Here is a 56,433-nt window from a genome sequence, read left to right on the forward strand (position 1 = left end):
ATGCGATCGTCGGCAGCGTCAGATGTGTATAAGAGACAGGTTCAGATACCTGCGCAGCCGAAGCAACTGGTTGACCACCATGCCGATGCCCAGCAGCATCAGCCCCACCACTATTGCGACCACGATTGCGGCGCTCACACCCTCCATGATGGCAGGACGGGGTTTCAACATCTCCCATTGCTGGGTAGCCACAGCGGCATGAGTAACGAGGACAAGCTGAAGAACAAGATCGAAGACCTGGGCGGGCGGGCCAAAGAGGCCGTCGGCAAGGCGACCGGGGACCACGACACCAGGGACGAGGGCCGGGCCGACCAGGCGAAGTCCAGCCTCAAGGACGCGGGCGAGAAGGTGAAAGACGCGTTCAAGAAGTGAGCGGGCTTTCCGCGCTGCGCCGGCTGCCGGCGCTCGTTGGACTGGCGGCGCTGGTAGCCGGCGCCCTGGTATCCAGCGCGCCCAGCCCGTCGGCGTCCGCGGAACCGTGTCCCGATGTCGAGGTGGTGTTCGCCCGCGGGTCGGGCGAGCCGCCCGGCATCGGTGGTATCGGCGGGTCGTTCGTGGACGCGCTGCGCTCGCAGATCGGCTCGCGCTCGCTCGGCGTGTACGCGGTGAATTACCCTGCCAGCACGGATTTTTCGGATCCCAGCTTCCCGCAGACGGTGGTCGACGGCATCCGTGACGCCAGTTCGCATGTAGAGGCCACGGCCAAGAACTGCCCTAACACCCGCGAGGTGCTCGGCGGGTATTCGCAGGGCGCGGCCCTGGCCGGTTATGTCACCTCTGCGGCCGTGCCGCCGGGCGTGCCCGCGTCGGCCGTGCCCCCGCCCATGCCGCCCGACGTTGCCAACCATGTCGCCGCGGTCACCCTGTTCGGAACGCCGTCGGGCGACTTCTTGCAGAAGTATCACGCCCCCCCGCTGGCCATCGGCCCGCTGTATCAGCCGAAGACCATCGAGCTGTGCGCCCAGGGCGACCCGGTGTGCGGCAGCGGCAACGGCGGCGACTTCGCCGCGCACGTCTCCTACGGCGTGAACGGCATGACGGGTCAGGCGGCCAACTTCGCCTCCAGTCACCTGTAGCCCGGAAGGCCCTGCAAAGATCGCAGCATGCGCGTTCTGATCACAGGCGGTACGGGATTCGTCGGCGGCTGGACGGCCAAAGCCATCGCAGACGCGGGGCACTCGATCCGATTCCTGGTGCGCAACCCCGGCAAGCTGGAAACTACGGTGGCCAAGCTGGGCGTCGACGTGTCCGACTTCGCCGTCGCCGACATCACCGATCGGATCGCGGTGCGCAAGGCGCTGGACGGCTGCGAAGCCGTCGTGCACAGCGCCGCCCTGGTCGCCACCGACCCGCGCCAGACGACGGAAATGCTTACCACCAACATGCAGGGCGCCCAGAATGTCCTCGGCCAGTCGGTCGAGTTGGGCTTGGACCCGATCGTCCACGTGTCCAGTTTCAGCGCGCTCTTTCATGCCGGCCTGGAAGAGCTGTCGGCGGACCTGCCGGTCGTCGGCGGGGCGGACGGCTACGGGACTTCCAAGGCGCAGGTCGAGATCTATGCCCGCGGTCTGCAGGATGCGGGCGCGCCGGTGAACATCACCTACCCGGGCATGGTCATCGGTCCGCCGGTGGGTGACCAGTTCGGGGAGGCCGGCGAAGGCGTCAAGGCCGCCCTGCAGATGCATGTGATCCCGGGGCGGAGCGGGGCCTGGTTGATCGTCGACGTGCGCGATTTGGCCGCGTTGCATGTGGCGCTGCTGGAGTCCGGCCGCGGCCCGCGCCGGTACATGGCGGGCGGCCATCGCGTTCCGGCGGCGGAGTTGGCAAAGATGCTCGGCGAGGTGTCCGGGTCGGCGATGGTCTCGGTTCCGATTCCCGACACCGCCCTGCGCGTCGCTGGCGCGGTAATGGATCGCGCCAGCCGGTTCGTACCCTTCGATACGCCCTTCACGTGGGCCGGGATGCAGTACTACACGCAGATGCCGGCGTCCGACGATTCGCCCAGCGAGCGCGAACTCGGCATTACCTACCGGGATCCGCAAGAGACTCTGGCTGACACGTTCGAAGCCCTTCGCGCCGTGAGCTGAGCGGTGCGGGGCGCTCAGCTGAAGGACCAACGACTGCCGTAAACGGGGTCCTAATGCTCTCGCCGGCCGTGGTCGGCGGAGAGACCATCGCCGTATCGATTCGAGTCATGCGCGCCCAGGCAGGGTCGGACTTCGGATTGGAGGTACGGCATGACCAAACCCATTCCACCCCTGGATCTTTCATGGCTGTTGATCGAGTCGCCGGCCGGTACTACGCATGTCGGCGCCATGCTGTTGTTCAAGAAGCCGGCCGGCCGCGCGCCCATAGTGCGCGAGATCGTAAAGGCGTATCGGGCGTGCACGCCGGCGCCGCCCTTCAACTACGTTCCGGAACTGCTCGGTCGGGGGGCGCCCCATTTCCGAGAGGTGACGCACTGGGACCCCAACTACCACGTCGGACACCTGGCCCTCCCCGCTCGTTCCTCCTACGACGATCTGCTGCGGCTCGTCGCGGATCTGCACGAGCCACAACTCGACCGTAACCGGCCGCTGTTTCGGTGCTGGGTGATCGACGGGGTGCCGGACGGTATGTTCGCGATTTACACGAAGACCCATCACTCGATCATCGACGGCGAATCCGGCCTCAAGCTTCTGTACGCCGGGCTGAGCACGACCGGGGAGCGCACCGTCCCGACACCCGCCTTCGCGCTGGGCGCGCCGGAACCCACGCCGCACCCTCCGACACCCCTCACGTCGCGGATCGCCGACTCGATTCGCGCGACCCTCACGCAGGTCGAGGCGCTCAGCCAGATTTCGGCCGGCGCGCTGCGCAAGCTCTTCGCGACTATCGTCCAATCGCATCTGGAGGGCAGTCTGCCGTTCGGGGCGCAACACGCCCCGACCAACGCCCCGCTGCAGATCGGGCGAAGCTTCGCGACGCTTTCCTTGCCGCTCGAAGAAATGCATGAGGTCGGGCGGCGCCTCGGGGCCACCCTGAATGACGTGGCTGTCACGGTCATCGACGCCGGACTGCACGCCTACCTACGCGAGACGGGCCAAGCCTTCGCGCACCCTTTCATTGCGATGTGTCCGGTGTCGCTGCGCGGCGGCCGGGACACGACGATCGGCACGCGAGTGTCGGCGGTGTTTCCGCGACTCGGAGAGCCCGGAGCGGGCATGACAGAACGGATCCACCAGGTGGTGGACTCGGTCGCCGCGTGCAAGAAGGAGCTCAGCCGCATGTCCAGCGAGGCGGCACTCACCTATGCGGCCGGGCTCGTCGCGCTCGCCGGCCTGGGTTCATCCACGCACCTGGACCGCGTCGTGCACCCGGCGTGCAACCTCGTGATCTCCAACGTGGCGGGCGCAGCGGAGATCAAATACCTCAACGGTGCGCGCCTCCTCGGCATCTACCCGGTTTCCGCCCTCGCGGCCTCGATCGGACTCAACGCCACCTTCGCGTCCTACCACGACAGCATGGACTTCGGTTTCGTCGCCAACGCCGCGGCACTCGATGACCTGCCGCGCCTCGCCCGGTGCACCCGACGGGCCTATGGAGAGCTGAAAGAGGCGGCAGGACTGCAACCTTCGAATCCCAAGTCGGCCACCGTGTAGGAGGATCGACTGATGAAGAGCGTAACGTGCACCAACGCGAAGCTGGACGTCGTCGATCTACCCACACCGACGCCGGCCAAAGGCCAGTTGCTGATCGACGTCCTCCGATGTGGCATCTGCGGATCGGACCTGCACGCGCGGCGGCACTGCGACGAACTCGCCGACGTGATGGCCGAGTCGGGATATGACGCGTTCATGCGATCGGATCAGCAGGTGGTGTTCGGCCATGAGTTCTGCGGCGAGGTACTCGATTACGGTCCCGGCACCCGCAAGGCCCCGCGGCCCGGGACCCCTGTCGTCGCCCTGCCGCTACTGCGGCGCGGCAAGGAGGTGCACGGGATCGGGTTGTCGACCATGGCGCCGGGCGCCTACGCCGAGCAGCTTCTGGTCGAGCAGTCGCTGACGTTCGCCGTTCCGAACGGACTGTCCCCTGACGTCGCCGCGTTGACCGAGCCGATGGCCGTCGGGTGGCATGCCGTTCGGCGCGGCGAGGTGGGCAAGGGTGACGTCGCCATCGTCATCGGCTGCGGGCCAATCGGTCTCGCGGTTATTTGCATGCTCAAGTCGCATGGGGTGCGCACCGTCGTCGCGAGCGACTTCTCGGCGGGCCGCCGTGCGCTCGCGACGGCCTGCGGCGCCGATATCGTCGTCGACCCCGCACAGGACTCGCCGTACGCAACCCAGGCCGGACGCAAGCATCTGCAAGGCATCCTCGAGGCATTCGACCTCGCGGTCGGCACGATCGAGAAGCTACAAAGGCTGCGGGTGCCGTGGTGGCACGTCTGGCGCGCCGCCGAGGCCGCCGGCGCGGCAACGCCCAAGCATCCCGTCATCTTCGAATGCGTCGGCGTCCCGGGCATCATCGACGACATCATCTCCAGCGCGCCGCTGTTCTCGCGGGTCGTCGTCGTCGGCGTCTGCATGGGTGCCGACCGCATTCGACCGGCCATGGCGATCAACAAAGAAATCGACCTGCGGTTCGTGCTCGGCTACACGCCACTTGAGTTCCGTGACACCCTGCATATGCTCGCCGACGGCAAGGTCGACGTCGCGCCGCTGATCACCGGGACGGTCGGGTTGTCCGGCGTCGAAGCCGCTTTCGAGGCACTCGGTGACCCCGAGGCGCACGCGAAAATCCTGATCGATCCGAAGAGCGACGCTAAGCGGCCGGCTTGATCTCCAGCCCCACGTGCACCTTGTCGATGCCGCCCCGGACGATCGAGTGCGCGTAGAACCACCAGGCGTGGTACCAGTACCGCTTGAGCACGGCGTTGTAGACGCGCCGCGTCTCGGACTTCGGCAGGACCCGCGCGATCGCTTCGACCGGCTCGCTCTTCGGCTTGCCCAGGGCGCCGCTCTTGGCGATCGTCACCCGGGGCGTGTTGTTGATCCGCTTTGTTTTCCACGACCCGTCGTCGGTGATGACCAGGAGCTTCTCCCCGTCGGGCACACCCCAGATCGCCGTCGGTTTCGGGCGGCCGTCCTTGGTGAATGTGGTCAGAAGCAGGTACTTGGATGCGATGACGTCTTCGAAGCTTGGAGCCACGGTTTTTTTCCTTCACTTTTTGAACTGTTCGGAGCAATTCCCCGGTCGCCGATTCCCTAATCATGAACTTGGCCTGCGCTTGTCCCACCCGCCGTGTTGATTTTTAGCGATCGCCCAAATTAGGGTCCGTTGATGGCCAGGGACTCCACGACGCGCGACATGCTCATCGACGCGACGATCCAGATCATGGTCGACGAGGGTTACGCCGCGGCGACGTCACGCCGGGTGGCGGCCGAAGCCGGCGTCAAGCCCGCCCTGGTGCACTACTACTTCCCCACCATGGACGAGCTCTACCTGAATGTCTTCCGGCGCGGCGCTGCCGCGTACCTGGAGCGCCAACAGCGCGCGTTGGCATCCGACCGCCCCCTGCACGCCTTCTGGGAAACGCTCATCGAGCCGAAGGACACCCGCCTGCTGCTGGAGTTCATGGGCCTGGCCAACCACCGCAAGGACATCAGGGCCGAGATCGCCGCCTGGTTCGAGCGGTGGCGCGAAATGCAGATCACCGCGCTGAATTTCATTGTCCGCAAAAATGACCTGAACACCGAGGAGTTTCCACCCGCCGGCATCGCGGTCATCATCGCCGCGGTCGGCCGCATGCTGATCCTGGAGCAGGCGCTGGGCGCGACGACCGGCCACCAGGAGGCCATCTCGCTGATGAACCGAATGGTCGACCGATTCGAGATGCCGAGTTAACCCGAATCAGGGCAACACGACTCGCAGCCGCTCCCAGCCCCGCACCGTCGACGTCGAGGCCAATTGCGCCGTGTCGTAGTCGATACCCCATTCGGGCCAGCGGTTCAGGATCTCGTCCAGCGCGACGCGGCCCTCCAGGCGGGCCAGGTTGGCGCCGAGGCAGTAGTGCACACCCTTCCCGAACGTGATGTGCGAGATGTTGTCGCGACGGACGTTGTAGGTGTCGGGATCGGTGTAGCGGCGGTGGTCGCGGTTGGCGGCGCCGAACAGCAGCAGCATGGCGCTGCCGGCCGGAACCGTCGTGCCGTAACACTCGAAATCCCTTGCCATCCAACGCGCGACGTGGGGCCCCGTCGGCTCGAATCGCAGCGTCTCGTCGACGGTACGGGTCAACAGTGACCGATCCTCATCGACGGCGCGCCGCTGGTCGGGATGCTCGGCGAGCACCTTGGCCAGCCAGCCGATCAGCCGGCCGGTCGTCTCGTTGCCCGCCCCGGCCACCACCTGCGTGTAGTGCAGCACCTCCTTGCGCGTCAGTTTTCGGTGCACCCCGTGCTCATCGTCGAACTCGACGTTGAGCAGCGTCGTCATGAGGTCGTCGGAAGGGTTCTTGGCCCGCCATTCCACGTAGTCGGCGTAGATCCGGCCGTCGGCGATCGACTCGGCGTCGACAACCTTCAGCGGTGCGCCCGGCTTGGTGCGCAGGTTGGCATCATTGGCGTCGCGCACCGAGACTTGTTCGGACTCAGGGATTCCCAACAACATCCCGATCACCCGCATCGGCATCATCGAGGCAAGCTCCGCGATGATGTCGAAGCCTTGCGAGCCGACGAGCGGGTCCAGGCACCGCACGCAGTATTGCCGAATCTGGTCCTCGAGGGCGGCCATCCGGCGCGGCGTGAACACTCGCGCCATCAGGCCGCGCAGCCTGGTGTGCTCGGGCGGATCCTGGAACATCATGACGCCACCGGGCATGTCGAATTTCGACTGGATGAGCTCGAGGATGTCACTGCGCTTGCTGGAGAACGTCTCCCAGTTGGCCAGCGCCCGCTCGACGTCGGAATGGCGGGACAGCGCCCAGAAGTCATAGCGCTCGTTGTAGTAGATCGGTGCCTCTTCGCGCAGCCGCGCGTACGTCGGATACGGGTCGGCGTTGATGTCGACGTCGTAGGGGTCGTAGTAGACGTCCGTGTCGCTGGTGACGGTCATCGATGCTTCACCTCCACGCCGTTTGGGCGATCGCCCAAATTCAGGCGCACCCATGTCTAGCAGCAGGTAGACCGGGCAGTCAAGATGCCGGAGAGGGATGATGTCGGCGTGACATTTGACAAGGACACCACCGGGCTGGTGGTGATCGATCCGTACAACGACTTCATCTCCCCCGGCGGCAAGGTGTGGGAGCGCCTGAAGAACGTCATCGAGAGCAACGACTGCGTCACGCACATGAGGCAGGTGCTCGACGCCGCGCGGTCCGCGCATATCCGCGTGTTCTACGCGCTGCATCGCCGATACCGCCCCGGCGATTACGAGACGTGGAAATACATCGCCCCCGTTCAGAAGGCGGCGTGGTCACGCAAGACCTTCGAGTTCGGCACCTGGGGTGGCGAGCTACGCGACAGGTTCGAACCGCAGCCCGGCGACGTCGTCGCCCATGAGCATTGGTGTTCAAGTGGTTTCGCCAATACGGATTTGGACCTGCAGCTCAAACGGCACGGCATTCATCGGCTCATCGTCATGGGGCTGATCGCCCACACCTGCCTCGAGGCCACGGTGCGGTACGGCGCGGAGCTTGGTTACGAGGTCACCGTGGTGCGCGACGCAACGGCGGACTATTCGGACGTGGAGATGCGCGCCGCGCTCGAGGTGAACATCCCGAACTACGCGACCGCGATCCTGCCGGCGAACGAGGTGATCGCCTCGATCGCGGCCAGTGTTCCGGATCTGTGAAGATTTACCGCCCGGGTGTGAAGGCTTCGTTAAGACGGCGGCACGCCCGCGGCCGGACCGGCACCGTGGAGGTATGACGCTCTTCGAGCTGCTTCCGTCGGTGAGGCACGGGTTGAACCCCCACCTCGATCGCGCGGTCTGGCCGCTCAGCGCGTACGTCGACGACCTGGGCCGATTGTGCGTCGGCGACGTCGCCGCCGACGATATCGCCGCCGAGTACGGCACCCCCATCCACGTGGTGGACGAGGAGGATTTTCGCGCTCGCATCCGCTGCTATCGCGCGACGCTCCCCGATGCCGAGCTGATTTACGGCGGCAAGGCGTTGTTCAGCGTGGACGTGGCCCGCTGGGCCGCGGACGAAGGGGCCGGCGTGAAGGTCTGCTCGGCCGCCGAGCTGGCCACCGCGCTGGCTGCCGACGTCCCGCCCTCGCGGATCGTCCTGGCCGGCGCGAAGACCGCGACTGAGCTCGGTGACGCGATCGAGGCCGGGGTCGGGCGGATCGTGATCGACTCACCCAGCGAGATCTCGCTGCTCGCCTGCCGGGTGCGTCACCGGCAGCGCGTCCTGGTGCGGGTCATTCCCGACGTCGGGGCGCCCGACCAAAAATTCGGCTTCGCCCTGTCGGGGGGCCAGGCGGCACTCAGGCGTGTCGTGGACCAGCCGTCGCTCGACTTGGTGGGGCTGCACTGCCAACTCGGGGCGCACCTCACCGACGCCTCGCTCTACGGTGCGGCTATCCGGCAGATGATCGGCGTGATGGCCGAGGTCCGCGAACACCATCAGGTCGTGCTCACTGAGCTCAATCTCGGCGGCGGTCACGCGATCCCATACCGTTCGGGCGACCCGGAACTCAACCTGCGGTCGCTCGGGGCCACCGTCGATGCCGCGTTGGAATCCGCTTGCGCGGAGCGCGGATTCCCGCGGCCGAAGATCGTGATCGAGCCAGGCCGGGCGATCGCCGCACGCGCCGGGGTGACCCTGTGCCGGGTCACAGCTGTCAAGCGGCAGCCGGGCGGGCATACCTTCGTCGCGGTGGACGGCGGACCGGCCGACAACCCGCGGCGTATGGGCGCGAAATACACGGTGGCACTGGCGAACCGCCACCGCCCGACCGCCAGTACACCCGTCACCGTCGTGGGCCGGAATGGACACGGTGACGAGATCGCGCGCGACGTCGAGCTGCCCGCGGACATCCACCCCGGAGATCTGCTGGCGGTGGCCTGCACCGGCGCCTATCAGCACTCGACGGTATCGAGCCTCAGCCTGGTGGGTCGGCCGCCGCTGGTCGCGGTCTCCGGCGGCCGCGCTCGAGAACTGGTGCGCCGGGAGACCGTGGCCGACCTGCTGGCCCGCGACCGCGGTTGGAACGGCCAATGACGTCTTCCAGCACGAACGTTCGCGCACGCGCCGACCGCTTGCGTGTCACTGTGGCGTACGCCGTCCTGTTGCTCGCGGTCTCCGTCACCCTGACCGCTATGGGTGCGCGCACCCGCGCCTCGGTCGTCAGCGAAATGAGCACCAACCTGCACAACCTGGCGCACGGCCACCTGGCCGCCCTGGTCGGTAGCGCATTCGTCAGCGACGGGGGCAACGTCTATCTCTGGTTGCCCGGGCTGGTGTGCCTGCTGGCGCTGGGCGAACTCATCTGGCGCGGTAGGGGCTTGCTGATCACCTTTGCCGTCGGCCACATCGGCGCCACCTTGATCCTCGCGGTAGGGCTGGTCGCCGCGGTGGAGACGGGATGGTTGCCGTTCTCGGTCGCGCGGGCCACCGATGTCGGGATCAGCTACGGCGCGGTGTGCGTGCTGGGCGCCCTGACCGCATCGATACCGTTGCGCTGGCGTCCGGCCTGGATCGGTTGGTGGCTTGGCATCGGGTTGGTGGCCACGTCTGACGCGGACTTCACCGCGTTCGGTCACGTTCTGGCGCTGCTCCTTGGCATGGGCTTGTCGTTCCGGTTGCCGTCGATGGCGCGCTGGACGCCCGTGCACGCGACCTTGCTGACCGTCGGCGCCGCGTTCGGGTTCTTCGTGCTGTCGGGATGCTCGTCGTTGATGGCTCCCGTCGGCGGGTTGACGGGCGTCGTGGTGGCCCTGATCGCCAATCGGGTGGTGCGGTCGGCCGCGGTCTAATCGGTTGAACCGGTCAGCGTCTCGATCTCATAGCGGCTGGCCGTCCACGGCGGGGAGTCGGGTACGGGCGTGAGGCTGATCGTCAGCTGCCCTTTGCCCGCGGTTACCGATTGCGGCAAGAGGTACGTGTCGTCGAGCCAGCGATGAAAGCTGTTGCTGCGGGGCTGCAGCCAATTCCCGACGGGGACGCCATCGATGGTGATGTCCGCCGACTGGAAGCCGTCCGCCTGATCCGACGTGCGGCGCAGCAGGATGCCGCGGTTGTCCGGGTTGGTCTCGAGGTGGAACGTGACCGCGGCGTTGGTGGCGCGGACCGATCCGATCACCGGACGGGTGTCGTCGGCGCCTTCATATTCGCTGACCAGCAGCTGATCGGCGCCGTCAGTGTCGGCGTAGCCGTGCAGGAGTCGACTGACCGGGTCGCCCGGGCGAACGTTGTCGCCAGGCGTAAGGGTGTCATTCGGCTGCGTGTAGAGGAAAGCTGTTGAGCTGTAGTCGGGTTGAACCATGTTCCGTTTACCGTGCTCGATGCCGAAGCGGATCGCGGAGTGGTAATCGATGGCGTCGGCGAGCATGAGCCGATAGACGGCGACACAGTAGTCGGCGCAGCCGGCGGTGGCCGTGCGCCGGTCCGGTTGTCCGGTGAGCGGGTCGCTGAAGCGGGTGCCGTCCTTGAAATACCAGCCGCCCTCGTAGAGGTCCTCGGTACCGGTGCCATACCACTGGGGCGACCCGGCGCCGTCCGTGTAGACGCGTTCGGCCCCTTCGAGAAAGTAAGGGGCGGCGTCACTGAACGCGGTCCTGATTCGAGAACCGCGGATGGTGTGGCTGACGCCGACGAATTTCCCGTGGCCCTGTTCGTCGGCGAACAACCAGTCTTGGCCGGGGACCGTCGGCCCGGCATGCGAGCGAGCGGTGAAGTAGCCGGCGCGACCGCTGGCCAGTGCGGGCGCCCATTGGGCATCGGGGGCGATGGTCACGTCGCTGTCGATTCCGGCTACCGGGTCGTCGGTGGTGTTCACAAGCGTGATGCGGGCCGCGTGGGCGAAAGGCATGGGCCACCATGCGGACAGCGACAGCGGTCCTCCGGGCTGCTGGACTACGGCGAACATCAGGGACCGCACGGTATTGGCACCCAGCCCGGCGCCGAAGAACTCCCCGAGCGGGGAGTCGACCATGGTGCGGCCGTCGAAGTCCATTTGCAGCCGCAAGCCGCTCAGCAGTTGGTCCGCCGGTTCGGGCAGTTGCAGCCGTAACGCCGAGATGGTGCCCGGGCCGGTCGATTCCGCGATGGTCGTCTCGGCCCGGGCCGGGACCTCGATAACCCGGTTGTCGTGAACCGCCGCAGCCGCAGACGGTTTGGGGTCAACGGTGCCCGCGGCGCGCATCGTGGCGAGCACGTCGAGCGCGGGGTCGGCGGGCGAGAAAGTTGAGACGCCCACGGCGCTCGAGAATTGGCGATAGTCGACGTGGTAGTACTCGAGATTCGATGCGACGCTGATCCGCATCGACTGTCGGTAGGGCATCGGCACCTTGATGTACACACCGCCCGGCGACTGCGCCGCATTCGCAACGAGCGGCCATTCGAACGGCGCACCCAATGCGCCGTCGACCACCGATTGCAGGGGAGCGTCGAGCACGGTTCGTCCGTCCAGTTCGACGCGGATGTTCCCGATCCGGGTCACCTTGCCGCCGTCGCGGGTGAGCCAGATCGAATCCACCTCACCGGCACCGCGATCCTCCGCGATGACGCAGCCGGCACCGCCGGAGTTCAAACATCCTCCGGTCCCGTTGCGGTTACCGGTGGAGAGGTCGAAATCACCGCCGCTGCGGTCGAAACTGGAGAGCTGCAGGGCCTGCGTGTCGGTGCGCAGATACGGCAACCGGTCCAGCCGTCGATAGGTGTCCCAGCCGATCAGCCGGTCGGCGGCGTCGTTGCCGATCGGCGCCGCGAGCGCCGCGCCCGCAGCGGTAATACTGGCCGGCACCGAGAGCACAAAAGCTAACGTCGCGCACCACGCACGAATAACCACGGGCATAGCGAAGAAGCTTACTTTTCTCGGTCGGGTTGACCAGATTTGGAATCTAACGACGGTCCGGCCCAACAAGGCGCGAATGATCCTTCTGCGTGAATTGCATTCATGATGCCGGTAGTTCGGGGAAGAGCGCACCGAAAATGGCGCGGGCGGATACGCGGGCACGGTCGGTGTGGTCGTGCAGATAGCCTGCCGAGTTCGCGAGCAGGATTGCAATGGGCACGGCAGATGCCGGGATCGCCGACAATCGTCAGCGCTGCAGCGACCCAAAACCCGTATCTCGGTTCTCCCGAATACGTTTCGGATCGCCCTGCTTTGTTGCAGATGTAGGTCGGATCGTGTGCTGCCTATATTATCCCCCCACCCACCCATGCGGAAGATTATGGAAAATGAATGCATATCAGGCTCTCGGTCGCCATCAAGAACGTATCCGCCGGCCGTGCCGCCAGCGACTACGCCGCGCTTTCAATCAGTTGAAGTTGACCGCCGCAAATTTAGTGAATCCCATAGCATTCCGCATTGCACTCACGTAACATAACTCCCCTCGGGCGTACATCTCTCCTCTAAAGGATGGAGTGGTTCATGTCTCGTATGAAGTACAAGGTTGTCCTCGGGCTGATTCTGGCCGCCACCGCGCTGACATCCTCGGGTTGCACGGTGCCGCTAGTCATCGACTGCAGCACTGCAGCCACCGGAGTTACCTGCACGCCATAGGGGGTCGTTCGGCCCTCGAGGGGTTGCGCTGCTGGCACGCTTTCCTTGGTACGACCGCTTTGAAGTCTACCGAGTACTTGGGCGTGCCAGTTAGCGCACCGACTCTCATCGTCCTGCTCGAGATGAGACTGCTTGCAAGTCAGGCACTTATCTGAGCAACGAGTCGCGTGGTGCGCGCGCATAGGCGACGAAAGTGAATCGCGCGATCCGGGCGCTCGCAGTGCGCTTTGGCGCGAATCGGCACAATCGTGTCGAAATCCGTTGCCGCCGAATGCCGGTTCGGGAGCGCTGCCGTCCGTGGCCGCTCCACTAAACCAGTGCGAACATCACTGTGACCGATCTCCGTAAGTCGCTGCGGCACAGGGAAATCCGGTACGCGAATTCTCGGCCGTGATTGTTCCACCTATAGATATTGGCGGACCGGATCATCGCAATTTTGTTTACTCCCATAGCATTTCGGATTGTACCCACGTAAAATAACTCGTCTCGGGCGTAACATTTCTCCTCAGATGGATGGAGTGGTTCATGTCTCGTATGAAGTACAAGGTTGTCCTCGGCTTGGTCTTGGCCTTCACCGCATTGACGAGCTCCGGATGCACGTTGCCTACCTTCTCGTGCAGCGGTGGAGCGACCGGAATCACCTGCACGCCATAGGCGGTCTTTCCGCCGTCGGGGTTGCGCTACTGGCACGCTCTACTTTGCAGGCTTGCCTTCGGCCGTGGGGCGTGCCAGTCAGTGCACCGACGCTTCGTCGGATGATCCTTGAAGCGCCTGTCTACCAGGCGTTCCGTACAGCTAGCGTGTTAGCGCGCCAAGCCGACTAGGCGCAGCGCCAACGTCACTGTGACAAATCGCCGCACGCCCTGTGCCACAACGAAATCGCAGCTGTGCAGTCCCCGTCATCCATGGGGCGAAGCTCTATTACTTCGCCTTGCCGTTCTTTTTCAAGTCCGTATCCCGGCTGGGCTGAACGCGTTTCGGTTCTCCCGGCATTTTCGGGTAGTTCGGCGGATACGGCATATCGCCGAGGCCGCGCTCTTCGTCGGCGTCGGCGATCTCCAGTAGGGGCGCGATCGACTGCGCCACGTCATTCATTGCGGCCCAGGGGTCTTGGCGGCCCTTCACCAGATCGGGAACCGTTGCGATGGTGTAGTCGTCAGGTTCCGCGCTGGCCAGCTGGTCCCATGTCAGCGGCGTCGACACTGTCGCGATCGGGGTGGGGCGTACCGAGTACGCCGACGCCATGGTGCGGTCCCGGGCGTTCTGATTGAAGTCGACGAAGATGCGCTCGCCGCGTTGCTCTTTCCACCACGCAGTGGTGGCGGCCGCGGGCGCACGTCGCTCTACTTCGCGGGCCAGCGCGATGCCGGCGCGGCGCACCTCGATGAAATCCCAGTCGGTGGCGATCCGCAGGAAGACGTGGATCCCGCGGCCACCGGATGTCTTGGGGTATCCCACCAGACCGAGCTCGTCGAGCAACGGTCGCAGCACGTCGACGGCGACCTCACGCGCCTGCTCGAAGGCGACGCCGGGCTGCGGATCCAGGTCGATGCGCAACTCGTCGGGATGGTCGGTATCCGGGCAGCGCACCTGCCACGGGTGCAAGGTGATGGTGCCCATCTGTGCCGCCCACACGATGGCGGAGGGGTGCGTCACCTTCAACGCGTCGGCGGTCCGTCCGGAGGGGAACGTCACCCGGCAGGTCTGCAAGTAGTCGGGGTGGTGCTGCGGGACCCGCTTCTGATAGATCTCCTCACCGTCGATGCCATCCGGGAAACGCTGCAGATGGGTGGGCCGGTCACGGAGCGCGTCGAGCATCGGGCCACCCGCCACGGCGAGGTAATACTCGACGAGCCGCCGCTTCGTGCCTTTCGAGCCCAGCTTGGGGAAATAGACCTTGTCCGGATTAGTCAGGCGCACCGCAATACCGTCGACGTCGAGCTCTTCTGCAGCAGCCATACCAAAGATTCCAGCACAATCGGCCTATGGACTTACCCGTCATGCCCCCGGTGTCGCCGATGCTTGCCAAATCGGTGCGATCGATCCCGCCCGATGCGTCATACGAACCGAAATGGGACGGATTCAGGTCCATCTGCTTCCGTGACCGTGACGACGTGGAGCTGGGTAGCCGCAACGAGCGGCCCCTGACGCGCTATTTCCCCGAGTTGGTGGCCGCGGTGCGGGCGGAGCTGCCCGAGCGTTGCGTGATCGACGGAGAGATCGTCATCGCCACCGACCACGGCCTGGATTTCGAGGCGCTGCAACAGCGCATCCACCCGGCGGATTCGCGCGTGCGGATGCTCGCAGAAGTGACGCCGGCGTCCTTCATCGCGTTCGACTTGCTCGCCCTGGGCGATGACGACTACATGCGGCGACCATTCAGCGAGCGGCGCGCCGCCCTAGTCGATGCCCTGGCGGACTCGGGGCCTTCCATCCACGTCACGCCGGCCACCACTGACGTCGATATTGCGCGGCGCTGGTTCGACGAATTCGAGGGAGCCGGACTCGACGGTGTCATCGCCAAGCCGCTGACCGTCACCTATCAGCCCGACAAGCGCGTCATGTTCAAGATCAAGCACGAGCGGACCGCCGACTGCGTGGTAGCCGGCTATCGCGTGCACAAGTCCGGCGGCGACGCCATCGGCTCGCTGCTGCTCGGGCTCTACCAGGACGATGGTCAGCTCGCGTCCGTCGGGGTGATCGGCGCTTTTCCGATGGCCGAACGGCGGCGCCTGTTCGCCGAGCTGCAGCAGCTCGTCACCGAGTTCGAGGACCACCCCTGGAATTGGGCTGCCCACGAGGCCGGCGAACGAACGCCGCGAAAGAACGAATTCTCGCGCTGGAACGCCGGAAAGGATCTTTCGTTCGTGCCGCTGCGTCCGGAGCGCGTTGTCGAGGTTCGCTATGACCACATGGAAGGCCGGCGCTTTCGCCACACCGCACAGTTCAACCGGTGGCGCCCAGACCGCGAGCCCCGCTCGTGCACATACGAACAACTCGAACAGCCGGTCACCTTCAGCCTCGGTGACATCGTGCCCGGTTTGGGACCGGGCTAGAAGGGCGGCGGCTGGTTGCGTTCGGCGATGTGGGCGGCGTTGAGCGCGCGTTCGGCATTGATTCGGCGGGCTCGGTCGTGCTGTCGGGTCCGGCGGCGCGTTGGCATCATCACTCCACGATCGCCGGGAGGCCGATATCGCGTTGAGGCGAGTCGTAATTCGCCCGTCGGCACGCACAGCGCGGGAAACAACAGCCGGCTGCCAGGACGGGTGGTGTAGGTCTGTCCGGTCGGCGACGTCCATACCACGGTGCCGTCGACTCGTTGGCGATCAGCCAAGCGGCCTGACTCCGGTAATCTTCGCGTTCCTCGGCTTACACTTCCGCAATGTTCTCGGAGACGCGCTACGCGCTGAACGGAGACTTGCACGTCGCCTATCGCACCTCACCCGAAGGTCCCCGCGACATCGTGTTCGTCCCGAACTGGGCCACCTGTTGCGAGCATCTTCCAGAGCTACCGTCCCTTCAAGGGTGGGTCGAGACGATGACATCGCTCGGTCGACTGATCTTCTTCGACCAGCCGGGCACGGGAGCGTCCGATCCAGTCATGCCGGGGGCGCTACCAACATTGGAGCAATGGGCCGACAGCATCACCGCGGTGTTGGACGATCTCGGGAGTCGCGAAGCGATCCTCGTCGCATTCGACGGGTCGTTCGCGCCAGCGGCGCTGTTCGCGGCGACGCATCCGTCCCGCACCACCGCGCTCGTGGTGCTGGAGTGCTACGCGAATCCGATGGTTGAACGCGCTGATGGCGTCAATCCCGAGGAACTCCTCGCTGCCTTTGCCGCCATATGGGGGACGGGGGAGGTACAGCATGTCTTGAATCCGGACATGCCGTGGAACGAGGAGATCAGGGCAGCTTGGGCTCGAATGGAACGCCAAGCGGCGAGCCCAGGGACCATCGCAGTCGTGCAGCCCCTCGCGGCCGAAGTCGACGTGCGGGCGCTGCTTCCCACGGTCCGCGTGCCAACCCTCGTCGTCCACCACACCGACGACCCGTTGACCCCGCCCGCGTGGGGCAAGTACATCGCTGATCACATACCGGGCGCGAAGTACGTCGAACTCCCTGGGCGCAACATGTACCACTTCGTCGAACCGGAATGGCGCGAATCCTTCCGGGCGATCGCCGAGTTCCTCACCGGTCACCAGGCAGAGGTTGCCGACGACCGGGTTCTTGCCACCGTGTTGTTCACCGACATCGTGGACTCGACGCGCCGTGCTGCGGAGATCGGCGACCGTGATTGGCATGCGCTGCTGGACGCCCACGACGCCATCGTGCGCGTCCAACTCAATCGCTTTCGAGGCAGCGAGGTAAACACCTCTGGTGATGGCTTCCTTGCGATGTTCGACGGCCCGCAACGAGCGATCCGCTGTGCCATGGCAATTCGCGACGCAGTGCAGGCGCTCGGCCTTGAGGTGCGCTCCGGGTTGCACACCGGCGAATGCGAAATGCGTGGCGACGACATCGGCGGGATCGCCGTGCACATTGGCGCGCGGGTGAGCGCACTGGCCGACGCAAACGACGTACTCGTGTCCAGCACGCTGCGTGACCTCGTGATCGGGTCAGGAATCGAGTTCGAGGATCGCGGCACGCATGACCTCAAGGGTGTGCCGGGTGAGTGGCGTTTGTTCGCCGTCGCTTCCTCTTAGCGATGGCCCCGCTGCTGGGGGTGTGTCTTCCAAAAATGCCCGTGCCGTCGAGGCGTTGCTTGTCGTGCCAAGCCGTCCAGGATGTTTGGAGCAGGTGGTAACACCGATTGGCTCTATTACTACATCAGGAGCCAGATCCGAGACACCACCGACGCAAGCGAGCTTGCGTTAGCGCTGGCACACGTCAAGCTTTGCGGCCCGCGACCTGCCGCACTACAGACACGGCGGAGGACCTTTGGTGAAGCGCATAATCCGGTCGGGTGTTCTCCACAGGTCGATCGTTTGAACCACCCAGTATGCGGCGAACTCGAGGATCAGCGCCACCTCGGCTAGAAGGCCCCAATGGCCCCCCAACCCTCTTGAGACATGAACCCAGAGAACTGCAATTAACGTCGCCAGCATCAGCCAGGCAATCCCCCAGTAGATGCGCTTATAACCGCGCTGATGCGCTGACTTCGACGGGTCCTCTCGCCCGACGACGTATGCGGTGCAGAACGTGGTGGCGATGAAGGACGAGAGCAGCAGTACCGCGGCTGCGCCGTGTGCATACTCCTTGAACGTGTCCGGAAAGAAGAGCAGCGCAATCAGTCCGAGCACCATAATCAGCCAGAAAACGCACAGCGACACTATTCCGCCCGGCCTTCGTTTCCGCGGGGGGCGGCCGCGCCTCCATTGGTCCAGCATCACCGACCAGATCAGCAAATAGCCCAGACCCAACGCGATGGCGACCGCCCAAACATTGGGCAGCATGGCGGCCTTGGCGGTGTCGTCGAAGTCGAGCGGCAGATTAGCTGGCCCGGGGCACAGGTCCATGGGTCGAGGCTGCGGCACTATCGCGGCGGTTAATGCGCTCACCCCGGCCAGAGTCAACAAGACATCCTCGGTGTCGGTGCTGCCCCTATAGATGATGAATAGCGTGCCGAGCGCCAGGAGCGCGGCGACGACGATGCTGTGCGCGGAGGTGTAATAGTAGGTGCTGATGGCCGATTGCCAGCAGGGTGCCGATATCTTTTCGATGATCACGCCCGCAGCGACCATCACCATTAGTACGACCATGGCGACGCGTAAGTCACGGTATATGGCAAGCGTGATGGGAGTGCGACGCGGGCGTTGGCCGTCCGTGCCGCTTGGCTGGCTCACGCTGCCCACACTTCTGGACGACGATCGCTTTCGCCCTTTTGGTTCGCTTCAGGCATGTTCGGTACCTGTTTGTGACGATGTCCGGTGATATGGCTGACTTCACACGATTTTACGGATATTCGTCTAACGGGTGTGCAGCAATGCGGCTTCTGATTTGAAGTCGCGCGGCATCGGCCTGCCGAAGGCGGACGTAGACCGCGTCAAGAGCCACCTGGCGAAGTACTACAAGAAGAGGGGCGAGAGCCCTCCGTGGGAGCGCGGGTGATCTAGACCGCGACGGAAAGCTGCGACAGTCCGCGCAGCGTGACGTTGGCCTTGTACTGCGGCTCGCCGTCCAGCCGCGCGTGCGGGAACCGCGCCGTCACCGCCGACAGCGCCACGCCTGCTTCCAGCCGGGCCAGCGGCGCGCCCAGGCAGTAGTGCGCTCCCCGACCAAAACCCAGGTGTCGCAATCCTTTCCGATCCGGGTCGAAGAGATCGGGCCGGTCGAATTCGGCAGGATCACGGTGGGCGGCGGCGAGCACCAACATCATGACATCGCCCGCGGGTACCTCGGCTCCACCAATCGTCATGTCGGCGAGAGCAATTCGCCCGACAAGTTGCACGGGTGGGTCGAAGCGCAGGGTCTCTTCCACGATGGCCGACGCTCGACCCGAGTCGGTGCCCAAGCGGCTCCACTGGCCGCGATCGCGCAACATCGCCAACATGGCGTTCCCGATCAGGTTCACCGTGGTCTCATGTCCGGCGATCAAGAGCAGGTTGCAGGTGGAGACAATCTCCTCCTCGGTCAGTTGATCTCCGGACTCCTCCACCGCGATCAGCCCCGACAGCAGGTCGTCACCGGGTGTCGAACGGCGGCGGTCGATCAGGCCGTGAAAGTACTCGCGCAGCCACGTCCCGGCCTGTTGTCGCTCATTCGCGACCTCGGGCGGCACTCCGGTGATCGTCGAGAACGGATCCAGCGCCTGGGCGAGCAGTGCGGACGCACGGCTGAATTGCGGCTCGTCGTCGAGCGGCACGCCGAGCAGCCGGCAGATCACTGCGACCGGCAGCGGATAGGCGAAATCCTCGACGACGTCGAAGTGACCCTTTTCGGCGACCCGATCGAGCATTCCGTCGACCAGCGAACGAATGTCGGGTTCCAGCGCGTTCACCACCTTGGGCGAGAATGCCTTGCTGACCAGTCGGCGCAGCCTGGTGTGATCCGGTGGGTCGAGAAACAAGAAGCCCGGCGGGCCCTGCCTGCGCGGCGCTGTGCCGGCCTCGGCCTGCCGCTTGGCGACCGTCGAGTTGACGTTGTCGCTGCTTGACGATGGGTGCCGCAATACCTCGTCGCAGTCTCGGTAGCTCGAGAAGACGGTCAGGTTGGCGCCAGGCAACTGCAGCGCTCCGCCGTCACGAAACTGCGCACAGAGTGGATACGGGTCGGGCCGGTTGGCCGGGTCCAGCAGCTGCAGCAGCAACCCCTGGGAATCGGTCGGCGCGGTCGTCATGCGGCCATTCTGCCCCTAGGCGGACCGCAGGCAGTTTCAGCGACGGAGGAACTCGACGATGTGGCCCGCGAGCTCCTCGCCCGCATCCTCTTGCAGGAAGTGTCCGGCGCCGCGGATCAGGGGGTGATCGATTCCCTGCGCGCCGCACATCTCGCGTTGGAAGATCGCGCCCATCGGGCCGGTGATCGGGTCGCTGTCGCTGAAGGCGACCAGCATGGGGGTGGGGCTCGCGGAGAGTTTGGCCCACGCCGCTTTGTTGGCCGCCGCCGCGGGATCGTCCGCCGAGGTCGGCACCAAGCCCGGCATGGCGCGCGGGCCCGCGCAGTACTCATCGCCGGGGAACGGCGCGTCATAGCCCGCGCGCACGTCGTCGCTCATCGGTTGGCGACAGCCACCCTGCACGAACGCGCCGACGTGTAGCTCCGGTGCGGTGGTGATCGCCTCGCGAAAGCGCCACCAGACGTCGGGCATCGGCTGCTCCCCGGTCGGCAGGCCGGTGTTGGCCACGACCAGCCGGGCGAATCGATCGGGGTGTTCGGCGGCGAGGCGCAAACCGATCAGCCCGCCCCAGTCCTGGCCGACCAGGGTCACGTTTCGAAGGTCGAGGACGTCGAAGGCCACCGCGCGCATCCATTCGACGTGGCGCGCGTAGCTGTGATCCTCGCGGCGGGTCGGTTTGTCTGAGCGACCGAACCCGACCAGGTCGGGGCAGATGACCCGGTGTCCGGCGCCGACAAGTACCGGAATCATCTTGCGGTACAGGAAGGACCACGACGGCTCGCCGTGCAGCATGAGGATCGGGTCGGCCCGCTCGGGGCCTTCTTGCACCCATGCGATCCGCAGCGTCCCGCCCTCGCCGTCCGATATTTCGCAATACCTGGGCGCATACGGAAAGTCGGGCACGCGGTCGAACGACTCGTCGGGTGTGCGTAACGTCTGCATGTCAGGTCCCTTCGTGTAACCCCGCCAGATCGGGATGCGCCATCAACCGGTCTAAAAACCCGAGTTGCCCGTTCAGAAGCTTGACGCGGGCCTGCGCCACCGAAAACCAGCCCACCCGATCGACTTCCGGGAACTCGCGGAACTTGCCCGAACCCTTCGGCCATTCCAGTTCGAAGGTGTTGCTGCGCGCGTCGCTCACGTCCAAGTCGCCGCAAACGGCGAAGGCGGTGACCAGCTTGCCGCCGGACTGCTTCAGTTGGCCTAGGTCCAGCCGGGCCCCGGCCGGCGCCGAAAGCCCGAGTTCTTCGAAGAACTCGCGTTGGGCGGCGGTCCACGGGTCTTCGCCCTCGGCGTACTCCCCTTTGGGAATCGACCAGGCCCCGTTGTCTTTTCGCGCCCAGAACGGGCCTCCCGGGTGGGCGATCAGGACTTCGACGACGCCGTCGCGGGTCCGGTACAACAGCACACCCGCACTGAGTTTCGGCATTCGCTCAGGACCCGACCGACCGTTCCAGGTCCTTGAGCGAGGACTCCAGGTGCACGAGCAGCCGCTGCAGGTGCGGCACGCTGCGCCGGCATCCCACCAGACCGAAGTCCAGGTTTCCGGCGTTGTTGGCCAGCGTGATGTTCAGCGCCTGCCCATCCAGCGCGATGGACAGCGGATAGTTGCCGTCGAGCCGAGCGCCACCGTAGTAGATCGGCTGGGTGGGCCCCGGCACGTTGGAGATGATGATGTTGAACGGCGGCGACGTCGACGCCACCCAGCCCGGAACCGCCGCCAACGCCAGTGCTGACGTGTTGGCGGCGGACAGCGCCAGCGCCTGGAATCGAGGCAACTGCGAGAACACCTTCTTGTTGCTGCGCATCGAATCGCTGATGGTCTGCAATCGCTGTGCGGGGTCGTCGGTATCGGTGGCGAGGTTGCACAGGATGGCGCCGACGAGGTTGCCCCCGGCGTCGGCCTCGTCTTCGGTGCGCAGGCTGACGGGGACCATTGCGATCAGCGGCGTGTCCGGTAGCGCGTTCTGCTCGAGCAGGTAGTAGCGCAGGGCGCCCGAGCACATCGCCAGGACGACATCGTTGAGCGTCACCCCAGCGGCTTTCTTGACGCTCTTGATGCGGTCCAACGACCAGGACTGCGCGGCGCAGCGGCGCGCGCCGCCTATCTTGACGTTCAGCATGGTGCGCGGCGCCCCGAACGGCAGCGTCAGTTGCTGCTCGAAGAGCGCCGCCCGGGCCAGCGAAAGCGTAGATGGGGCAAGCGCCGCGAGAGATCCCACCGCATGCAGCGCCGACGTCAGCGGGCTTACCCGGTTGCTCTTGCGCTTGCTCTTGGGCAAACTCCACGGCGCGCGAATCTCGGGGTCATCGGGGTCGGTCGACAACGCGCGCTGCATCAGCTTCTGCGCGGAGACGCCGTCGATCAGTGCGTGGTGGATCTTCGTGTAGATGGCGAACCGGCCATCCTTGAGACCCTCGATGATGTGGGTCTCCCACAGTGGACGATGACGATCCAGCAGGCTGCTGTGCCACCGCGAGGTCAGCTCGAGCAGTTCACGGATCCGACCGGGCGACGGCACAGCCGAGCGTCGGACGTGATAGTCGACGTCGACGTCTTTGTCGTAGGACCAGCCCAGGTTCGCGATTCCGCCGACGAACGCCGCCGGATGCTTGCGGAAAGTGGGCTGGAAATCATCCTGCGCGACCAAGCGGTCATAGAGCTCACGTACGAAGCCGCGGCCGGCGCCCTCCGGCAGCTCGAACAACTGCAGACCGCCGACATGCATAGGATGTTCCCGCGACTCTCCCAGCAGAAATATCGCGTCGGTGGGCATCATCAGTTCCATCCATCAATTAGACCCCGACGGACGCCGGGGCGAAGGCCCTCTTTAGAACATCGCGGTCTTTCGGCCCCTCATAAAGGACAAAAGCCTGTAGCCGTGGGGCCGCGGCCGCGTGGCAGCATGGGTTCGTGGCGACACCATCGTTGAGCTGGGACGTGGTGGCCGTTGACAAGCCAGAGGATGTCAACGTGATCATCGGCCAGGCGCATTTCATCAAAACGATCGAAGACCTGCACGAGACCCTGGTCGGCGTGAGCCCATCGCTGCGGTTCGGCGTGGCCTTCTGCGAAGCGTCCGGACCGCGGTTGATTCGCCGCAGCGGCAACGACGCGGACTTGGTCGACCTGGCAACTCGCGCCGCGCTGGCCATCGCGGCCGGACATAGCTTCGTGATCTTCCTGCGGGAGGGCTTTCCGGTCAATGTCCTCAACCCTGTGAAAGCGGTCCCCGAAGTCTGCGGGATCTACTGCGCCACAGCCAATCCAGTTGAAGTCATTGTCGCGGAGTCCCCGCGCGGTCGCGGCATCGTGGGTGTCATCGACGGTCAGACTCCCGTCGGAGTGGAAGGCGACCGCGACGCGGCCGAGCGCCACGACCTGCTGCGCGCTATCGGTTACAAGCTCTGACCGTCAGTCGCCCGCGAGGGACCATACCGACGTGGCGATCAGATCACCCCGATCGAGTCCGGCGGCGCGGTGTTGGTGCACCTCGGCGTACTCGGCAGTGGTCACCATGGCGATGAACGCCTGCGGCGTCGGGTATTCAACGATGAGAATGGCGTCCCACCAAGGCCTTTCGCCGTCACCGATGACGAACGTCGGCGCAGTTCCCGCGTAGCGGACGGTGGCACCCACCCGCTGCAGGTGCGGTGCGACCTCCTGCCCGTAACGCCGGTAGGACTCAAGTCCATCCGGGGACTTGAACTTCAACAGGTTGACCATCACCACCGGTGCGTCGGCGGGCCGCGCGGCCAGGGCCGCGAACTGTTCGGCGTTGGGCTCCAAGTTGCTCATGGTGACGATTAGAGCAGATCGGTGATGGTCTTCAGGCCCGCTTCGTACAGCACGCCGGGCAGCATGCCACCGTCGTGCTCGATGGTGGTGCCGTTGACGAAGTCGGCCTCCCCGCCGGCCAGGAACACGCAGACCCTGCCCACCTCCGCGGGGTCGCCCGCACGCCGCAGCGGAACCGCGGCGAAATACTTTGCGCCCGTTGGATCGTCCTTCGGCAAAACGAACGACCGGAAGTTCTCGGTCATCGTTGGGCCCAGCGCGATGCAGTTGACCCGCACCTTGGGGCCCCACTCCTCGGCCAGCGAGCGGGTGAGATGGTTGAGCCCGCTCTTGGCCGCGCCGTAGGAAACCAACGTCGGTGATCCGGCCGGATGGCCGGCGCCGCTGGAGATGTTGATGATGCAGCCCACACCGTCTTGGGTGCGCATCTGCCGGTAGACGCGGATGGCGAACCAGAGCGGGCTGATGAGGTTCATCTGCACCGCGTACGCGTGGAACAGCGCGGTGCGCTCGTATTCGTCGTCGCTGGCGGGCGCCCCCTGAATGCGTTGCACCAGCTCGGGAATGCTCTCGGCGTGCGGCGCCGGAACGGTCCCGCCGGCGTTGTTCACCAGGATGTCGATCCGGCCGTGCTCGGCGACGACCTCGGCGACGAAGGAATCGATCGCGCGGTAGTCCCCTTGGTCACAAACCTTCTGGGAGGCCCGGGCGGCCCAGTCGGTTTCGCAACCGGGGATGGCGTCCAGCGGTGAACGCGAACAGCCGACGACGGTAGCGCCGGCGCGGAGCAGTTCGTGGGCGATGCCGACGCCCACGCCGCGGCTGGTTCCGGTGACGATCGCGACCTTGCCGTCGAGGATGCTCATGACAGGCCTTCCCACTCGCAGTCGATGTTGACAGTCACTGTCAGCGGGTCATACTGTGCCAGTCCGGTCGTGGGCGTGTAAAGGCATGCAATTCGGAGGTCAGCAGATGAGTAGTCCGTCCAAGCTTCGTGTCATCCAGTGGGCGACCGGAGGCGTCGGCAAGGCGGCCGTCGCGTGCGTCCTCAACCATCCGCAGTTGGAGCTGGCGGGCTGCTGGGTGCACAGCGCCGACAAGAACGGCGTCGACGTCGGGCGGATCCTCGGAATTGAGGACCTCGGTGTCACCGCCACTTCCAGCATCGACGAGATCCTGGCGCTGGACGCCGACTGCGTCATGTACAGCCCCCTGGTGCCCAACGACGACGAGGTGATCGCGATCCTGCGATCCGGCAAGAACGTTGTCACGCCCGTCGGCTGGGTGTATCCCGATCCGGGTAACCGCCGGCACCAGGCCGTCGCCGACGCGGCGGTGGAAGGCGGGGTGACCCTGCACGGTTCGGGGATCCACCCCGGGGGCATCACCGAACGATTCCCGCTGATGCTGTCGTCGCTGTCGTCGGCGGTCACCCACATCCGCGCCGAGGAATTCTCCGACATCCGCACCTACAACGCCCCGGACGTCGTGCGCCACATCATGGGCTTCGGCGGTACCCCCGAGGAAGCCATGCAAGGGCCCATGGCCGGCCTGCTCGAGGCCGGCTTCAAGCAGTCGGTGCGAATGATCGCTGATTACATGGGATTTCGTATCGAGCCGAACATCAGGACCATTCAGGACGTCGCCCTCGCGAGCGCCGACATCGACTACGCACCGTTCCCGATCACCACCGGAACGGTGGCCGCGCGCCGGTTCCGCTGGCAGGCCCTGGTAGACGGCGAGCCGGTCATCACGGCCGCGGTCAACTGGCTGATGGGTGAGGAAGACCTGGAGCCGGCCTGGAATTTCGGCGGCCGGGGCGAACGCTTCGAGGTGGAGATCACCGGTGACCCCACCGTGAGCCTCACCTTCAAGGGGCTGCAGCCCGAGACGATCGCCGAAGGGCTGGTGAAGAATCCGGGCGTGGTGGCCACGGCCAATCACTGCGTCAACGCCGTCCCCGACGTCTGCGCAGCCGAGCCCGGCATCAAGACTTACCTCGACCTGCCCATGTTCGCGGGCCGCCCGACACCCGGGCTCGCCTCGTCATGACCGGCGCCCTCGGCGACGTATCATTCTGTCACCTCGTCGTCGGCGTGACCGACATGGACCGTGCCCTGACCTTCTACCGCGACCTACTCGGCATGGAGGTCGTGTTCGAAACCCTCATCTCCGGTGAGCCTTTCGACGTGGTGCTGCACGCCACCCGCAAGCAGGAGGGCCGGGTGGTGGGCGGCCTGCTCGGCGGACTGATGGTTGAGCTGCTGTCACTGGGTGCGAGTCCTGCCGATCAGAAGCCCGCGCGTCGCGGCATCACCGGGATCCACAACGTCTCCCTATCGGTGACCGATCTCGACGACACCCACCGCCGTGTTACCGCGGCCGGCTACACGCCCGACCAGGAGCCCTTCGAAATCGGTGGGGTGCGAATGTTTTTCGTCAAGGATCCGGACGGAACCCCAGTCGAGTTCATCGAGCTGCCCGACGGTGTGCGCAGCACCTACGAGATGCATCGTGGGACCCCGCTGCGGATGGGACCGGTCACATGACCTACAGCCATCCTTCCTCGATGCGCGACCACGTCGCGATCGTTACCGGCGCCGCCCAAGGCGTGGGCAAGGGCACCGCCGCCGCGCTGCTGGAACGCGGGGCGGCGGTGCTGCTGGTCGACATCCAGGACGAGTTGCTTGGCAAGACAGCCGCCGAGCTGTCGTCGTTGGGACGCGTCGAGAAGCTGACGGCCGACCTGCGCGACCCGGACAGCGCCCAGCGGATTGTGACGGCCGCGGTCGACGCCTTCGGCACGGTGCACGGCCTGGTCAACAATGCGATCGCCACCAACGAGCCCAAGGCGTTTGTCGATATCACCACCGAGGACTTCGCGCTCGGTCACGACGTCGGCCCGCGGGCGACCTTCCTGCTCATGCAGGCCGTGCACCCCGTAATGGTCGAGGCAGGCGGCGGCTCGATCGTCAATCTCGGCTCCGGGACGGGCACCGGCGGCGAACCGAAATGGGGCGGATACGCCGCCGCCAAGGAGGCCATCCGGGGTCTGTCGAAGGTCGCCGCTTTGGAGTGGGGGCGCGACAACATCCGGGTCAACGTGATCTGCCCGTTCGCCGAATCGGACGGTGTGAAGTTCTGGAAGTCGTTCGCCCCCAAAGAGTACGAGAAGGCCGTGCGACGCGTGCCGATGAAGCGGATCGGGGATGTCCGCACCGACGTGGGCGCGCTGGTGGCCTTCCTACTGGGCAGCGACGCGACGTTCATCACCGGGCAGACCATTCACGTCGACGGTGGAATCGGCTGCTTCCGGTGACCTTTCCCGCCAGAGGAGAATCGCTGCGCGACCGGCAGCGCGCCCAGATCCGGGCCGACATCAGGCGCGCGGCGTTTCGGCTCTTTGTCGAGCGCGGATACGACGCCGTGACGACGGAAGAAATCGCGGCTGCCGCAGGCGTTTCGCCGCGGACCTTCTTCCGGCACGTGCCGACGAAGGAAGAGTTGCTGCTCGCACCCGTTCGCCATGGCGGCGCAGCGATCGTCAACCTGCTCGAGCAGCGGCCCGCCAGTGAGTCACCCGATGTCGCGCTGATCAACGCCATCATCACGCGGACCCGATCGTTTGAGCAGGCGGACACCGACGAGTGGCGAGAAGCGCTGCTGGTGGCCCCCGATCTGCTGCGTAAGGTGACCGTTCACACGCCCGCCGACAAGGAGCGGGCGGCCAAGCTGATCGCCGAGCGCATGGGCGTGAACTCCGACGTCGACCTCCGTCCCGGCTTGCTGGTCCAACTCGCTTTCGCGGCAGCCGATTTCGGTTTCCAGCAATGGGTACGTCAGTCGGGTCGCCCGTGGCCGCTGGATCGCTACGTCACCGAAGCACTCGAAGCGGTCAAGAGCCCACACTGGAAACGTAAGCGCACCTGATCAACCCGGCAACGCCTCAGGGTTCGCGATCCGAATCGGGGCCCCGTCCAGCCACGCGGCCACCGCCTCCACGGTGTCGGAATAGAAGGCGGCGAGCATTTCACGGGTGACGTACCCCAGGTGCGGAGACAGCGTCACATTCGGGAGCAGCCTTAACCGGTGATCGGACGGCAGCGGTTCGACGTCATACACGTCCAGCCCCGCGCCGGCAATGCGCCCGGTTTCGAGAGCGGCGATCATCGCGGCCTCATCGACGATCGGGCCCCGCGACGTGTTGATCAAGTATGCCTGCGGCTTCATCAGGGCCAGCTCGCGTTCACCCACCAGACCGCGGGTGCGTTCAGACAGGACGACGTGGATGGAGACCACGTCGGACTCCTCGAACAGCGTCGCCTTCTCGACCCGGCGCGCGCCGGCCGCCGCGGCGGCGTCCGCGGTGAGGTTCTGGCTCCACGCGATGACCTCCATGCCAAAGACCTTCGCGTAATCGGCCATCCGCTTGCCCACCCGGCCTAGGCCGAGCAACCCGAGCGTCTTGCCGGACAGCGTGAGACCCGTCGTCACCTGCCAGCCGCCGCCTCGCATGCGCCGGTGTTCTTCCGCCAGGTTGCGAACCGTGGCGATCAGCAACCCCCAGGCGAATTCGGGGGTGGCGTCGTGCACGGATCGGAATCGCGGATGGGCGAAGTCGGTATGGGCGACGATGATGCCCCGCTCGGTTGCCGCACCCAGGTCCAGGTTGGGCAGGCTTCTTCCGACGATCGTGATCAGTTTCACGTTCGGCAGCCGCGCAAGCAGCGTTCGTGGTAGCGCCATCCGCTCGCGCAGGGTGCAGATCACATCGAATGGCCGCAGCTCGTCCGCCGCTTCATCCTCGGAGAGGTGGCGTTCGAAAACGGTGACGCGGGATCGGTTTTGCACCGATGACCAGTCGGCAAGCCGCAGGGCCGCTCCGGCGTAGTCGTCCAAAATCGCCACTTGGGGCGTGGGGTAACCCATCTCACCATTCAAGCACCGACCGCATACTGGTCTGGTGATGCGTCGGCTCGCTCTCGTTCTGGTGGCGGCGGGTCCGGTGCTGAAGTGGCTGTCGAGTCGGGCTCGGCGCTAGACCGCGACTCGCGCTCAACCGCCCCCACCGGCGCCGCCGCCGAAGGCGACCGCCAAGCCGAGTGCGGCTGCGCCGCCGACGAGCGCCGATGTCTTTGCTCCAGATTCCATGGCAGGCGCATACCCGCATATTCGGGGCGCAATCTGGGGTTGGCCCGTTAGTTCAACGCGGGCAGGACCTTGTCGGTGAGCAATTGGACCGACTTCCACGCCTCATCGACGGGCATGCCGCCGACCAGTGGGTGCATCACGAGCGGGCCGTAGTTGTCGGCGTCGCGCACCTCCGCGATCAGCTCGTCGGGCGCCAGGAAGCGATACCGGCCCGACGCCTGGACCTCGTCCAGCGTTTGCACGCCGGGCAAATGCATCAGGGACCTTTGATCGGTTGACCATCCGCCGTAAGTGACCGCTTCCCAAAGGATATGGTCGCCGAGCTCCGCCCATGCCCGGTCCGGGTCCTCGTGCAGGAAGATCATTCCGCGGTTAACCGGCCCCGGCATGAGAATGAGCGGCGTCATGCCGGCGTCGGCACACAGCTCGCGGTAGTAGGCGGCGATGTCGGGCAGGTGGTCGGCCAGGCTGAGGGGCAGCCGAAATCGTGCCGCGCGTCGCGCCGTGGCGCGGGCGCCACCGCCGACGTACAGCGGTGGATGCGGCCGGGTCCAGGTGCCGGTGCAAATGCCGGCGTCGGCATCGGCGCCGGACCATACCGACAGCATCCGCTCGAGCAGGCTGTCCATCAGAGCGCCCCGGCGCGCGAAATCGACGCCCATGGCGCCATATTCGATGGTGCGGTACCCGAGGCCGACCGTGGTGTGCAACCGGCCGCGGCTCATGTTGTCGACGAGAGCGATGTCCTCGGCGAGCCGCACCGGATTCCAGAGCGGGCCGAGCGCACAATCCACGCTGGCGATCAGCGTCGACGTACGGGCCAGGAACATCGCCGCCGCCATGATGGGATTGCAGCTCCAGCCGTGTCCGGTCGCGTGGTGCTCGTCGACACTGATGGAGGTGATCCCGTGCGACTCGCCCCACTGCGCCAGTTCGAGGGCGGCCGACAGCAACCCGCTCTGCGTGTGTGGTTCGCCTTGCGGCGAGGCGAAGTTGAAGCGCAGCACAGTCAGCAACACGTCATGCCTCCTCGGGCCCCGCCATCGACCGCAGGAACGCGGGAAAGTCGGGAAACAGCGCGCGGTCGACGATCTCGATGCGGGCGCCGAAAGCGTCCGTATAGTAGGCGAATAGCGCGAAATCGGAGCCGGGGACGTCCGCCGTCATCTCGAGCGTGAAGCCGTTGGCCTCCAGCGCGCGCGCACTCTGGGCCAGGTCGTCGCTGAAGTAGCCGAGGTGGTGGACCGCGTTGCCCGGCGCGGCCGTCCACGGGCTCCCCGGCACCTCCTGCACGAGTTCGAGGTGCGGACTCTGCAAGGAGTAGACAATCGTCGCGGTCAATTCGCGGACACCGGCCGGGGTGCGGAACGGCAGGGTGTAGCTCATCGGGGTGATCCACCGGTAGCCGGCCAGCGCGCTCAGCCGGCCCATGGCCGCATCGAGGTCGGGCACGATAATGCCGGTGTGGTAGAAGTCCTCGGGCCGCAACGCAATTGACATGACTTTCCTTGTGTCTCAGACGCAGTCCGACGCGGCGTCGACGACGAACACCGCACCGCTGGTGTAGCTACTCTGCTCGGTGCACAGGAAGGCGATCGTCGGGGCGACCTCCCCGACGGAACCGAAACGACGCAGCGGGATGTGCTCCAGCTCCGACTCCACCAATTCGGCCGAGCCGTGCATGGGCGCGGTCATCGGGGTGTCGATCGCGCCCGGCGCCACCGCGTTGACCCGGATCCCCTTACCGGCCCATTTGACCGCGAGGTTCCTTGTGATGCAGACGATCCCCGCCTTCGCCGCACCGTATCCGGGCACCAGGGGAACGGCCCGCAGCGCAGACATCGACGCCAGGTTCACCACGCTGGCGCCGCCCGCGGCGGTCGACGCCTTGAGGGCGCGGTAGAGCCCGACCGTCAATCGGTACGGCCCGGTGAGGTTCAGCGCGACCGAGGCCTCGAACCCATCGGGCCTGGATTCGTCAAGGCCGCCAGGGAAATTGGCGCCGGCGTTGTTGACCAGTACGTCGAGCCGGTTGAACTTATCCGCCAGCGCGTCCACCGATTCCGGGTCGCTGATCTGGAGCTGGTGATAATCCATGCCGGACAGGTCAACGTCGTAGTCGTCCGGCGCCGGTTTGGTCCCGGTGACGGCGACCCGGGCGCCGGCGTCGCGGAACAACACGGCGGTCGCGTGCCCGATCCCGCTGGTGGCGCCGGTGATCAGGACCGTGGTCCCGGTGAAGTCGAAGCTGACGCGCGCCGTCATGAGTTCCTCGCTATCTGGTTTCTCAGCCAGGCGGTTTCCCAGAAGTTCGTGCTGCCGGCGAGAAGCTTTTCGTGGGCGTCCCGAAGCACGTCCCGCGCCCCGGCGTGGTCCGACGGAAGAAGCTCTGCGAGGTGGATGGCCTGCAGCGGGCGGCCGTCGGCGAGGTGTTCCCGTGCCCGGCTCACCAATGCGTCGGCCCCGGCCAGTTCGACCACGTCGGCCGCGACGGTGTCGAACCCGACCGGATAAAGCTCGGTGGTTGACTCGTGGTGAAACCAGCCGGAGTAGTTCTCCCAGATGGCCCGCACGTCCCAGACGACCTTTCCATAGCCCTGTCCCACTTCGTATTCCGCGGGCAAAGTGATCTCGCGCATCAGGGTCCGGACGTCCTTGCCGGCGTTCATCCCCTCGACGGTTTGATCGTGGACGTACCGGATCGCGTCGCGCAGCCGGGTCAGTTCGGCGTAAATAAGCTCGGCCCCGGCTATCGGCTCGAAATGACCGGTCACCAGGAGGTCGGGCCGCAGGTCGCGCACCCGCTCCACGGACGCGATGGCTGTCAGCGCGTCGCGGTACCGGTCGCCACGCACGGTGACCAGGTTGGGAATGTGGCCGAATAATGGTCCGAAGACGTTCCCGCACAGGCAAATACGCTCGTCCGGCAGCCACACCGCCAGTGAGTCGGTGGTCTCGCCGCCGGGCACGGAGATCAGCTCCATCCGCCGCTCACCGACCTCCAGGGTCAGGGTGTCTTCGAAATCGAGGTCGACGACGGGAACGCTCTGACCGGCCAGCCGGCTGCTCCCCAGGCGCCGTTGAATGGCTTGGACGCCGGTCGCCAGGGTGTCCTTGAACGCGAAGGCGCTGCGGCTGGCGCGATACGGGATGAGGCGTTCGTTATCGTCGCGCCACAGCGTCCAGTTGGCCTGCGCGACGACGGTTGTCTCGGGGTCGCGCACGCTGTCCAAACCACCGACGTGGTCGACATGGCCTTGCGTGAAGATGATGTACCGCACCGGCGAGGGGTCGACGGCGTCGAAGTTCGCGCGATGCACCGGGCCCTCGAAACCCATGCCGGTGTTGACGATCACCCGGCCCTCACGCGTGGTGAGCAGGTAGGAATTCGACAGCCCCGGTGAGACCCACAGACCGGGCGCGATCTCCTCGGCCCGTTCGGCGGCCGCGGGACGCATGGCGTCGGCCCCGGGCCTGCTGCGGTAGACCGGTTCGAAACTCATCGGTGCGTTGCCTTCCGGCTAGCTCTCGGCATGGACGTCGAACCTGTCGAAGTAGAAGTCGAATCGTCCGCGCACCTCGTCGGGCGTGACGCCGAAGTGCTTTTGCAGGTCGTAGTGGATGCGGCCGTGTTTGCCGCGCGGATTGCCGTCCAGATATTTCTGGAATCGCGCCCGCACCTTCGGCGGCAGTTCGACGCCGCCGAATTCGTAAAGCCGCTCGAGCAACGGCATTTCGTTGCCGTTCAGCTGGTGGAAGCTGACGTCGATGCTGCGTTCGGCCGGGACGAGATCGCGGTCGCGCACGCACGCGGTGAGCAGCCGGTGCACCCGGTCGCTCCAATAGTCCAGCAGCCAGTCGGGCTCGATGCTTGTGCGCCGCAGCCGATCGGAGTAGGCCATCATCGTGATCGCCGACTGAATAACCCCGACCGGATCACGGTGTGTGAAAGCCACTGTCGCGTCGGGAAACGTCGCCATGAGCGGGCCGAGCTGCTCACAGTGCTGCGGGCTTTTCAGGACCCAGGTCCGCGGACCGCGCAGGAAAGTCAGCGCCTGCAGCACCTTTCTCAGGTATGCGTAGTGCCGGGTTTGATCCAGGCTCAGGTAATAATCCCGCCAATCTGGCACGCGCGCATGCCATTCCAGGACGTAGGCGGCCACATCCAGGTCGAGCAGTTCGACTTCTTCCTCGATCGCCTCGGGGAATCGGTCGTGCATGGCGGCGACCACCGGGGCGCTGGCCATCAACGCGTCGTGCTCGGATTTGGCTCGCGCATAACGGGGGTCGACCCCGAAGATGTCCGGTCCCTGACCGCGGGCCGGAATCGGCTCCTGACTCTCCCAATACGGCAAGGCCCGCCGGCGCGGGTCGGCGGCAATGAGATTCACCAGATGGGTGGTGCCCGAGCGCGGCATCCCGACGACGATGAACGGGCGCTCGATCGGGATGGCTTCGATCTCCGGATATCGCTTGAGGAGCTCGGTCAGGGACAACCGGTTGCGCAGCAACCGGACGACGCGTTGCCGCAACGACGAGCGCGTGAGCTGGCGCAAACCCTCGTCGGCTTCGATCGCGGCGACGTGCGCGGCGAGCCGATCACCGAAGCCGTCGACATCGTCAAGGTCGTCGACTCTGGCCTGCTCGACCGCCTCTGCGAGCATCTGGTCGATGTCGAAGTCGACGTGTTTGGCCTCGGTGAAGTCCAGGATCTGCCGTTGCACGTCGGTCAGCTTGGGCGCGGTCAGGTCGTCGAAGTCGATGTCATCAACGGCAGAGCCCACCGGATCCTCTTTTCGACGTGTCGTCGAAGAGAAATATGACACAGACGTCGGGCGTCGATCTGCTGTGGTCCTACAGGTTCGCCAAGTCGTCGGGCACGTCGACCTTGTGTTCCTGCAGCGCCTCGAGGGGCACCACCTCGAGGGTGCGCTCGTGCGTGGAGGCCAGCACCACGGGTGCCGCGCACCCATCCTGGTGCGCCCGCAGCCAGTTCAGCGCCGTGACGCACCAGCGATCGCCGGGCAACAGGCCCGGGAACCGGTATTCGGGAACCGGTGTCAGAAGGTCATTGCCGATGGAACGCTGGTGCTCCAGGAACTCGGCGGTCATGACCGCACAGATCGTGTGGCGGCCGAGGTCCTCGGGGCCAGTGGAGCAACAGCCGTCGCGGTAGTAACCGGTCACGGGTTCGGTGCCGCACGGTTCCAGCGGGCCGCCTAACACGTTTCGATCGGGCACGGGTTCAGTATTGCGCTCCCGGGGGTGAAGTTTGAAGTAACTTTGCCGTCTCCGCCGGGGCAAATTTGCCCGGGCGCCGGTGTGGGTGCGGCGGCATGCGTGCGGGCGCCAGTGACGAAGCGATAACAATTCGCACGTCAAGCTGGCGCGACGCGCTGAGCAAATCCCGGGGAAATCGCCGGGAAAATTTATCGTCACATCGTGCAACGAAGAACGGCCCTCAAGCTGCCACTTCTGCTGGCAGCAGGCACCGCGCTGGCGCGAGCGCCACGCGCCTCCGCGGAGGAACCGGGCCGCTGGCCCGCCGACCGCGCCAACCGCTGGTATCAGGCGCAAGGTTTCCTCGTCGGATCGAATTACATCACCTCCAACGCCATCAATCAGCTCGAGATGTTTCAGGCCGACACCTATGACCCGCGGCGCATCGACACCGAGCTCGGCTGGGCCAGGTTCTACGGGCACAACACCGCCCGGGTCTTCCTCCACGATCAGCTGTGGGCGCAAGACCAGCGCGGCTTCCAGACGCGGCTTGCGCAGTTCGTCGACATCGCCGCTCGCCATCGCATCAAACCGCTGTTCGTCTTCTTCGACTCATGCTGGGACCCGGCACCGAGGGCGGGCCGACAACGCGCGCCGAGGCCGGGTGTGCACAACTCCGGCTGGGTGCAGAGCCCGGGCGCCGAACGGCTCGGAGACCCCCGCTACGCCGGCGTCATGCGCGACTACGTCACCGCGGTGTTGACCCAATTTCGCAGCGACGACCGCATTCTGGGCTGGGACCTGTGGAACGAGCCGGACAACCCCGCGCGCCAGTACAAGAGCGCCGAGCGCAGCGACAAGGATCAGCTGGTCGCCAACCTGCTTCCCCAGGTGTTCCGCTGGGCCCGCGCGGTCGATCCCAGTCAGCCGCTCACGAGCGGCGTGTGGCGCGGCGATTGGGGACAACCCCAGGGCCGCAGCGCAATCAGCGATATCCAGCTGGCCAACGCCGACGTCATCACGTTCCATTCCTACGCCGATCCGGCGGGCTTCGAGTCCCGGATCGGCGAACTTGCCCCGCTCGGCAGGCCGATCCTCTGCACGGAGTACATGGCGCGGCCCCGGGGCAGCACCGTGGAGGGAATCCTCCCGGTGGCCAAGCGCCACAACGTCGGTGCCATCAACTGGGGCTTGGTCGCCGGGAAGACCCAGACCTACTTTCCCTGGGAATCGTGGGATCACCCGTACACCGCGATCCCGAAAGTCTGGTTCCACGACCTGCTCCGGCCCGATGGCCGGCCCTTCCAGGACACCGAAGCTCTGACGACCCGAAAGCTGGCCGGGAGCCAAGCCTGACCCGGGGGTCTTCGGATCGCCGGATTTGCCGTTGACCGGCCTTTATGGGCAGTAGGGTGGGGCCTTAGAAGGGGGCGGCGGTGACTCTCACTCATCTGAGCGGACCAGAGCTGATCGCCTCGGCCGGCGGCGACCCCTGGGCGATCAACCAGAGCCTGCAGGCGGGTAGGCCATTTCAAATCTCACGCCTGGCCGAGGCGTTTTATGCCGCGGGCCGACACACTGCCGAAGCCGACCATGCCTTCCAGATAGCCCAGTTGCGCTTCGGCGAGTCGTGGAACCACCAGAACGGGGACAACCCGATCAACGACTCCGCCGAAGTGCAGCGGCTGGCGAAATCCCTTGGCGCGCAATCGGAGCAATTGCCCAAGATCGGGGCCGACTTGGAGAACATCGCTGCCGCCCTTGCTGATGCGCAGAAGCAGGGTGCCGCCGAGATCGCCACCTTGGACCATCAGTTGCAGTTTCTCGACAAGCTCGTCGGTGCGGCGAAGGAGGATCTACAGCTGAACCTGCCGACGCAGGAGCGCGACAAGCTGCTCAAGTTGATTGATGCTGCGCACGCCGACGCTGTGGATGATGTCCGTGACGCGGCGAAGCAGATGAATTCGATCCGCAACGCCTACTCCGACACTTTGCACAAAGCGCTGGGGCTCTTTGCACATCGAGGGTTACGACCCACCCCCGAACATCGACGACACGCTGGAACAGCCGTTACGGGGTTCAGTGAGGAATCTCGGCCCGATCGCCGGGACCGGGGCGACTCCGGGCATTCCGGGCATCGGGGCCGCGGATCTGGGGGAGGTCGTCGAGGTGCCCGGCCAGCCCGGAAAATTTTTTGCGATCTTCGGGGATTCGTTCACTGGCAACAAAGTTGGCGAGGGGCAGCATTACCGGTCCGTGGCCGTACCGGTGACCTTCGATGCCGACGGACGCCCGCACTTCGGGGCCCCTTTGACCGCGCCTAAAGACAGTCCGACCGGCCACGAGCTCTTCACCATTCCGGAACAGGCGAAGGCAGCCGGAATAGACGACACGCTCCCTGCTGGGACAATTACGGCGGGTGGCAAAACGTACATGATGGTAACGGGCACGACAGGGAAACTGCAGCCTGCGGCTTCGTGGCTCGTTGAAGTCAACAGTCAGCCGGGGAACGGATGGACCATGGTTCCCGGGTCTTACCGCTCAGTGGGAGAGGCGCCCAGCCAGGTCAGCGGCTACAAGGGATCGGACGGCAAGATTTACATTGCCGCTGATTCATTCGACCGCAGCCAAGGAGTCACCATGTACCGCGCAGATCCTGACCAAGTGTGGGATCGCCACAGTTGGCAGCCTTGGACCGGGACCGATTGGGGAAAAGCCGGGGAAGTCGCCACTACAACGGTTACCGACCCTGGTTCTCGGTTCGGCGAACTAAGTTTCCGCGAGATCGGTGGACAGCCGGTCTTGTCAGGGTTCAATGCAACTGCCGGTCCAGGAGCAGTCCAACTCTATATGGGCGGCGCTCATGGAAATCCGACCGAAATCTTCACCAATACTCCGCTTACCGTCGCACGTAACGACATCAACCAGACTCCTGTTTCCGTCTTTCAACCTTACGGGGGATACATCCTGCCGAATTCGACGGTGAACGATGTCAACCTTCTCGTCAGTCAATGGAACACTGATTTAGATTTTCCGTACGATGTCCAGCAGGTCCAGGTCAATCCGACGCCATAACCGACCTATTACAAACACAGAAACCCGCATGACAGGCTACCCATGATCCCGAAACCTTTCGTCGCCTCAGCCGTAGTCGCGGCGATGATCAGCGCTTGCAACGCCCAAGCCGAGCCGCCATCTTTTCCCGATTTAAGCGGCTACGCACCCGTTAACCCGGCCGACTACGCCATCACTTATCCGAACTCCGGCAGACCGACGCCGCTCCAGATGATCGCATTCATCAGCCCAGACGGTGTGACATGTGTGTTCGGAAACCCGCCGTCAGCAGGATGTACTGGCAACAACCTTCCAGGCTTGCCCCCCGCCGCTCCTTCATCTAACGGAGCGCCGCGACTCATTTCCATCAGTACCGGCTCAGCACCGCGACCGACTGGGACGCCTCTCGACACCAATGGACAGCCGCTGAAAACCTTGCCGCCGTTTCACTCCCTCACGGTAGATGGCGTGATCTGCGGAGTGGATAACTCCGGCATGACTGCGTGCAAAGATCCGCAAGGACGTGGATTCGTGCTGTCGCCGCATGGTTCCGCTTGGCTGCCTCACGTGTAGCGTTAGATGAATCGAGGCATACGCATACCAAATATGATTCGTGGACATCATTTGTCAGCGAAACCGTCATTAACGGCATGGCTGGAATTCTCCCAATTGTTGCGGGCGCTTTCGCCTGCTTACCCGTAGCGGGCGCCGACACGCCCGCATTTCCAGACATCAACAGCTACACGCCAGTGAATGGGGTGTACTTCCTTACACCAGGCGGCATCACTTGTGATTTCTTTTCCGGCCAGGCCCAATGCACCGGCAATAACTTTCCCGCTGTCCCGCCTGCAGCTGGGCCCGGCACGGTGAATGTGATCGGCACCGCCTCCGGATTAGCACAATCTGGTAATCCCATTGCTCCGAACGGGAAAGTGTACGGGCGGTGTCTCAAGACGTTGCCCCCGAAGCATTCCATCACGGTCGACGGTGTGATCTGCGGCGTCGATGACTCAGGCGTGACCGCCTGTAAAGACCGGCAAGGCCGTGGGTTCGTGCTGTCGCCGCATGGTTCTGTATGGCTGCCACATATGTGAGTCACGCGGCCTTGATTCTGCGTACGGTCTCGGCGAGAAGCTCGTCGAGAGTACTCAGCGGGAGGGGCGGCGTGTCCCCCTTGAAGAGCCATCCACCGTCGCTTGAGCTGCTGATGACGATCAGTCCCCGCACCTGGGTGACCCTCAGCGCCTCGACGCCTTCACCACACATGCCGTGACCGCGTACTTCAATGTCCCGCATCCACCGCTGTGTTAGGCGCACCGTGTCTTCGCCTTCGGCGACGGCCGAATCCGTCTGGAGGGACTGGCGATTTTGGCGGTCCCCGCATACTGCGGGCTTCTCGGCCATATGCGCGGCGCAAGCGTCGGCCTCACGCCGGACATCGGCCAAGAAATTATCGCCGGCATGTGCCCGACTGATCATCACTTTGGGCCTTGGCGGTTTCCCGGGCTTGTCCCACTTCGACTGGTCGAAGTCCTGCCAGCTCGCCAGGGGGTCGTAACGCGGGGCGGCGACGTGGCCACCGGACGGGCAGAGCGACCATAAGGCGCTGCCCGGCTCGCCAGCGAGGATGCTGTTGTCACCAGAAGCGGTCTCAATGCCGGTGTCCACGGACAGCGCCGGAAGCAGCGTCGAGATCTGGGCCTGGCTCCAGTCGGCGAGCATTGGCGGCAGCGCCGAGCGTGGCCGTGGTAGTCCTGCTGCGCCGATCAATTGCGACAGAATTTGGTTACGCGAGGCCGCCGACGGATCGGGTGTGCGATACCAGGCCTGCACCGTCACCCTGTTGGGCAGCACCGTCGCCGCCATATTGACGACGGAGGGCCATTGCCGGCCGGTGTCGCCCGACTGGTACTGCGTCAGCGCTTCGCGGGATTCGCCGACCAGCCAACCTTGGATGCCGTTGTTGTCCATGGAGTGGGCAACGCTCCACGTAGGACACCGACGTGACCACGCGGCCATCGCACCGGTGACGTCATCGCCGTCGCTCGCGACGGTGAACCGGATCCGGACGGAATCAGCGCCGTTTGCGGCGAATCGATTGCTGAGGGAAGCCCCGCTGGCGTCGGTGGCGGGGCTGTATTCCACGTCCAGTTCCGGTTTGTCAGTCGCTCCCAACCTCGGCAGACGTTGGCAGTCTTCGAGCGTCGACCCTCGACCCGGAAACGGAGGCTCGGCCCCGAAGCCCGAATGGGGCGCATAGACATTGACGCGGTTGAACAGATTGTCCTCGACGTCAATCAGCCCAGGTACGCACCGCGCCAACCGATCTGGAGCGCAACCCCCCATTTCGGTCGGCGCGACCGTGAGCGTCGCCGGACTCGGGGTCGATTCGTGCTTGTGGGTTGTGCAGGCCCCCCCGGTCATCACGAGCCCCACGACAACGCTAAGCCGCGCGACCGCACGAACGAAACCACGACCAACCGACGCCACGAGCCGACTCTATGGCACTGGTCCAGTCAAAACGGCGTTCTGTGCACCCGCATGGTCGTTGCTGGTGGCAGCAATGAGCGACGAAAGAACCTTGTCAGCAAGGACTTAGGGAGCCGCGAAGTCACCCACCGCGGTCATTTTGTTGCCATCCGAGGCGGTGGCGAAGCCGGCCGCGGTGAAAGCGCAGTTGACGATGATCCCCCGGTGTGGAGGGCTTTGCATCCACGAGTCGAGAGCCTGGGTGGGATTCGCGGCTGATCCGGTTCCCCAATAGACGATCTCACCCGTGGCAGGGGTCCTGGTGTAGCCGGCTTCTGCGATGCGCGTCCGCGGCGAAGATCCGTCCGAACCGATATGGCCACTCAAACCGGTGCGCAGCATATCTTCGGCGTGCCGCTGCGCTGCCACCCGCAAACGCGGGTCATCTGTGAGTGGCCCGCACGGCTGACGAAGCCCGTTGATGCCGCTGTACAGCGCCGTACCCGAATCGTCTGCGCGCGCAACAGATTCGGCAACGATGCCCGTGGGCGCCATGAGGACACAACAGAACGCGAAGACGGCGACGATCTCGAGTTTCTTCGTCATGTGGCCTCTTGCTGCGCGCGTTGCGTTTGTCCGTGAATAAATGCTATCCACCCTCGACCGAGATTGGCCCAAAATCGTCTTTGCTAAACCCACATACGAGCTTCACGCGAGAACTCAAGAAGCGACCCCACCCGCGATAACGGACGAAGGCCTTTGGCGGTGGCGGAGTGCTTACGTCGGGCCTCCCTAGAGCACGGATGAGCCCTGTCTCAGTGACGATGGCAGCCTACTCAACGCCGAAGCCATGGCGGACCAATTGAATGCCGCCTCCAAAACGGTGTCCTCGCAATGGAGAACGGTTACCTGCCAGGCGGAAAATCCGGATCGAGTCGTTCGCGTTACGTGTGATGAGAAACACCCTAGCCCTGCTATGCTCCGCCCATGGCGCTCCGGGGTCAAGAGCGCGACTTTCGTCGCCTGCTTCTCGATAAGGTCAATGAGAAGTATTCGCACTATATTTACCAACATTTTTACAAGAAATTTTTGTATCGCTATCTGACCCGTCGGCTTGCCGCCGACGATGTTTTGTTCCTCAACTATGGCTACGAAGAGGACCCCCCGATGGGCGTGCCACTTTCGCCCTCCGACGAGCCCAACCGGTTATTCATCCAGCTTTATCACCGCACGGCGACCCAGGTAGACCTGAAAGATAAGCAGGTGCTGGAGGTCGGTTGCGGCCACGGAGGCGGAGCCTCATACCTCATGCGCACTTTCCACCCCGCCTCATACACCGGACTAGATTTGAACTCGGCCGGTATCGCCTTCTGCCAGCGAAGGCACAATCTGGCTGGCTTGGAGTTCGTACAAGGCGACGCCGAGAACCTGCCGTTTCCCGACCAATCCTTCGACGCGGCAATCAATATCGAATCTTCACACCTGTACTCTCAGTTTCCCTATTTCCTCGCTGAGGTCGCGCGTGTGCTGCGACCGGAAGGACACTTCCTATACGCCGATTTCCGATACACCGGCGTTGTTGCCGCATGGGAGGCGCAATTGGCTGACGCGCCGATGCGGATGCTCGCCCAGAGGGTGATCAATACAGAGGTCGTGCGCGGGATGGAGAAAAACTCACAGTGGTGGGTGGCGATGGTCAATGCACTGGTGCCATCATTCGCGCACAGCTTTGCCGCGACCCGCGGCCACCGGCTCGTATGGGATGCGTACGAGGCCCTCCAAAGCGGCAGCTTGGAATACCGGATGTACTGCTTTGCCAAAGCATGAGCGGCCTTCCGTCGCGCGGGATACCTCGTCCCGGTGGAACACCTCGACCGCAACCTGAACTGCAAAACGCCTTAGTGGCTTTGGCGGTGGCGGAGGGATTTGAACCCTCGGACGGTGTTAGCCGTCACACGCTTTCGAGGCGTGCTCCTTAGGCCGCTCGGACACGCCACCGCGGAGCAGCTTACCGAACGGTGGGCCCATCACCCCAATCGCTGGCGGGCGAAGAACTCCTCCAGCGGTGCGGCGCATTCGTCGGCGAGCACCCCGCCCCGCACTTCCGGGCGATGGTTGAGCCGCCGGTCGCGGACCACGTCCCACAGTGATCCGACCGCTCCCGTCTTGGGTTCCCACGCGCCGAACACCAGCCGGCCGACGCGGGCCAGGACCAGCGCACCGGCGCACATCGTGCACGGTTCGACGGTCACCGCCAGCGTGGCACCCTCCAGCCGCCACCCGTCGCCGAACACAGCGGCCGCCGCCCGCAGCGCCAGAATCTCGGCGTGCGCGGTGGGATCGCCCAGGGCTTCCCGCGCGTTGACCGCGCGGGCCAGTTCGGTCCCGTCGGCCCCGATGACGACCGCGCCGATGGGCACGTCGCGAGGACCCGCCGTCGCGGCGACCGACAACGCGGTGCGGATCAGGTCCTCGTCAGCGATCACCGACCGAGCCTGATGATCACCGACCGAGCCTGATCGCGGCGACCCGCATCGCCCGGCTTCGTCATTCTTGGCGACCCGGTGCACCCGGCTCTGCCGCGCTTGCGGTCGCCACGGCCGCGCTCGCGATCACCGACCGATGCGGTCGATCACGGCGGACAGCTGGTCGGCGAAGCCCATCTCCCGGGCGATGCGGCCGAGCTGCTCGTCCGCGTAGAGGTCGGCCTCGTCGAGGATGACGCCCAGCACCGCCTCGGGCAGCCCGATATCGGAGAGCAATCCCAGGTCGCCCTCCTCGAACGGGTCGGAATCCTCCAGATCCTCGGGGTCGATGTCGGCGTCCAGCTTGTCCAGCACTTCGGCGGCGATGTCGTAGTCCAGCGCGGCGGTGGCGTCCGAGAGCAGCAACCGGGTCCCCGACGGCGCGGGGCGCACGATCACGAAGAACTCGTCATCCACGTCGAGCAGCCCAAACACGGCGCCGGCGCTGCGCAATTCCCGCAGCTCGGTCTCGGCGGCCTTGAGGCTCAGCAGCGATTTGCGGGCCATCGGGGAACACCGCCACTGGCCCTCTTCGCGCACGACCGCTACGCCGAAACCGTCCGGCGTATCGGCGGACAGGCCTTGGGCTGGGGCCCGTTGTGCTCCCATGGCCGCTTACGGTAGTCGCAGACCAGGCCCCCTGACCAGATGGAGCGAAACCGCGCCGACATCTTGACGCACCGCCGCAGCCGGATTGTGCCAACCTTAGGTCTGTGGCTAGCCCTGTTTCTCAAACACCGGTGTGCGTGCTCGGGCTGGGGCTGATCGGTGGTTCGATAATGCGGGCCGCCACGGCGGCCGGCCGCGAGGTGTTCGGCTACAACCGGTCGGTGGAGGGCGCAAAAGAAGCCGCCGCCGACGGCTTCGACGCGACCACCGACCTGACGGCGACGCTCACCCGCGCCGCCGACACCGGCGCGCTGATCGTCCTGGCCATCCCCATGCCGGCGCTGGCCGGCATGCTCGCCCACATCGCCGAACTAGCCCCGACCTGCCCGTTGACCGATGTCACCAGCGTCAAACGGGCCGTGCTCGACGAGGTTGTCGCGGCCGGCCTGCAGGAACGGTTCGTCGGCGGCCACCCGATGGCGGGCACCGCCCATTCGGGCTGGGCCGCCGGCCACCCGGGCCTGTTCACCAGGGCGCCGTGGGTTATCAGCGTGGACGACCACGTCGATCCCGTGGTGTGGTCGATGGTGATGACGCTGGCCCTGGACTGCGGTGCCGTGCTGGTCCCGGCCAAGTCCGACGACCACGACGCTGCGGCGGCCGCGATCTCGCACCTGCCGCACCTGCTCGCCGAGGCGCTGGCGGTCATCGCCGGGGACGTGCCGCTGGCGTTCGCGCTGGCTGCCGGGTCGTTCCGCGACGGGACGCGGGTGGCCGGCACCGCCCCGGACCTGGTGCGGGCGATGTGTGAGGGCAACTCCGACCAGCTGGTGCCGACCATCGACCGCATGATCGAGTTGCTGAGCCGGGCCCGCGAGTCGCTGGTCGCGAATAATTCGGTGGGCGAACTCGTCGAGGCCGGCCATGCCGCCCGCACGCGTTACGACAGCTTTCCGCGTTCCGACGTCTTCCACGTCATCATCGGCGGCGAGAACTGGCGCGAGGAGTTGGCCGCCGCGGGCCGGGCGGGCGGCGTGATCAGATCCGCTCTGCCAAGCCTGGATAGTCGACGATGAAGCCCTCGTCGTCGACACTCACGACGGTGTCGGCGACCGGGGAGTGCAGCTTGATGCCGTCGTGGCCGCCCGTGCTGGTGTAGCTCACGAGATCCGCTGTGATCGCCATGTCGGGCAGGTTGACGTAGACGACCGGCAAGGTGACCGACTCCGCCCGCTCGTGCAGGCCGAGCCGCCGGATGGGCAACGCGTTGAAGAACGGGCTGAAAACCACGTCGCAGTCGAGCGCGCCGTTGTACGCCGCTCGGCGCTCGCCCTGATGGTCGGTGACCAGCCACATGTTCTCTTCGTCACGGGCGATGGACAGCACGCGCTCCCGTTCGGCGAGAGTGACCGTCATCCCCAGCCGCTTGGTGGCGCCGGTCTCGTCGGTCTGCAGGTCGTAGTACGCACCGAATGCCGGGTTGGTGGCGGTGGCGGCGGCGACGATGCGACCGTTCGCCTTGATCCTCTTGCCGGACACCTGGATTCGTACCGATTCCATCCGGGAGACGTCCTGGGCGCGCCAGGTCAACATTGCCTGCCAAACGCGCCGAGGGGCATCAGAGGGGTCTGCGTTCACTCACCTACCGTAAAACGTGCGGGCGAACCGCGGCAGGCCTGTCGGGTAAGTGTGGCGAAGTCGTCCGGTGCCCGGCACCGACGCCCACACCACCAACGCCAGCAGCCCGTCCAGCGCCAGCGCCAAAGCGGCCACCATCAAGGCACCGACCAGGGCAAGGTGGAACTCTCGCTCCTTGATTCCGTCGATCAGGTATCGGCCCAGCCCACCGAGGCTGGCATAGGCCGCCACCGTGGCGGTGGCGACCACCTGAAGCGTCGCGCTGCGCAACCCGCCGAGGATCAACGGCAGCGCGTTGCGCGCCTCCACCCACAGCACCTGCGCTTCGGTCATGCCCATTGCCCTGGCCGCGTCGACCACGGTCGGCTCCACGTTGGCGATTCCCGCGTAAGTGCCGGCCAGCAGCGCCGGGACGCCCAGCAGCATCAGGGCGACCAGCGGCGGCCCCATCCCCAACCCGAACAGCAGCGTCCCGAGCAACAGCACGCCCAGAGTCGGCAGGGCGCGCAACCCGTTGACCGTGCCCACCACCAGCACCGTGCCGCGGCCGGTGTGCCCGATGATGAGCCCCACCGGGACGGCGATCAGGGCCGAGGCGCCCACCGCGACCGCCGTGTACTCGAGATGCTCCAGGACGCGCGCCGCGAGCCCGACCGGGCCGGTCCAGTTGCCGGCGGTCAATAGGTAGGAGATGGCCCCCTGCACGAAGTTCATCGCGCGCCACCCACTATCGGGGCCACCACCGACCGCCGGCGCAGTGAGCGCCCGGCGCGCTCCCACGGCGTCGCCAGGCGGCCGGCCACCACGATCAACGCGTCGATGACGACAGCCAGCACGAAGAGCGCGATGATGCCGGCAAGGATCTGGTCGCTCTTGTTCGTCTGGTACCCCTCGGTAAACCAGGTGCCCAGGCCGCCGATGCCGATCACCGAACCGACCGAGACCATCGCGATATTGGTGACGACCACCACCCGTAACCCAGCGACCAGGACCGGAATAGATAGCGGCAGTTCGACTTTCAGCATGCGGGTGATCGGCGGGTAGCCGACGGCGGTGGCGGCGTCGCGCACCTGGGCCGGCACCGCGTCCAGCGCCTCGAGCACCGCCCGCACCAGTAGCGCCGCGGTGTAGGCCGTCAGCGCGACCATGACGTTGGCCTCGTCGAGGATGCGGGTCCCGATGACCATCGGCAAGACCACGAACAGCGCCAGCGACGGAATGGTGAACACGACACTCGCGGTCGCCGTCGTCAGCCGGCGGGCAACCGGTGCGCGTTGCACCGCCGCGCCCAGTGGGACGGCGAGGGCCAACCCGATCAGCACCGGCACCAACGACAACCGCAAATGGACGATGGTCAGCGCCCAGGCGTCGTCGAGGTGGGTGAGCAGGTAGTGCATATCTGTTCCCCGGTCACGTCTTTCTTCGGGTTTCGACCGCGGCCAGCACGTCGTCGGCCAGCACACCGCCGATGACTTTGCCGCCTTCGTCGACGGCGAGGCCCACCCCCGACGGCGACGACAGCGCCGCGTCCAGCGCATGGCTGAGGTTCCCGCGGGGACGAAACAACGAGCCGACGCCACTCATGCTGTCCGACAACGACGCACCCGCGCGATGCCGGCGCAGGCCTTCGGAATCGATCCAACCCATCGGCGCGCCCGCGCCGTCCACCACCACCGCCCAGCCGTCCGCCTGGCCGGTGTCGGCGAGGTCGTCCGCCGGGATCCGTTGCACGTCATGCACCGGCAAGCCGGCCGCGTCGATGAGTTGCAACCATCGATAGCCGCGGCCGAGGCCGATGAACCTCGAGACGAAATCGTTGGCAGGGCGCGACAGCAGCCGCGTGGGTTCGTCATACTGCTGCAACGTGCCGGCCCGAAAGACCGCGACTTTGTCCGCGAGTTTGAGCGCCTCGTCGATGTCGTGGGTGACGAAGACGACGGTCTTGTGCAATTCGCTTTGCAGACGCAGGATTTCGTTCTGCAGGTCAAGCCGGACCACCGGGTCCACGGCCGAGAACGGCTCGTCCATCAACAAGACGGGCGGGTCGGCGGCCAGTGCACGCGCCACCCCGACACGTTGTTGCTCACCGCCGGACAGCTGCGCCGGGTAGCGGGTGGCCAGCTTGGTGTCCAGCCCGACGCGTTCGAGCACCTCGTAGGCGACGGCGCGAGCCGCCCGGCGGGACTGCCCCTTCAGCACCGGAACCGTTGCGACGTTGTCGATCACCCGCAGGTGCGGCATCAGGCCGGCATGCTGGATGACGTAGCCGATCCCGAGGCGCAGCCGCACCGGGTCCAGGGTGGACACGTCCACACCGTCGACGGTGATGGCGCCGGACGTGGGCTCGATCATGCGGTTGACCATGCGCAGCGCCGTGGTCTTGCCGCTGCCCGACGAACCGACGAAGACGGTCAACTTCCCGTTCGGGATCACCAGGCTCAACTGGTCCACCGCGGTGGTCCCGTCGGCGAAGGACTTGCTGACTTTGTCGAAGACGATCATGAGCCGACCGGATGATTTAAGCCGTTGTTCCGCAACCAGTCCCGGGCGGCCTGGTCGGGATCAACACCGGAGTTTCCCGCTACCGCGGCGTTGAGTCCGGCCACGCCGGGAGTGGTCAGCTTCGCCGACACGGCGTCCAGAACCTCCTTGAGCCGGTCCGACTTCTTCTGCGAATTGACCAGCGGCACAATGTTGCCGGCCAGGAAGTTGTGCTCCGGGTCTTCGAGCACCACCAAACGGTTCTGCGGGATTTCGGGCGAAGTGGTGAAAACGTTGGCGGCGTTGACCCTTCCCTCCACCAGGGCGCGTACCGTCACCGCGCCGCCGCCGTCGTTGATGGCGACGAAGTTGCCCGGCCTGATGTCGAGTCCGTACTTCTGCCGCAACCCGGGCAGGCCGGACGGCCGGCTCGCGAAGGCCGAGGGCGCCCCGAACCTCACGTCCGGCGAATGCGCCGCCAGGTCCGCGATTGTCTTCAGGTTCCACGAATTAGCGGTCCCGCCTGTCACCGTCACGGTGTCGGTGTCGGTGGCCGGCGAAGGCGTCAGGACCGCCAGGTCCCCGGGCAGCCTGCGGTCGAGCTCCAATTCGACGGCGTCGAGCATGGTCGCCGTCGACTCGGGCGCGAAATAAAGCAGCAGGTTGCCGATGTACTCCGGCACCAGGTCGATGGAATGGTCCTTCAGCGCCGGGATATACGTCTCCCGACTGCCGATTCCCATCCGCCGACCGACCTCGAATCCGTTGGCCTGCAACGCTTGTGCATATATCTCGGCGATGATCTGCGATTCCGGGAAGTCGCCGGACCCCACGACGATGGATTTGGGGCTGCGGACCTGGGCACCCAGCGGGTCGGAGCTGCTGCACGCCGCGAGAACGCAGATCGCCGTGAGCCACACGGCCGCTTGGATGATCGCGCGATGCGCGCGCGACGACATCCCCATACCGCCGACACTAACCTCAGAGTCGCCCGCGCGCCGGGACCCAGCGGGCCGGTTGCCCGGTTTGGTTTCATTCTGTGCCGGATGGGACAAAGATGACCCTATGAGCAGCCATCCCCCTGCCTCGCCCAGCCAGCCGCCCCCCAAGCCCGCCGCGACGCCCAAGCCGGGCGCGGCGCCCAAGGAGCCGGCGATCGGGTTCACCCGCGCCGGCGCGCTGTGGTCGTCCCTGATCGGCGGCTTCCTGATTCTGATTCTGCTGCTGATCTTCATCACCCAGAACACGGCGGAGACGCCCTTTACGTTCTTGGGCTGGCACTGGCGCCTGCCGCTGGGCGTGGCCATCCTGCTCGCGGCGGTGGTCGGCGGCCTGATCACGGTGGCCGTCGGCACCGCCCGAATCCTGCAACTGCGCCGCGCGGCCAAGAAGCATCACGCGGCGGCGCGCTAGGGCCTAACGGGGGAGCTTGGCCAGCTCCGCCAGCCCGCGGGAGATCAGCGGGGCCACGACCTCCGGCATGTGGTCGGAGTCCATCCCGCGAGCCTGGTCCGACATCCGCCGGCGGAAGTCGATGCCGGCCGCGATGATGGCCAGCTTGAAGTAAGCCAGGCCCATGTAGAACTCCCAATGCGCCAACGGCAGCCCGGCGACCAGCGAGTACCGGTCGGCCAACTCGTCGGCCGTCGGCAACAGCGGTGACGTCCAGGCCGCCTGCGCATTGACGATCAAATCCAGGGCCGGGTCGCGGTACACGCACATCAGGGCCGCATCGGACAGCGGGTCCCCCAGGGTGGACAGCTCCCAGTCGACGACGGCGCGCACCTTCGTCGGGTCGTCGATGTCCAGGATGGTGTTGTCGATCCGGTAGTCGCCGTGCACGATCGACGTGCGGCTTTGCTGGGGAATGGCCTCTTGCAGACCGGAGTGCAGGCGCTCGACGTCGGCGTCGCGGCGGTCGTCGGGCAGCCGCACCAACGCCCACTGCGAACCCCACCGCCGCACCTGCCGCTCCAGGTAGCCGCTGGGCTTGCCGAAATCGGCCAACCCCACGGCCTCGGGGTCGACGGAGTGGAGGTCGACGAGGACCCGGATCAGCGAGTCGACGCAGCCCTCGATGACGGTGTGGCTGAAGGCTTCCAGCTGGGCGCGACGGCGCACCACCTGGCCGGCGACGAATTCGACGATCTGGAACGGCGCGCCCAGCACCGAGTCGTCCTCGCACAGCGCGATCGCGCGCGCGACCGGAACGGGTGTGTCGCGCAGCGCGGCGACGACCCGGTACTCACGGGCCATGTCGTGCGCCGACGGCGTCAGGCCGTGCAGCGGCGGGCGCCGCACCAGCCAACTGGTCGCGTCGTCGTAGACACGGAAGGTCAGGTTGGAACGGCCACCGGAAATGAACTCCGCGCGCAACTCACCGTCGCGCCCGATGCCGAGCGAACGCAGGTACCGATCCAGCGAGGCCAGGTCGAGGCCCTCGAGTTGGTCAGCTGAAGTCACCGGACTTGTTTACCACCTCTGATTTCGCGGCAGCAGGTCCCACACGTGCTCGACTCCGTTGACCCCCGCCACGGTCGCCTGACCGGATCGCGAGAACAGCAGCCGGGTGACCGACGCGTAGTCGACGGGGAACGACAACAGCCGGGACGTCCCCAGGATCTGGTGCAGCAGGACGTTGATCACACCGCCGTGGCTGAACACCGCGACCGTGTCGTCGGGATCGACGGAGGCGACGAGCTCGTCGACCGCCGCGCGGACCCGGGCGAGAAACGCGTCCTCGTCGACCGCGCTGGGCAGGTGGCCCTGGGCCAGGCGCGCCCACTCCTCGGGCATTTCCTCGCGGATCTGCTCGACCGGGATGTACAGCGGAAGGTCCCGGTCGTATTCCGCGAATCGGTCGTCGATCTCGACGGTGAGATCCCGCGCTGCCGCGACCGGTTCGGCGGTCTGGATGGCGCGCCGCTGGGGGCTGCTCACCACCCGGGAGATGGGAAACCGGTCCAGCGCCTTGGGAAGTCGCTCGATCTGTGCCAACCCCTCGTCCGACAGGTCCGGGTCGGAGCCCTCGCCGTGTTCGCTGCGCAGCGGCAGCGCGTGCCGGACCAGAAGCAATTGCATGGGTGTTTCCTGTCTGTGGTTGAGCGCGACGTGTTCATTCAAAGCATGCGGACCGGCCCGCGCAAAATAGGGCTCAGCAGAAGGCGACCGCGAGGAGGACGAATGACGGAGCCGAGCAGGGATTGGGACGTGGCGTACCGGCAGGAGACGCCGCCACCGTGGAGCATCGGCCGGCCGCAGCCCGAGCTGGCCGTGCTGATCGACGAGGGCAACATCCGAAGCGATGTCCTGGACGCCGGTTGCGGCCATGCCGCACTGTCGCTGGCCCTCGCCGCGCGGGGGCACACCGTGGTGGGCCTGGACACCAGCGCGACCGCGATCCAGGCCGCCGCCATGGCGGCCGCGGAACAAGGACTGACCACGGCGACTTTCGCGCAGGCCGACGTCACAAACTTCCGCGGTTATGACGGCCGCTTCTCCACGATCATGGACAGCGGGCTGTTTCATGCGCTGCCGCCGGAGAAGCGCCAGGACTACCTGCAATCGATCCTCCGGGCGGCCGCCCCGGGAGCGGCGCTGTACATCTTGGCCTTCGCCACCGGCGCGCTGGGCGACGCCGATCACGGTGGGCCGCGCGGCTTCACCGAAACCGAGTTGCGCGATGCGGTCTCGACGCTCTGGCGGGTCGACGATCTGCGCCCGGCCAAGGTCTACGGCAACGCGGGCCCGTCTTCCGACGGGCCGTTGGCGCATCTGGAACGCGACGGTGAAGGCCATTTCATGGCGCCCGGGTTTCTGCTCATCGCGCACAAGCCGGACTGAGCCGAAAAGCCGGAGGCCGCGTGGAGAATGCTATTCTCCGCACAGAGAGCGGGTGTGCGGATGACGACGGTAGGTCAGGACCGACTGGACGCGGGTGTTCTTGCCCGCTGGCTGGATGCGAACGGTGCGCCAGGCGACGGTGAGGAACCGCGGCTGGAGCAGCTGAAGGGCGGTTCGCAGAACACGCTGTATCTGCTCGACCGCGGCGGGGAGCGGATGGTGCTGCGGATGCCCGGCCCGCGCGCCGATGCGGCGCGCATCGACGGCTTGCTGCGCGAGATCCGGCTGGTGCGTGCCCTGTCCGGCACCGACGTCCCGCACGCGGCGCTGATCGCCGCGGACGACACCCGCACCGTGCTCGGCATGCCGTTCTACGTCATGCAGGCCATCGATGGGTGGAGCCCGATGGACGGCGGGTGGCAGCCGCCGTTCGACACCGACCTGGACGCCCGCCGCGGGCTGGCCTTTCAGCTCGTCGAAGGCGCGGCGAAGCTGGGGCGGGTGGACTGGCGGGCTCAAGGTCTCGACGGCTTCGGCCGCCCGGAAGGATTTCACGAGCGGCAGGTCGACCGCTGGCTGACCTTCCTCGACGCCTACAAGGTGCGCGACCTACCGGGCCTCGACGAGGCCTCGGAGTGGCTGCGGAACAATCGGCCCGCGCATTACCAACCGGGCATCATGCACGGCGATTACCAATTCGCCAACGTGATGTTCGCCCATGGGGAGCCGGCGCGGCTGGCCGCGATCGTGGACTGGGAGATGACGACGGTCGGCGACCCGCTGCTGGACCTGGCGTGGTGCCTGCTGGGCTACGACGGCGAAGAGCCGCGCGCCGACGGGTTCTATCTGGACATGACCGGCATGCCCACCCGCAGCGAACTGCTGCGGCACTACGAGGCGGTCAGCGGGCTTTCCACCGAAAACATCGACTACTACCTGGTGCTGGCGAATTGGAAACTCGGCATCGTGCTGGAAAAGACTTACGCTGCGGGGGTGCGCACCGGCAAGGTCGACCCCAAGGTCCAGGACGCCTTCGGGACGATGATCCCGCAGCTGATCGCGACGGCGGCCGGGCTCGCGCGCTCCTTGCCCCCCGGGGGCCGGTGAAATGGGTTACGCGGACGGGCTTTTCGATCTCACCGACCGGGTCGTGCTGATCACCGGCGGCAGCCGCGGGCTGGGCCGCGAGATGGCGTTCGCCGCCGCACGCTGCGGCGCCGACGTCGTGATCGCCAGCCGCAACATGGACAACTGCGTGACCACGGCCAAGGAGATCGAGGCCGAAACGGGGCGCTCCGCCATGCCGTATCAGGTGCACGTCGGGCGCTGGGATCAGCTCGACGGCTTGGTCGAAGCCACCTATGACCGATTCGGCAAGGTGGACACGCTGATCAACAACGCCGGCATGTCCCCCCTGTACGACAAGCTGACCGACGTCACCGAGAAACTGTTCGACGCGGTTCTCAACCTCAACCTCAAAGGGCCGTTCCGGTTGTCGGCATTGGTGGGTGAGCGAATGGTCGCGTCCGGCCGCGGGTCCATCATCAACGTGAGCACCGCCGGGTCGTTGCGCCCCACTCCCGACATCGTTCCCTACGCCGCCGCCAAGGCCGGCCTCAACGCCATGACCGAGGCGCTGGCGAAGGCATTCGGTCCGTCGGTACGGGTCAACACGCTGATGGCCGGCCCCTTCCTGACCGACGTGAGCAAGGCGTGGAATCTCGAGGCGGCCCACGGCAAGCCGTTCGGACACCTGGCACTGCAGCGCGCCGGAGACCCGAGCGAAATCATCGGGGCCGCACTGTTTTTGGCGTCGGACGCCTCCAGTTTCACCACCGGTTCGATCCTGCGCGCCGACGGTGGAATCCCCTAACGCGGCGATCGCAAGCGGGGTGCCGGGCGCTGGGGGCACCTCCCGCTTGCGGGGGCCGGGCCGCCGCCAATGAACGAGTAGGAGCATTCGAATGTCTTGGGACTTCTCCACCGAACCGGAATTTCAGCAGAAAATCGACTGGGTCCGCGACTTCGTCCGCGAAGAGGTCGAACCTCTCGAGGTGCTGTTCCCGGGCTGCGAGTTCCTGCCACTGAACGACGAGCGCCGCCGCATCGTCGATCCGCTCAAGCAACAGGTTCGCGACCAAGGCTTGTGGGCACCGCATCTGGGCCCCGAACTGGGCGGCCAGGGCTTCGGCGCCGTCAAGCTGACACTCATCAACGAGATTCTGGGGCGCAGCCCGTGGGCGCCGATCGTGTTCGGCACGCAGGCGCCCGACACCGGCAACGCCGAGATAATCGCCCGCTTCGGAACGCAGGAGCAAAAGGACCGCTACCTTGCCGGCCTGCTGTCCGGGGAGATCTTCTCCTGCTTTTCGATGACGGAGCCACAGGGCGGCGCCGACCCGCGGGTGTTCCGGACGCGCGCCTTCCGCGACGGCGACGACTGGGTGATCACCGGGCGAAAGTACTTCTCCTCCAACGCCTCCGTCGCCTCGTTCTTCATCGTCGTCGCGATCACCGACCCGGACGTGCCCGTCCACCGCGGCGCCTCGACGTTCCTGGTGCCGGCAGGTACCGACGGGTTGACCATCGAGGCCACCCACCACCTGGTCGGCGCGCTGCCGCACGAACCCGGGCATTCCCTGGTGCATTACGAGGGCGTCCGGGTGCCGGCGGACGCGCTGTTGGGCGAACCCGGCCAAGGCTTCATGATCCTGCAGACCCGGCTGGCCGGCGGGCGGCTGCATCATGCGATGCGGTCGATCGGGGTGGCCCAGCGCGCCGTGGAGATGATGGCGCGCCGCGCGAAAAGCCGTTTCACACAGGGCAGCTCGCTGGCCGACAAACAGTTGGTGCAGGCATTCATCGCCGACTCCTACACCGAGCTGATGCCGTTCCGGTTGGCGGTGCTGCACGCGGCGTGGCTGATCGACACCGCCGGGGAGCATGCCGCCCGCGCCGAGATCGGCGCCTGCAAGATTCTGGCGTCACAGGTGCTGAAATCGATTGGGCTGCGGGCGATCCAGGTACACGGTGCGCTGGGCACCACCGACCAGCTGCCGCTGGTCAACGTGCTGCTCGGCGGGGTGGCACTCGGCCTGGCCGACGGGCCGACCGAGGCCCACAAGGTCAACCTGGCCCGGCTGCTGCTCAAACACTACGAGGCCGAAGACGCCGAGTGGCCGAGCGAACTGCTGGACATCCGCCGGGAGGCCGCACGCACCAAGTACGGCGGCCTCGTCAACCATGTTCCGGCGCTGCCCGATTCGCCGTGAGCAGCAGGGTGACCGCGGCGGTCGAGCGGGCGCTCGATGACCGCCAGCGCGAGGCTACCCAGGAGGTGGAGCGCATCCTGGCCGCGGCGGTCCGTGTCATGGAACGGGTCGCGCCGGAACCTCCGAGGGTGAGCGATATCGTCGCCGAGGCCGGTTCGTCGAACAAGGCGTTCTACCGTTATTTCGCCGGTAAAGACGATCTTATCCTGGCCGTCATGGAACGCGGCGTGGCAATCGTCGTGTCCTACCTCGAGCACCAGATGGCCAAGGAGCGCGAGCCGCGCGAGCAGGTCGCCCGCTGGATCGAGGGCACGCTGGCGCAGGTGGCCGACCCGCACTTGATCAGCCTGAGCCGGGCGGCCGCCGGACAGATGTCGGCCGGCGCGAATTGGCGCGCGGCGGATCAGGAGATGATGCGGCCGCTACGCGACCTGCTCGTCGAACCCGTTGCGGCGCTGGGAAGTAGCGATGTCGAGCGCGACGTCGAGGCCGTGTTCAGTTGCACCGCCGCGAACATGCGCCGATACGTGGGGTCGGCCGACCGGCCCAAGTCCGACGACATCGCACACCTGGTGGGCTTTTGCCTACGCGGCCTGGGGGTCAGTTGATGCGCGCCGTTGTCTGCCGTACCTACGGCACTCCCGAAGATCTGGTTCTCGAGAACGTCGACGACCCCGTTGCGGCCCCGGGGCAGCTGCTGGTGCGGGTGCACGCCGCCGCGGTCAATTTTCCCGACGTGCTGTTCATCGCGGGCAAATACCAGGTGAAGATTCCGCCGCCGTTCATACCGGGCAACGAGATCGCCGGCGAAGTGATCGCCGCCGGCGCCGGCGCGCCATTCCAGCCAGGGCAGCGAGTTTCGGGAACCACCTTCGGCGCGTTCGCCGAACTGGCGCTGCTGGACGCGAGCCAGGCGGCGCTGGTGCCCGACGACGCCGACTTCGCGTCGGCCGCCGCCTTCGGCGTGACCTACCGCACCGCCTACCACGCGCTGCGCTCGACGGCCACAGTGGCAGAAGGCGATTGGGTGGTGGTGCTGGGCGCCGCCGGCGGTGTCGGGCTGGCCGCGGTCGACCTGGCCGTCGCCATGAAGGCGCGGGTGCTGGCGGCCGCATCGAGCCCGGAGAAGCTTGAGCTGTGCCGGCAGCGCGGCGCCGAGGCGACCGTCGACTATGACCGCGAAGACTTGAAGTCGCGCATCCGCGAGCTCACCGGCGACGCCGCCCGCGTGATCATCGACCCGGTCGGCGGGCCTTATGCGGAGCCGGCGCTGCGCGGGCTGGCGCGCGGCGGCACCTTCGTCACCCTGGGCTATGCCGCGGGCACGATACCGGCCATCCCACTCAACCTTGTTCTGCTCAAGGACATCTGGGTGCGCGGCATGGAGATCCGCACCTTCATGAACGACCACCCCGACGAGGCCATCCGCGACATGCGGGAGCTGTCGGAGATGTTCGCCGCCGGCACGATCCGGCCGTACATCGGCGCGCGGTTCCCCTTGTCCGAAACCGCCGCCGCGCTGCGGCATGTGGCCGACCGGAAGGTGTTGGGCAAGGTCGTCATCGACGTCACGGCGTGACGATGTCGAAGCTCGGGTCCGGCTGATCGAGCACACCCAGGAAAGCCCGCAGCGCCGCCTGGTCGCCGGATATCTGTAGCCCGGGCGAGTCGAAGTCGCCCAGCGCCGCCGTCAGCAGCCGAGACTTGCCGGCCAGCTCGACCGTGACCGTCGCCGTCGCGGGTTCGGCCGCCGCCTTGCGGTACACGAGCACGCCGTTGCGCAGGGTGAGCCGGTAGTTGGCGGCCAGATCGGCGAAGGCGATGTCGATAGCGAGGTCGAGATCCCAGCTGCGCGGCCCGTCGACACGGATGGCGAGGCTGTCGAAGATCTGCTCCGGGGTTAGCTGCAAGAGCATGGTGGGCGACGTGACCTGAGCGGCGGTGCCGAAGTTGCCGCCACGCAATTCCGTTGCGCCACTGAGGAAGAAGTTGCGCCAGGTGGCGTTCTCGGCGCCGTAGGCCAGCTGCTCGAACGTGTCGGCGCACAGCGCGCGGGCGCCGGCATGCCCGCTCTCGGTGAAGATCGCGTGATCCAGCAGCGTTGCCGCCCAACGGAAGTCACCGGCGTCGAACGCCGTTTGGGCCAGCTCGACAACCCGGTCGATTCCGCCCATCGCCTCCACGTAACGCGGCGCGAGGGCCTCGGGCGGATGCGGCCACAGTCGGGCCGGGTTGCCGTCGAACCAGCCCATGTAGCGTTGGTAGACGGCCTTCACGTTGTGGCTGACCGACCCGTAATACCCGTGGGTGTGCCACGCGCG

At 66.0% G+C, this 56,433-nt stretch carries 55 protein-coding genes, 1 tRNA gene and 4 pseudogenes (1 of these 60 only partly in view); 28 read left to right on the plus strand and 32 right to left on the minus strand.

Going from position 1 to position 56,433, the window contains the following annotated elements; genetic code table 11:
* The first annotated feature begins 198 nt into the window (after positions 1–198).
* From A5781_RS05580 to A5781_RS05600, 5 genes are all read left to right on the plus strand, one after another.
* The gene (locus tag A5781_RS05580) at positions 199–372 is read left to right on the plus strand and encodes a CsbD family protein (protein ID WP_066954818.1); all 174 of its coding nucleotides are present in this window, start codon (positions 199–201) and stop codon (positions 370–372) included.
* A 23-nt stretch (positions 373–395) separates the two neighbouring features.
* Positions 396–1,076, plus strand: a complete 681-nt coding sequence (locus A5781_RS05585) for a cutinase family protein (protein WP_082939224.1) — start codon at positions 396–398, stop codon at positions 1,074–1,076.
* Positions 1,077–1,103: 27 nt separating this feature from the next.
* Positions 1,104–2,087 (plus strand): NAD-dependent epimerase/dehydratase family protein, encoded by a 984-nt coding sequence (locus A5781_RS05590; protein WP_067202437.1) that lies wholly within the window; start codon positions 1,104–1,106, stop codon positions 2,085–2,087.
* Positions 2,088–2,237: 150 nt separating this feature from the next.
* The gene (locus tag A5781_RS05595) at positions 2,238–3,641 is read left to right on the plus strand and encodes a wax ester/triacylglycerol synthase family O-acyltransferase (RefSeq protein WP_067202440.1); all 1,404 of its coding nucleotides are present in this window, start codon (positions 2,238–2,240) and stop codon (positions 3,639–3,641) included.
* 12 nt (positions 3,642–3,653) lie between these two features.
* Entirely contained in the window at positions 3,654–4,817 is a 1,164-nt protein-coding gene (locus A5781_RS05600; protein ID WP_067202443.1) for a zinc-binding dehydrogenase, read from the plus strand.
* Here A5781_RS05600 and A5781_RS05605 read toward each other — a convergent pair.
* On the minus strand, positions 4,801–5,187 hold the full coding sequence (locus tag A5781_RS05605) for a PPOX class F420-dependent oxidoreductase (RefSeq protein ID WP_067202446.1): 387 nt from the start codon (positions 5,185–5,187) through the stop codon (positions 4,801–4,803). The two genes, A5781_RS05600 and A5781_RS05605, sit on opposite strands and share 17 nt — an antisense overlap.
* Before the next feature lie 159 nt (positions 5,188–5,346).
* On the opposite strand from A5781_RS05605, the gene A5781_RS05610 reads away from it, so the two are divergent.
* Entirely contained in the window at positions 5,347–5,883 is a 537-nt protein-coding gene (locus tag A5781_RS05610; protein ID WP_067202706.1) for a TetR/AcrR family transcriptional regulator, read from the plus strand.
* A gap of 6 nt (positions 5,884–5,889) precedes the next feature.
* Here A5781_RS05610 and A5781_RS05615 read toward each other — a convergent pair whose 3' ends face one another.
* Positions 5,890–7,092, minus strand: a complete 1,203-nt coding sequence (locus tag A5781_RS05615; protein WP_067202450.1) for a cytochrome P450 — start codon at positions 7,090–7,092, stop codon at positions 5,890–5,892.
* Between the two features lie 108 nt (positions 7,093–7,200).
* Here A5781_RS05615 and A5781_RS05620 point away from each other — a divergent pair, with 108 nt between their 5' ends.
* The 3 genes from A5781_RS05620 (at position 7,201) to A5781_RS05630 (ending at position 9,963) form a co-directional block, all read left to right on the plus strand.
* The gene (locus A5781_RS05620; RefSeq protein ID WP_231990645.1) at positions 7,201–7,830 is read left to right on the plus strand and encodes a cysteine hydrolase family protein; all 630 of its coding nucleotides are present in this window, start codon (positions 7,201–7,203) and stop codon (positions 7,828–7,830) included.
* Between the two features lie 73 nt (positions 7,831–7,903).
* The gene (locus A5781_RS05625) at positions 7,904–9,208 is read left to right on the plus strand and encodes a diaminopimelate decarboxylase (RefSeq protein WP_067202456.1); all 1,305 of its coding nucleotides are present in this window, start codon (positions 7,904–7,906) and stop codon (positions 9,206–9,208) included.
* Complete coding sequence (locus A5781_RS05630) at positions 9,205–9,963, plus strand: rhomboid-like protein (protein ID WP_067202458.1); 759 nt, start codon at positions 9,205–9,207, stop codon at positions 9,961–9,963. The genes A5781_RS05625 and A5781_RS05630 overlap by 4 nt, the downstream gene beginning before the upstream one ends.
* Here A5781_RS05630 and A5781_RS05635 read toward each other — a convergent pair.
* Positions 9,960–12,002, minus strand: a complete 2,043-nt coding sequence (locus A5781_RS05635) for a glycoside hydrolase family 172 protein (RefSeq protein WP_082939219.1) — start codon at positions 12,000–12,002, stop codon at positions 9,960–9,962. The two genes, A5781_RS05630 and A5781_RS05635, sit on opposite strands and share 4 nt — an antisense overlap.
* A 1,632-nt stretch (positions 12,003–13,634) precedes the next feature.
* Positions 13,635–14,672, minus strand: a complete 1,038-nt coding sequence (gene ligD, locus A5781_RS05640) for a non-homologous end-joining DNA ligase (protein WP_067202461.1) — start codon at positions 14,670–14,672, stop codon at positions 13,635–13,637.
* 26 nt (positions 14,673–14,698) lie between these two features.
* Between ligD and A5781_RS05645 the strand changes: the two genes are divergently transcribed.
* A complete protein-coding gene (locus tag A5781_RS05645; protein ID WP_067202463.1) occupies positions 14,699–15,769 on the plus strand; it encodes an ATP-dependent DNA ligase in 1,071 nt (356 codons plus the stop codon).
* On the opposite strand, the pseudogene A5781_RS26080 reads toward A5781_RS05645, so the two are convergent.
* Positions 15,766–16,041: pseudogene (locus A5781_RS26080) on the minus strand (HNH endonuclease); the annotation flags it as partial. The gene A5781_RS05645 and the pseudogene A5781_RS26080 sit on opposite strands and share 4 nt — an antisense overlap.
* Positions 16,042–16,095: 54 nt before the next feature.
* On the opposite strand from A5781_RS26080, the gene A5781_RS05650 reads away from it, so the two are divergent.
* Positions 16,096–17,418 (plus strand): adenylate/guanylate cyclase domain-containing protein, encoded by a 1,323-nt coding sequence (locus tag A5781_RS05650; protein WP_067202466.1) that lies wholly within the window; start codon positions 16,096–16,098, stop codon positions 17,416–17,418.
* A 213-nt stretch (positions 17,419–17,631) separates the two neighbouring features.
* On the opposite strand, the gene A5781_RS05655 is transcribed toward A5781_RS05650, so the two are convergent.
* From A5781_RS05655 to A5781_RS05675, 5 genes are all read right to left on the minus strand, one after another.
* Entirely contained in the window at positions 17,632–18,462 is an 831-nt protein-coding gene (locus A5781_RS05655; protein ID WP_156624426.1) for a hypothetical protein, read from the minus strand.
* Between the two features lie 362 nt (positions 18,463–18,824).
* Complete coding sequence (locus tag A5781_RS05660; RefSeq protein WP_067202471.1) at positions 18,825–20,051, minus strand: cytochrome P450; 1,227 nt, start codon at positions 20,049–20,051, stop codon at positions 18,825–18,827.
* 36 nt (positions 20,052–20,087) lie between these two features.
* Positions 20,088–20,993 (minus strand): haloalkane dehalogenase, encoded by a 906-nt coding sequence (locus A5781_RS05665; protein WP_067202474.1) that lies wholly within the window; start codon positions 20,991–20,993, stop codon positions 20,088–20,090.
* A 1-nt stretch (position 20,994) separates the two neighbouring features.
* The gene (locus A5781_RS05670; RefSeq protein ID WP_067202477.1) at positions 20,995–21,480 is read right to left on the minus strand and encodes an NUDIX domain-containing protein; all 486 of its coding nucleotides are present in this window, start codon (positions 21,478–21,480) and stop codon (positions 20,995–20,997) included.
* A gap of 4 nt (positions 21,481–21,484) precedes the next feature.
* Positions 21,485–22,840, minus strand: a complete 1,356-nt coding sequence (locus A5781_RS05675; protein WP_067202480.1) for a wax ester/triacylglycerol synthase family O-acyltransferase — start codon at positions 22,838–22,840, stop codon at positions 21,485–21,487.
* Positions 22,841–22,965: 125 nt separating this feature from the next.
* Here A5781_RS05675 and A5781_RS05680 point away from each other — a divergent pair, with 125 nt between their 5' ends.
* Positions 22,966–23,463: an adenosine-specific kinase gene (locus A5781_RS05680; RefSeq protein WP_067202482.1), complete on the plus strand. Its 498-nt coding sequence runs from the start codon at positions 22,966–22,968 to the stop codon at positions 23,461–23,463.
* 3 nt (positions 23,464–23,466) lie between these two features.
* Here A5781_RS05680 and A5781_RS05685 read toward each other — a convergent pair whose 3' ends face one another.
* Together A5781_RS05685 and A5781_RS05690 are read right to left on the minus strand one after the other, a co-directional pair.
* Complete coding sequence (locus A5781_RS05685; RefSeq protein ID WP_067202485.1) at positions 23,467–23,850, minus strand: DUF1330 domain-containing protein; 384 nt, start codon at positions 23,848–23,850, stop codon at positions 23,467–23,469.
* Between the two features lie 8 nt (positions 23,851–23,858).
* Positions 23,859–24,716, minus strand: coding sequence for an SDR family NAD(P)-dependent oxidoreductase (locus A5781_RS05690; RefSeq protein ID WP_067202488.1), 858 nt, complete (start codon positions 24,714–24,716; stop codon positions 23,859–23,861).
* A gap of 106 nt (positions 24,717–24,822) precedes the next feature.
* Between A5781_RS05690 and A5781_RS05695 the strand changes: the two genes are divergently transcribed.
* From A5781_RS05695 to A5781_RS05710, 4 genes are read left to right on the plus strand one after another with little or no spacing between them, the layout of a single operon-like run.
* Positions 24,823–25,902, plus strand: a complete 1,080-nt coding sequence (locus A5781_RS05695) for a dihydrodipicolinate reductase (RefSeq protein WP_067202714.1) — start codon at positions 24,823–24,825, stop codon at positions 25,900–25,902.
* On the plus strand, positions 25,899–26,399 hold the full coding sequence (locus tag A5781_RS05700; protein WP_067202490.1) for a VOC family protein: 501 nt from the start codon (positions 25,899–25,901) through the stop codon (positions 26,397–26,399). Before A5781_RS05695 ends, A5781_RS05700 begins: the two co-directional genes overlap by 4 nt.
* Positions 26,396–27,169, plus strand: coding sequence for an SDR family NAD(P)-dependent oxidoreductase (locus A5781_RS05705; protein WP_067202493.1), 774 nt, complete (start codon positions 26,396–26,398; stop codon positions 27,167–27,169). Before A5781_RS05700 ends, A5781_RS05705 begins: the two co-directional genes overlap by 4 nt.
* Positions 27,166–27,780, plus strand: coding sequence for a TetR/AcrR family transcriptional regulator (locus tag A5781_RS05710; RefSeq protein ID WP_067202496.1), 615 nt, complete (start codon positions 27,166–27,168; stop codon positions 27,778–27,780). The genes A5781_RS05705 and A5781_RS05710 overlap by 4 nt, the downstream gene beginning before the upstream one ends.
* Here A5781_RS05710 and A5781_RS05715 read toward each other — a convergent pair whose 3' ends face one another.
* The 7 genes from A5781_RS05715 to A5781_RS05745 form a co-directional block, all read right to left on the minus strand.
* Positions 27,781–28,779 carry a D-2-hydroxyacid dehydrogenase family protein gene (locus A5781_RS05715; RefSeq protein WP_067202498.1) on the minus strand — a complete coding sequence of 333 codons (999 nt, stop codon included), beginning with the start codon at positions 28,777–28,779 and terminating at the stop codon, positions 27,781–27,783. It lies immediately after the preceding gene.
* 269 nt (positions 28,780–29,048) lie between these two features.
* Positions 29,049–30,020, minus strand: a complete 972-nt coding sequence (locus tag A5781_RS05720; RefSeq protein ID WP_067202501.1) for an LLM class flavin-dependent oxidoreductase — start codon at positions 30,018–30,020, stop codon at positions 29,049–29,051.
* A gap of 1 nt (position 30,021) precedes the next feature.
* Positions 30,022–30,501, minus strand: coding sequence for a VOC family protein (locus A5781_RS05725; RefSeq protein ID WP_067202504.1), 480 nt, complete (start codon positions 30,499–30,501; stop codon positions 30,022–30,024).
* Between the two features lie 15 nt (positions 30,502–30,516).
* Positions 30,517–31,266, minus strand: a complete 750-nt coding sequence (locus tag A5781_RS05730; protein ID WP_067202506.1) for an SDR family NAD(P)-dependent oxidoreductase — start codon at positions 31,264–31,266, stop codon at positions 30,517–30,519.
* Positions 31,263–32,504 (minus strand): MBL fold metallo-hydrolase, encoded by a 1,242-nt coding sequence (locus A5781_RS05735; protein ID WP_067202509.1) that lies wholly within the window; start codon positions 32,502–32,504, stop codon positions 31,263–31,265. Before A5781_RS05735 ends, A5781_RS05730 begins: the two co-directional genes overlap by 4 nt.
* Positions 32,505–32,522: 18 nt before the next feature.
* The gene (locus A5781_RS05740; RefSeq protein ID WP_067202512.1) at positions 32,523–33,785 is read right to left on the minus strand and encodes a sulfotransferase; all 1,263 of its coding nucleotides are present in this window, start codon (positions 33,783–33,785) and stop codon (positions 32,523–32,525) included.
* 70 nt (positions 33,786–33,855) lie between these two features.
* A complete protein-coding gene (locus A5781_RS05745; protein ID WP_067202515.1) occupies positions 33,856–34,242 on the minus strand; it encodes a DUF2237 family protein in 387 nt (128 codons plus the stop codon).
* Positions 34,243–34,443: 201 nt separating this feature from the next.
* Here A5781_RS05745 and A5781_RS05750 point away from each other — a divergent pair, with 201 nt between their 5' ends.
* From A5781_RS05750 to A5781_RS25480, 3 genes and pseudogenes are all read left to right on the plus strand, one after another.
* Entirely contained in the window at positions 34,444–35,577 is a 1,134-nt protein-coding gene (locus A5781_RS05750) for a 1,4-beta-xylanase (RefSeq protein WP_067202518.1), read from the plus strand.
* 80 nt (positions 35,578–35,657) lie between these two features.
* Positions 35,658–37,296: pseudogene (locus A5781_RS24840) on the plus strand (DUF4185 domain-containing protein).
* A gap of 533 nt (positions 37,297–37,829) precedes the next feature.
* On the plus strand, positions 37,830–38,369 hold the full coding sequence (locus tag A5781_RS25480; RefSeq protein WP_156624430.1) for a hypothetical protein: 540 nt from the start codon (positions 37,830–37,832) through the stop codon (positions 38,367–38,369).
* 1 nt (position 38,370) lies between these two features.
* Here the strand turns inward: A5781_RS25480 and A5781_RS26085 are convergent, their stop codons facing one another.
* A complete protein-coding gene (locus tag A5781_RS26085; protein ID WP_231990646.1) occupies positions 38,371–39,765 on the minus strand; it encodes a hypothetical protein in 1,395 nt (464 codons plus the stop codon).
* 105 nt (positions 39,766–39,870) lie between these two features.
* Entirely contained in the window at positions 39,871–40,350 is a 480-nt protein-coding gene (locus tag A5781_RS05765; protein WP_197503721.1) for a CAP domain-containing protein, read from the minus strand.
* Between the two features lie 381 nt (positions 40,351–40,731).
* On the opposite strand from A5781_RS05765, the gene mtf2 reads away from it, so the two are divergent.
* A complete protein-coding gene (gene mtf2, locus A5781_RS05770) occupies positions 40,732–41,571 on the plus strand; it encodes a fatty-acid O-methyltransferase Mtf2 (protein WP_067202524.1) in 840 nt (279 codons plus the stop codon).
* A gap of 81 nt (positions 41,572–41,652) precedes the next feature.
* On the opposite strand, the gene A5781_RS05775 is transcribed toward mtf2, so the two are convergent.
* The 3 genes from A5781_RS05775 to A5781_RS05785 all read right to left on the minus strand — a co-directional run bounded on the left by A5781_RS05775 (position 41,653) and on the right by A5781_RS05785 (position 42,878).
* Positions 41,653–41,742, minus strand: a tRNA-Ser gene (locus A5781_RS05775).
* A gap of 29 nt (positions 41,743–41,771) precedes the next feature.
* Positions 41,772–42,230, minus strand: a complete 459-nt coding sequence (locus tag A5781_RS05780) for a nucleoside deaminase (protein ID WP_067202527.1) — start codon at positions 42,228–42,230, stop codon at positions 41,772–41,774.
* Positions 42,231–42,356: 126 nt separating this feature from the next.
* The gene (locus A5781_RS05785) at positions 42,357–42,878 is read right to left on the minus strand and encodes a tRNA adenosine deaminase-associated protein (protein WP_066954912.1); all 522 of its coding nucleotides are present in this window, start codon (positions 42,876–42,878) and stop codon (positions 42,357–42,359) included.
* Between the two features lie 131 nt (positions 42,879–43,009).
* Here A5781_RS05785 and A5781_RS05790 point away from each other — a divergent pair, with 131 nt between their 5' ends.
* The gene (locus A5781_RS05790; RefSeq protein ID WP_082939220.1) at positions 43,010–43,954 is read left to right on the plus strand and encodes a prephenate dehydrogenase; all 945 of its coding nucleotides are present in this window, start codon (positions 43,010–43,012) and stop codon (positions 43,952–43,954) included.
* Here the strand turns inward: A5781_RS05790 and A5781_RS05795 are convergent.
* The 5 genes and pseudogenes from A5781_RS05795 to A5781_RS05815 all read right to left on the minus strand — a co-directional run bounded on the left by A5781_RS05795 (position 43,917) and on the right by A5781_RS05815 (position 47,962).
* A complete protein-coding gene (locus tag A5781_RS05795; protein ID WP_156622672.1) occupies positions 43,917–44,516 on the minus strand; it encodes a putative glycolipid-binding domain-containing protein in 600 nt (199 codons plus the stop codon). The genes A5781_RS05790 and A5781_RS05795 overlap by 38 nt on opposite strands.
* Before the next feature lie 4 nt (positions 44,517–44,520).
* Positions 44,521–45,230 (minus strand): annotated as a pseudogene (locus A5781_RS05800) (ABC transporter permease).
* Entirely contained in the window at positions 45,227–45,913 is a 687-nt protein-coding gene (locus tag A5781_RS05805) for an ABC transporter permease (RefSeq protein ID WP_067202538.1), read from the minus strand. Before A5781_RS05805 ends, A5781_RS05800 begins: the two are co-directional and overlap by 4 nt.
* A pseudogene (locus A5781_RS05810) lies at positions 45,871–47,018 on the minus strand (ABC transporter ATP-binding protein). The gene A5781_RS05805 and the pseudogene A5781_RS05810 overlap by 43 nt, the downstream one beginning before the upstream one ends.
* Positions 47,015–47,962 (minus strand): ABC transporter substrate-binding protein, encoded by a 948-nt coding sequence (locus A5781_RS05815; RefSeq protein WP_067202543.1) that lies wholly within the window; start codon positions 47,960–47,962, stop codon positions 47,015–47,017. The pseudogene A5781_RS05810 and the gene A5781_RS05815 overlap by 4 nt, the downstream one beginning before the upstream one ends.
* 100 nt (positions 47,963–48,062) lie before the next feature.
* Between A5781_RS05815 and A5781_RS05820 the strand changes: the two genes are divergently transcribed.
* On the plus strand, positions 48,063–48,410 hold the full coding sequence (locus tag A5781_RS05820) for a lipopolysaccharide assembly LapA domain-containing protein (protein ID WP_067202546.1): 348 nt from the start codon (positions 48,063–48,065) through the stop codon (positions 48,408–48,410).
* Between the two features lie 3 nt (positions 48,411–48,413).
* Here A5781_RS05820 and A5781_RS05825 read toward each other — a convergent pair whose 3' ends face one another.
* Together A5781_RS05825 and A5781_RS05830 are read right to left on the minus strand one after the other, a co-directional pair.
* Positions 48,414–49,460, minus strand: coding sequence for a phosphotransferase family protein (locus tag A5781_RS05825; RefSeq protein WP_067202548.1), 1,047 nt, complete (start codon positions 49,458–49,460; stop codon positions 48,414–48,416).
* Between the two features lie 9 nt (positions 49,461–49,469).
* Positions 49,470–50,078, minus strand: a complete 609-nt coding sequence (locus A5781_RS05830) for a histidine phosphatase family protein (RefSeq protein WP_067202552.1) — start codon at positions 50,076–50,078, stop codon at positions 49,470–49,472.
* A 102-nt stretch (positions 50,079–50,180) separates the two neighbouring features.
* On the opposite strand from A5781_RS05830, the gene A5781_RS05835 reads away from it, so the two are divergent.
* The 6 genes from A5781_RS05835 (at position 50,181) to A5781_RS05860 (ending at position 55,691) form a co-directional block, all read left to right on the plus strand.
* Complete coding sequence (locus tag A5781_RS05835) at positions 50,181–50,840, plus strand: class I SAM-dependent methyltransferase (RefSeq protein ID WP_067202554.1); 660 nt, start codon at positions 50,181–50,183, stop codon at positions 50,838–50,840.
* A gap of 60 nt (positions 50,841–50,900) precedes the next feature.
* A complete protein-coding gene (locus A5781_RS05840) occupies positions 50,901–51,947 on the plus strand; it encodes a phosphotransferase family protein (RefSeq protein ID WP_067202556.1) in 1,047 nt (348 codons plus the stop codon).
* A gap of 1 nt (position 51,948) precedes the next feature.
* On the plus strand, positions 51,949–52,713 hold the full coding sequence (locus A5781_RS05845; RefSeq protein WP_067202559.1) for an SDR family NAD(P)-dependent oxidoreductase: 765 nt from the start codon (positions 51,949–51,951) through the stop codon (positions 52,711–52,713).
* Positions 52,714–52,804: 91 nt separating this feature from the next.
* Positions 52,805–54,112: an acyl-CoA dehydrogenase family protein gene (locus A5781_RS05850; protein ID WP_067202562.1), complete on the plus strand. Its 1,308-nt coding sequence runs from the start codon at positions 52,805–52,807 to the stop codon at positions 54,110–54,112.
* Positions 54,109–54,720: a TetR/AcrR family transcriptional regulator gene (locus tag A5781_RS05855; protein ID WP_067202564.1), complete on the plus strand. Its 612-nt coding sequence runs from the start codon at positions 54,109–54,111 to the stop codon at positions 54,718–54,720. Before A5781_RS05850 ends, A5781_RS05855 begins: the two co-directional genes overlap by 4 nt.
* Positions 54,720–55,691, plus strand: a complete 972-nt coding sequence (locus A5781_RS05860) for an NADPH:quinone oxidoreductase family protein (RefSeq protein WP_067202567.1) — start codon at positions 54,720–54,722, stop codon at positions 55,689–55,691. Before A5781_RS05855 ends, A5781_RS05860 begins: the two co-directional genes overlap by 1 nt.
* Here A5781_RS05860 and A5781_RS05865 read toward each other — a convergent pair.
* A protein-coding gene (locus tag A5781_RS05865) for an alkyl/aryl-sulfatase (protein ID WP_369817684.1) crosses the window boundary here: on the minus strand, positions 55,681–56,433 show its 3' portion. It continues 1,122 nt past the right edge of the window; 753 of the gene's 1,875 nt are visible here — the last part of the coding sequence; its start codon lies beyond the right edge, outside the window; it ends in the stop codon at positions 55,681–55,683. The genes A5781_RS05860 and A5781_RS05865 overlap by 11 nt on opposite strands.

The sequence above is a fragment of the Mycobacterium sp. 852002-30065_SCH5024008 genome (assembly GCF_001665645.1).
Taxonomy (GTDB): Bacteria; Actinomycetota; Actinomycetes; order Mycobacteriales; family Mycobacteriaceae; genus Mycobacterium; species Mycobacterium paraffinicum.

Bases quoted from the DNA above. Each gene is read 5' to 3' on its own strand.
- A5781_RS05845 (WP_067202559.1), top strand. From the start codon at position 51,949: ATGGGTTACGCGGACGGGCTTTTCGATCTCACCGACCGGGTCGTGCTG.
- A5781_RS05595 (WP_067202440.1), top strand. From the start codon at position 2,238: ATGACCAAACCCATTCCACCCCTGGATCTTTCATGGCTGTTGATCGAG.
- A5781_RS05600 (WP_067202443.1), top strand. From the start codon at position 3,654: ATGAAGAGCGTAACGTGCACCAACGCGAAGCTGGACGTCGTCGATCTA.
- mtf2 (WP_067202524.1), top strand. From the start codon at position 40,732: ATGGCGCTCCGGGGTCAAGAGCGCGACTTTCGTCGCCTGCTTCTCGAT.
- A5781_RS05830 (WP_067202552.1), bottom strand. From the start codon at position 50,078: ATGCAATTGCTTCTGGTCCGGCACGCGCTGCCGCTGCGCAGCGAACAC.
- A5781_RS05730 (WP_067202506.1), bottom strand. From the start codon at position 31,266: ATGACGGCGCGCGTCAGCTTCGACTTCACCGGGACCACGGTCCTGATC.
- A5781_RS05685 (WP_067202485.1), bottom strand. From the start codon at position 23,850: ATGAGCAACTTGGAGCCCAACGCCGAACAGTTCGCGGCCCTGGCCGCG.
- A5781_RS05610 (WP_067202706.1), top strand. From the start codon at position 5,347: ATGCTCATCGACGCGACGATCCAGATCATGGTCGACGAGGGTTACGCC.
- A5781_RS05615 (WP_067202450.1), bottom strand. From the start codon at position 7,092: ATGACCGTCACCAGCGACACGGACGTCTACTACGACCCCTACGACGTC.
- A5781_RS05675 (WP_067202480.1), bottom strand. From the start codon at position 22,840: ATGGAACTGATGATGCCCACCGACGCGATATTTCTGCTGGGAGAGTCG.
- A5781_RS05835 (WP_067202554.1), top strand. From the start codon at position 50,181: ATGACGGAGCCGAGCAGGGATTGGGACGTGGCGTACCGGCAGGAGACG.
- A5781_RS05765 (WP_197503721.1), bottom strand. From the start codon at position 40,350: ATGACGAAGAAACTCGAGATCGTCGCCGTCTTCGCGTTCTGTTGTGTC.
- ligD (WP_067202461.1), bottom strand. From the start codon at position 14,672: ATGGCTGCTGCAGAAGAGCTCGACGTCGACGGTATTGCGGTGCGCCTG.
- A5781_RS05735 (WP_067202509.1), bottom strand. From the start codon at position 32,504: ATGAGTTTCGAACCGGTCTACCGCAGCAGGCCCGGGGCCGACGCCATG.
- A5781_RS05665 (WP_067202474.1), bottom strand. From the start codon at position 20,993: ATGCAGACGTTACGCACACCCGACGAGTCGTTCGACCGCGTGCCCGAC.
- A5781_RS05860 (WP_067202567.1), top strand. From the start codon at position 54,720: ATGCGCGCCGTTGTCTGCCGTACCTACGGCACTCCCGAAGATCTGGTT.
- A5781_RS05650 (WP_067202466.1), top strand. From the start codon at position 16,096: ATGTTCTCGGAGACGCGCTACGCGCTGAACGGAGACTTGCACGTCGCC.
- A5781_RS05660 (WP_067202471.1), bottom strand. From the start codon at position 20,051: ATGACGACCGCGCCGACCGATTCCCAGGGGTTGCTGCTGCAGCTGCTG.
- A5781_RS05695 (WP_067202714.1), top strand. From the start codon at position 24,823: ATGAGTAGTCCGTCCAAGCTTCGTGTCATCCAGTGGGCGACCGGAGGC.
- A5781_RS05785 (WP_066954912.1), bottom strand. From the start codon at position 42,878: ATGGGAGCACAACGGGCCCCAGCCCAAGGCCTGTCCGCCGATACGCCG.
- A5781_RS05630 (WP_067202458.1), top strand. From the start codon at position 9,205: ATGACGTCTTCCAGCACGAACGTTCGCGCACGCGCCGACCGCTTGCGT.
- A5781_RS05840 (WP_067202556.1), top strand. From the start codon at position 50,901: ATGACGACGGTAGGTCAGGACCGACTGGACGCGGGTGTTCTTGCCCGC.
- A5781_RS05850 (WP_067202562.1), top strand. From the start codon at position 52,805: ATGTCTTGGGACTTCTCCACCGAACCGGAATTTCAGCAGAAAATCGAC.
- A5781_RS05670 (WP_067202477.1), bottom strand. From the start codon at position 21,480: ATGCCGAAACTCAGTGCGGGTGTGCTGTTGTACCGGACCCGCGACGGC.
- A5781_RS05820 (WP_067202546.1), top strand. From the start codon at position 48,063: ATGAGCAGCCATCCCCCTGCCTCGCCCAGCCAGCCGCCCCCCAAGCCC.
- A5781_RS05805 (WP_067202538.1), bottom strand. From the start codon at position 45,913: ATGCACTACCTGCTCACCCACCTCGACGACGCCTGGGCGCTGACCATC.
- A5781_RS05815 (WP_067202543.1), bottom strand. From the start codon at position 47,962: ATGGGGATGTCGTCGCGCGCGCATCGCGCGATCATCCAAGCGGCCGTG.
- A5781_RS05725 (WP_067202504.1), bottom strand. From the start codon at position 30,501: ATGTCAATTGCGTTGCGGCCCGAGGACTTCTACCACACCGGCATTATC.
- A5781_RS05690 (WP_067202488.1), bottom strand. From the start codon at position 24,716: ATGAGCATCCTCGACGGCAAGGTCGCGATCGTCACCGGAACCAGCCGC.
- A5781_RS05625 (WP_067202456.1), top strand. From the start codon at position 7,904: ATGACGCTCTTCGAGCTGCTTCCGTCGGTGAGGCACGGGTTGAACCCC.
- A5781_RS05645 (WP_067202463.1), top strand. From the start codon at position 14,699: ATGGACTTACCCGTCATGCCCCCGGTGTCGCCGATGCTTGCCAAATCG.
- A5781_RS05700 (WP_067202490.1), top strand. From the start codon at position 25,899: ATGACCGGCGCCCTCGGCGACGTATCATTCTGTCACCTCGTCGTCGGC.
- A5781_RS05580 (WP_066954818.1), top strand. From the start codon at position 199: ATGAGTAACGAGGACAAGCTGAAGAACAAGATCGAAGACCTGGGCGGG.
- A5781_RS05655 (WP_156624426.1), bottom strand. From the start codon at position 18,462: ATGGTGATGGTCGCTGCGGGCGTGATCATCGAAAAGATATCGGCACCC.
- A5781_RS05590 (WP_067202437.1), top strand. From the start codon at position 1,104: ATGCGCGTTCTGATCACAGGCGGTACGGGATTCGTCGGCGGCTGGACG.
- A5781_RS05715 (WP_067202498.1), bottom strand. From the start codon at position 28,779: ATGGGTTACCCCACGCCCCAAGTGGCGATTTTGGACGACTACGCCGGA.
- A5781_RS05635 (WP_082939219.1), bottom strand. From the start codon at position 12,002: ATGCCCGTGGTTATTCGTGCGTGGTGCGCGACGTTAGCTTTTGTGCTC.
- A5781_RS05705 (WP_067202493.1), top strand. From the start codon at position 26,396: ATGACCTACAGCCATCCTTCCTCGATGCGCGACCACGTCGCGATCGTT.